We start from the raw sequence: 54587 nt of genomic DNA, 5'->3' as shown, positions 1-54587 counted from the left end.
TGGGACACGGATGGTTCCCCTTTGCCGGTGCTTCAGAGTGCCGATTCCGGGATGCGGAATGGCATTTCTCTCCATGGAAGGTCTCTATGGACGGTAGGGAGTGATCAGGCGGCGCGTCAACCGCTACTGGAGGGTAATGTGAGCGATGATCGATCATCCTTATGCGAACTGAAATTCCAGGCCAGGACCCCGCCCGGATCCGCTCAGGCAGAGCGGTCGGCGTACTCCAGGACGTGTTCCGCCAGCAGCCGCCCGACCTCCGGATCCCGCCGCCGGAAGGCCTCGATCAGCGGGGCGTGGTCGGCCGCGTTCTCGTGCAGCTCCGGGCGGACCCGGTGCAGCGACAGCACCGTCCACACCTCCACGCCCAGCCCCTCCCACGTCCGCAGCAGCGCCCTGTTGCCGGCGGCGGCCACGATCTCGCGGTGGAAGGCCACGCCGTGCCGGGCCTGCCCGAGCGCGTCACCCGCCCCGGCCGCCGCCGCCATCCGTTCCGCGTGCCGCTCCAGGGTGGCGGTGTCCCCGGCCAGGCGGACGACTGCCGACTCGGCGGCCAGCCGCTCCAGCGCGGCCCGCACCTGGTAGACCTCGCGCAGTTCGGCCGGGCTGATCTCGCGCACCCGCACGCCCCGGTTGGGCTCGGCGTCGAGCAGCCCGAGCGACTGCAGCGAGCGCAGCGCCTCGCGGACCGGCGCCTGGCTGACGTTCAACTCGGCGGCCAGGCGCCGTTCCACGATCCGGTCGCCGGGCTGCCAGCGCCCGTTCAGCAGGCCCTCCAGCAGCAGTCCGCGCACCTGCTCGCCGAGCGGCACCCGGGACAGCGGGTCGGCGTCCTCGGCGGGCGGTGGAGGGCTCGGGCGGGTCATGCGGGCTCCTTGATCGTGGTGCGTGACGCGTGACGCGTGACGCGTGACGCGTGGTGCGTGACGCGTGCTTCATGACGTGCGGCTCATGACGCGTGGCGGTGCGGGGTCGGCGGCGCAGCCCGGTCAGGCCAGGCCCAACTCGTCGCCCACGCGTGGCGCGAGGAAGCGGGCGACGTCCGCCTCCCCGACCTCGGTGAGCGCGGCCGGGGACCAGTGCGGGGTGCGGTCCTTGTCGATCACCTGGGCACGGATGCCCTCGACCAGGTCGTGCCCGCCCAGCGCGGCGCAGGAGATGCGGTACTCCTGGTCGAGCGCGGCCTCCAGGGAGGGGAGCGTACGGGCCCGGCGCAGCGCGGCGAAGGTCACCGTGACGGCCGTGGGGGAGTTGCCGAGGATCAGCTCCGCGGCCTCCTTCGCCTCCGCCACGCCGGAGTTCAGCAGTCGTTCGACGATCTCCCCGACGCTGTCGGCCGCGTAGCAGGCGTCGATCCAGGCGCGCTGCTCCGCGAGCGGGGCTCCCGGCTCGGGCTCGGCGTGCGCGGCGACGACGGCGGCCGGGTCGGGGCTCTCGGCCAGGGCGTCGAGCAGCGCCGCGATCCGCGTCGAGGGGACGAAATGGTCCGCGAACCCGCACAACAGTGCGTCACCGGGGCCCATCGAGGCCGAGGTGAGGCCGAGGTGGGTGCCCAACTCGCCCGGGGCGAGTGCGAGCAGCCGACTGCCGCCGACGTCCGGGACCAGCCCGATCCGGGTCTCGGGCATCGCGACGGTGGAACGTTCGGTGACGATCCGGACCGCGCCGTGGGCGGACAGGCCGATGCCGCCGCCCATGGTGATGCCGTCCATCACCGCGACGTACGGCTTCGGGTAGTGGGCGATCAGTGAGTTGAGCCGGTACTCGTCGCGGAAGAAGGCCCGGGTGCCGGCCCCGCCGGCCTTGGCGTCGTCGTGCAGTGTGCGGAGGTCGGCCCCGGCGCAGAGGCCGCGCTCGCCGGCGCCGGTCAGGACGACGGTGCGCACCCGGTCGTCCGCGGCCCACTCGGCCAGCGTCGCGTGGATGGTGGTGATCATGCCGTGGGTCAGGGAGTTGAGCGCCCGCGGCCGGTTCAGCACGATCCGTCCGGCCCCGCCGTCCAGGGAGACCTGGACCTCCGCCACCTCTGCGCTCATCGGGTCCGTTCCCGTCGTCCGGTCGTCCGGTCGTCCCTCGGTCTTGACGACTCCTGTCGTCCACCGTACCGGGGTGGCGCGGAGCCGTGATCATCCGACCGGTCGGCCGACGGGCCGCGAGGACATCGTCGCCACTGGTGGGGCAGGCCTGTGGGCGCGGTGGGTTCGGCGCGCGAGGGGGAGTTCGGGGAGGGGGTGGGGGTAACAGATAACAGCTGACAGATGATGAAATCTGTCAGCTGTTATCTGTCGCCTGTTATCCGTTATCCGTTATCCGTCATCCGTTCGCCGTCAGTTGTCGGCCGGCGGCGGTGGGCCGGCTACGGCTGGACCCGCCCCGTCACCTCGCCGAACCCGATGACGGCGCCGTCCGGCCCCGGCGCGGTGGCGGTGATGGTGACCTCGTCGCCGTCCTCCAGGAACGTCCGGGTGGTGCCGTCCGGGAGCTTCAGCGGCTCCTCGCCGTTCCACGTCAGCTCGATCAGCGCGCCGCGGGTCTCCGGCTCCGGCCCGCTGACGGTGCCCGAGGCGAACAGGTCGCCGGTGCGCAGCGAGGCGCCGTTCACCGTCATGTGGGTGAGCTGCTGCTGTGCCGTCCAGTACATCGAGGCGAACGGCGGCCGGGACACCAGGTGCCCGTTCAGCCGGACCTCCAGCGCCAGGTCCAGTCCCCACGGCTCGCCGCCGCGGTCGTCCAGGTACGCCAGCGGCTCGACGTCGCGCTCGGGCGGCGCGACCCGGGCGTGCTGCAGGGCGTCCAGCGGGACGATCCACGGGGATACGGAGGTGGTGAAGGACTTGCCGAGGAACGGGCCGAGCGGCACGTACTCCCAGGCCTGGATGTCGCGCGCGGACCAGTCGTTGACCAGGCAGACGCCGAACACGTGCTCGCGGAAGTCGTCCAGGACGACCGGCCGGCCCAGCTCGGACGGGGTGCCGACGACGAAGCCGACCTCCGCCTCGATGTCCAGCCGCCGGGTCGGCCCGAACGACGGCGCCGGGTCGGCGGGCGCCTTGCGCTGCCCGTGGGGCCGCACCACCGGGGTGCCGGAGACGACCACCGTGCCCGCCCGCCCGTGGTAACCGATGGGCAGGTGCTTCCAGTTGGGGGTGAGCGGCTCCGAGCCCGGGCGGAAGATCCGGCCCAGGTTGGTGGCGTGGTGCTCGGAGGCGTAGAAGTCGACGTAGTCGGCGACCTCGAACGGCAGGTGCAGCTGCACCTCGCCCGCCGGCACCAGCGCGGGCGACAGCGCCTCGCGGTAGGACTCGTCCGTCAGCCATCGCGTGAGGTCGGCCCGGACCTGCGTCCAGACCGAACGCCCTGCCGCCAGAAGCGGGTTGAGCGAGTCCGCGGCCAGCAGCGCGGACGGCGCCCCGGCCGCCCGGGCGGCCGCCGCGGCGTCCAGCACGAAGTCCCCGACGCGCACGCCGATCCGGCGCCGACCGGGCTGGTCGGAGGCGGTGAACACGCCGTACGGCAGGTTGTGCACGCCGAACGGCGAGTCCTGGGCGCTGGCGAGCCAGCTGCGGGGGGTGGTGCTCAACGGTCCTCCTGGGGCTGTGACGTGGACGGCAGCAGGCCGAGCGCGGCCAGGTCGTCCAGGGGCTCGGCGATGCTGCACGTGCCGAACGCGGTGAACGAGTTCCGGATCACCGTAACCTGACGATCGGTCAGCGCTTGGACGGCCTTGGCCAGCACCGCGCCGTCGCGTTCCGCCAGCACCGCCGCTGCTGCGGCCCGGTCGGTCTCCTGCGCGGCCAGCAGCACGTTGAGGAAGCCGTGGTGCTCGAAGCCGGTGGCCGGGTCGGTGTGCCGGACGGCGTTGTGCAGTCCGGCGGTGCACTTGTACGGCAGTCCGCGCAGCGCGCAGCCGGTGAGGAAGGCGGCCAGCTCCTCCTCGTTCGGGAACGCCTCGGCCACCACCCCGCCGGTGCGGAACTTCGCCCGGTAGGGGCTGTCGATGAGCACGTCCAGTACCTCGCCCAGGCCGTCGCCGCGCAGGAGTTCGCGCGGCAGCTCGATGGCGGCCGGGACGTCGGGCGGCAGCAGCCGGTCCAGGGCGGCGACCGCCTCGGCGGCGTCCCGGACGGCGAGTTCGACGCCGGCCACCTCGAAGGGCGCGGCGGCGGCGAGCGCCGGGCCGAGCTCGGCACTGCCCCCCGGCAGTACGAGCCCGACCCTGAGCGGTGCGCCGCCCGCCATCGCCACGCCGCCCGAAGCCGGCGCACCGGTCGACGTCACCGCCGCACCGCCCGCCACCGCTGCGGCCAACTCGCCCAGCCGGCCGGCCCCGCACAGGAGCGGGCCGACCGCTTCGGAGTACCAGGCCGCGCGGTGCCCGCGGTGCGCGGGTACCGCCTCGGCGACCGGCAGGTTCCCCGGGGGGAACACCGCGGCGTCGTCGAAGAGCCCGTGGAACAGCTCGGGGATGGCCCCGGTGGCCGGTGCGTCGGGCGCGGCGGACGAGGCGGCGCTCATCGCCCGGGCCCCCGCCCGGCCCAGGTCCAGGCGTAGTTGCCGTCCTCACCGGCCCGGCCGCCCTCGCCGAGCTCCAGCGGGCGGAACGTGTCCACCATGACGGCGAGTTCGTCGAAGAACTCCACGCCGATGCTGCGCTCGTACGCGCCGGGCTGCGGCCCGTGGGTGTGCCCGCCGGGGTGCAGCGAGATCGAGCCCTGGCCGATGCCCGAGCCCTTGCGGGCCGCGTAGTCGCCGCCGCAGTAGAACATGACCTCGTCGCTGTCCACGTTGGCGTGGTAGTACGGCACCGGGATCGACAGCGGGTGGTAATCCACCTTGCGGGGAACGAAGTTGCAGATCACGAAGCCGTTGCCCTCGAACACCTGGTGGGCCGGCGGCGGCTGGTGGACCCGGCCGGTGATCGGTTCGAAGTCCCGGATGTTGAAGGCGTACGGGTACAGGCAGCCGTCCCAGCCGACCACGTCGAAGGGGTGGTGCGGCACGGTGTAGCGGGTACCCGAGACGCCGTTCGGGCCGCGGTGCTTGACCAGCACGTCGATGTCCCCGGAGGTGCCCCCGGAGGCGCCCCCGGCGGTGTCTGCGGAAGCTTCTCCGTCGGCGTCGACGACCAGCGGGCCGACCGGGCCGCGGAAGTCCCGCTCGCAGTACGGCGCGTGCTCCAGCAGCTGCCCGTACTTGGAGAGGTAGCGCTTGGCCGGGGTGATGTGGCTGTTGGCCTCGATGCAGTACGCGCGCAGCGGCTCGTCCCCGGCCGGCACCCAGCGGTGGGTGGTGGCGCGCGGGATGATCACGTAGTCGCCCTGGCCGACCTCGATCGAGCCGAAGACCGTCTCGACCGTGCCGGAGCCGGACTCCACGTACACGCACTCGTCGCCGAGTCCGTTGCGGTACAGCTCGCTCGGGGCCCCGGCGGCGACGTACGAGATCCGCACGTCGCCGTTACCGAGGACCAGGCGGCGGCTGCCGACGACGTCCGCGGATTTCCACTCCTGGTCCGCGAACAGCTCGTGCAGCTTGAGGTGGCGGGGGAGCAGGGGGTGGTTGGGCACCGTGGACTGGTCCGGCAGCTCCCACGGCACCGCGTTCACCACGGCCGAGGGGATGCCCCGGTGGTAGAGCAGCGAGGAGTCCGAAGAGAACCCCTCCTCGCCCATCAACTCCTCGTAGTACAGCCCGCCTTCGGGTGTGCGGTGCTGGGTGTGCCGCTTGGGCGGGATGCTGCCCAGCTGCCGGTAGTACGCCATCTCCCTGCTCCTCCTCGACCGTGCTCAGCCGACCGTCCTCACGGTACGCCCGACCGTGCTCAGAGTTCCCCGGCACTCACAGGTTGCCGCGGGCGTCCTGCTCGCGCTCGATCGCCTCGAACAGCGCCTTGAAGTTGCCCTTGCCGAAGCCCAGCGAACCGTGCCGCTCGATGAACTCGTAGAAGACGGTGGGGCGGTCGCCGATCGGCTTGGTGAAGATCTGCAGCAGGTAGCCGTCCTCGTCGCGGTCGACCAGGATGCCGCGTGACTTCAGGTCGTTGATGTCCACCCGCACCTTGCCGATCCGGGCACGCAGCTCCGGGTCGTCGTAGTACGAGTCGGGGGTGTTGAGGAACTCCACGCCGCGCGAGCGCAGCACGTCGACGGTGGTGAGGATGTCGTTGGTGGCGAGCGCCATGTGCTGGCAGCCGGGGCCGGTGTAGAACTCCAGGTACTCGTCGATCTGCGACCGCTTCTTGGCGATGGCCGGCTCGTTGAGCGGGAACTTCACCCGGTGGTTGCCGCTGGCGACGACCTTGGACATCAGGGCGGAGTAGTCGGTGGCGATGTCGTCGCCGACGAACTCGGCCATGTTCACGAAGCCCATGACCCGGTTGTAGAACGACACCCACTCGTCCATCCGGCCCAGCTCGACGTTGCCGACGGCGTGGTCGAGGGCCTGGAACAGGCGCTTGGGCGAGCCCTCCGGGTGCTGGACCTTGCTCTGCGCGGTGATGTACCCCGGCAGGTAGGGGCCGTGGTAGCGGGAGCGGTCGATCAGGGTGTGGCGGGTCTCGCCGTAGGTGGCGATGGCCGCGCGGCGCACGGTGCCGTTCTCGTCGGAGACGTCGTTCGGCTCCTCCAGGACGGTGGCGCCGGTCGCGCGGGCGTGCGCGATGCACTTGTCGACGTCCGGGACCTCCAGGGCCAGGTCGACGACGCCGTCGCCGTGGCGGCGGTGGTGGTCCAGCAGCGGGCTGTCCGGCAGTACCCCGCCCTTGATCACGAAGCGGCAGGAGCCGGAGCGGAGCACGAAGGCCTTGCGGTCACGACGGCCGGTCTCCGGACCGGAGTAGGCGACCAGCTCCATGCCGAACACGGCCTGGTAGAACTGGGCCGTCTGGGTGGCGTTGCCGACCACGAAGACGACCGCGTCCTGCGCGGTGACGGGGAACGGGTCGGTGGCCGGGTCGTGCTCGACGAGGCCGACGAGGCGGCGCAGCTGGTCGGCGTCGAGACCGGCCTCGCGCTCCTCGGGGGTCAGCTCAAGGGCGTGGGACTGCGGGGTCATCGGTCGTTCCTCCACTTTTGGCCTCGGCTCCGAGGCGTCCGCTTGAGGCGGCCGCGCCGCGAACGGGTGGGCGGTGCGGCTGGCCGAGAGCTTGCTCCTGTCCGGGTGGCTGGGCAACAGGTCGCGATTTCACTGTTCAATGTGTACAAGCTGATCAGGAAATCCCGCATTCGGCTGCGCAAAATGTGCTGCCGATCGAGGCCGGTTCACGGGGCCCGTGACTCCGGGTCCTGGGCGGTCCCGAGCGGGGCGAGGTGGCGCAGGAACCATGCCCCGGCGAGCTCGGCGACCTGGTCCAACGTGCCCGGCTCCTCGAACAGATGGCCCGCGCCCGGCACCACCGCCAGTTCGCTCACGCAGTGCAGCCGGGCCCGGGCCCGCCGGTTCAGGTCGATCACGGTGGTGTCCAGGCCGCCGACCACGAGCAGCGTCGGGGCGCTCACCCGGCCCAGGACGTCGGGACCGGCGAGGTCGGGGCGCCCGCCGCGGGAGACCACCGCGCCGACGGCGGGCCCGAGCGCGGTGGCGGTGTGCAGGGCGGCGGCGGTGTGCAGCGCGGCCGCGGCGCCGGTGCTGGCGCCGAACAGGCCGAGCGGCAGGTCGCGGGTCTCCTCCAGCCGGCCCAGCTCCTCGGCGACGGCGGTCAGCCGGTCACCGAGCAGACCGACGTCGAACACCTTGCGGCGGTCCGGCTCCTCGGCCTCGGTGAGCAGGTCGAACAGCAGCGTGGCCAGCCCGGAGCGGTTCAGGTACCGGGCGACGTGACGGTTGCGCGGACTGCGCCGGCCGCTGCCGCTGCCGTGCGCGAAGAGCACGATTGCGCTCGGTGCGGCGGGGACGGTCAGCCGGCCGGCGAGGCGCACACCGGCGGCGCGCAGCACCAGCTCGCGGTCCACGCCCACCGGCCCTGGCGCGCGCCGCCCGCCGGCGGCCTCGGCGAGTAGCCGGAGGACCTCCTCGTCGCCGGTCTGCGCGAAGTCCCCGTAGAACTCGCCGATCGCGAAGAACGGCGACGGCGTGCCGACGCAGACCAGCTCGTCGGCGACCTCGGACAGGCGCTCCGTCCAGTCCGCCGGGGCCACCGGGACGGCGAGCACCACCCGGGCCGCCCCCCGGGCCCGGACGATCCGGCAGGCGGCCCGGGCGGTGGAGCCGGTGGCGACGCCGTCGTCCACCACGATCACCGTGCGGCCGCGCAGGTCGGCGGGCGGGCGGCCGCCCCGGTAGCGGCGGGCCCGGCGCTCCAACTCGGTGCGCTCGCGCTGCTCCACGGCGGCCAGCTGGTCGTCGCCGACCCCGGCCAGCCGGATGACCTGCTCGTTCAGCACCCGGACGCCGTCCTCGCCGATCGCCCCCATGCCCAGCTCGGGCTGGTAGGGCACGCCGAGCTTGCGGATCACGCAGATGTCCAGCGGCGCGCCGAGCGCGGCCGCCACCTCGGCGGCCACCGGAACCCCGCCCCTGGGCAGCGCCACCACCACGGTGTCGGCGCCGCCCAAGTGGCCCACGCGGGCGGCCAGCCGCCGACCCGCGTCGGTCCGGTCGGTGAAGTGGGTCCCGGTGCCGTGCATGACGCGCCCTCCGTGTTCCACGGTACGTCCGGGCGGCGTCGGGCGGGGCGCCGAGGGGCGGGGCGGGGTGCAGCCCGGGGGTGCCGGCCCGCTGACCGGCACCCCCGGGGTCGTTCCACCCGCTGCGCGGCGGCTACGGCCGCATCTCGTACGCGCCCGACAGCTCCTCGACCCGGGCCCACACGGCGGCGGCCCGCTCAGCGTTGGCGACCGGCCGGCGTACGTTCGCCAGCGCCCAGGCGGCCTGCTCCGGGGTCGTCGAGGCCTTGCCGTGCAGCTCGGTCGCGTGCGCGGAGAAGTCGCGGACCAGCGCGTCGAAGATCTGGTCCAGGACGTCCTCGTCCAGGCCGGTCAGCTCAGCCTGCTCCAGCACCAGCTGGCCGTAGACGATCAGTGCGAACAGCTGGCCGATCTCCAGCAGGAAGTCCAGGTCCGCCTGCTGCTCCTTGCTCGGCGCGTGGCCGAGGAGCAACTCGCAGAAGCCGTCGGCCTGCTCGCGGAAGCGGGCGACGTTCGGCAGCTGCGCGTGGCGGTCGTACGCGGTGCGCCAGTCGTGGAAGCGGATCGCGCCGAGGCCGCGGGCCGCGCCCTGGCGGAACAGGAAGGCGTCATCGGCGGCGTCCAGCCGGGTCGGTACCGGAGCGTAGTCGCTCGGGGCGAACAGGTAGTTGCCCATGAACTTGAGGATCAGCGCCAGGTTGACGTGGACGGTGCCCTCCAGCTTCGGCAGGCCGCGGATGTCCTTCGCCGCCTTGTCGAAGTAGGTGTCCGCCTCGAAGCCCTTGGCCGCGATGACGTCCCACATCAGGTCGATGACCTTCTCGCCCTCGGTGGTGACCTTCATCTTGGTCATCGGGTTGAACAGCAGGTAGCGGCGGTCCTCGGGGGAGGCGGTGCGGAAGTAGTCCACGGCCCGCGCGCTGAACATCTTCATCGCCACCAGGCGGGCGTACGCGTCGGTCAACTCCCGTCGCACGTGGGGGAAGTCGGTGACCTTCCGGCCGTACAGCACCCGGTTGTGGGCGTGTGTGACGGCCTCGTACATCGCGTGCTCGCAGATGCCGACCGAGGCCGTGCAGAGGTTGAACTTGCCGACGTTGACGGTGTTCAGCGCGGCGTCGAAGGCGGCCTGACCGGTGTGCAGCACGTCCTCGGCGCGTACCGGGTAGCCCTCCAGCCGGAACTCGCTGACGTACATCTGGGCGTTCACCACGTTTTTGACCAGGTGGTACGCGTCGTGGCGGCTGTCGGCGGCGAAGAAGACGTAGCCCTCGGGGCCCTCGACGTCGGAGCGGCGGCCGAACACCGAGACCAGGCCGGCCACGTTGCCGTTGCCGATGTAGTACTTGGAGCCGGTCGCGGTGAAGCCGCCCTCGCCGTCCGGGGTGAGGATCATGTCGGTGGAGTAGATGTCGGCGCCGTGGGTGCGCTCGGAGAGCCCGAACGCCATGACGTGACCCTCCGTCAGGAGCTTCGCGGCGCGGGCCCGGACGGCCTCGTTCTTGCTCTGCCAGACCGGTCCGAGGCCGAGGATGGTGACCTGCCAGGTGTACCAGTAGCCGAGGCCGTAGAAGCCGAGGATCTCGTTCAGCTCGGCGATCCGGGAGGTGTCCCAGCGCTTGCCCGGGTCGGCCGCGGACGGGGTCAGGAATTCCGCGAACAGGCCCTCCTCGGCCGCGAATCCGAGGAAGTCGGCGTACCAGGTGCGGTCGACGTAGGTGTCGATCAGCGCCTTCTTGCCGCGGGACTCGAACCAGTCCACGGTCGCGCGCAGCAGTCGGCGGGTCGGCTCGTCGAACTGCGCGGGGTCGTACGTACGCGGGTTGAAGAGCATCACGGGCTCCCGGGGGTCGAGGGTGAGGGGTGGCGGGTGAGGAGGCGGGTGAGACGGCGGCGGGTGGTGGCCGGCGGGTGGCGGCGAACAGCGAACAGCGAACAGTTGACAACTGACAGAGTTCAGATTTCAGCGTTCAGATTCTGTTATCTGTCACCCGTCATCCGTGACCCGTCATCCGCGGCGAGGCGGTGCAGGGTGGCGAGCACGTCGTCGAGCCAGGCGAGGGTCATCCGCTCGTACTCGATGCCGCCGCGCAGCACCACGTGCTGGAGCTCCTGCTGGGTGTCGAGCGCGGTGAGGTCGGGGAAGTCGCGCTGCTCGCCGTGCAGGTAGCGGGCGAGCAGGGCGGCGTGGCTCTCGCGATGCCGTTCGACCTCGGAGATCAGCGCGGCCGGGTCGTCGAACGCGGCGGCGCGGATCTTGACCGCGAGCTCGTGTCGGACGGACTCCGGCTCGACCGGTTCGCGCAGCCAGCCGGCGAGCACGGCCCGCCCTGCGTCGGCCGCCGAGTAGACCTTCTTGTCCGGCCGGCCGTCCTGGGCGACCTCTTCGGCGGCGACCCAGCCGTCGGCCTCCATCCGCCGCAGCACCTTGTAGATCTGCTGGTGGGTGGCGGTCCAGAAGCGCCCGATGGAGCGGTCGAAGCGCCGGGCCAGTTCGTAGCCCGAGCCCGGCTGCTCCAGCAGTGAGACGAGGATCGCGTGCTCCAGTGCCATGTCCGGCATCCTGCTATGCAACGAATTGCATAGGCAAGGAGGGTTCGGAGTGGTGAGACGCAGGTCACCGCCGTGATCGGATGGTTATCGAGCATCTACGGCCAAAAGGCGCAAATCGTCGGATAGGCGCCAGAATGGGTACGGGGCAAGCGCCCTCCATGTTCCGAACCATAGGAGGTGGTATCGGTGTCTACCCAGATTCCGATGGGCATGGAGCATCACCCGGACATCGTCGAACTACGGGAGCACTACGAGCGGATCACCTCGACCCCGCGCGCCCAGGCCACGGAGGCCCTGGCCGTGCTGGCCGGTCTCTTCCTGGCGGCATCGCCATGGATCGTCGGCTTCACCGCCTTCAACACGCTGACCGTGACCTGCCTGATCGTCGGCCTGGCCTACTGCGTGCTGATGGCGGGATACGGGTCGGCCTACGAGCGCACCCACGCGAGGGCCTGGGCGGCCACCGTGCTCGGCGCGTGGACGATCCTCTCTCCCTGGCTCGTCTCCGGATCGGCCGCGCAGGGCAGGAACATCGTCACCTGCGTCATCGTCGGTGCCGTGATGTTCCTGCTCGGTCTCGCGGCGATCTCGATGGCCACGATCACGGCGAACGGAGCAGCGATGCGACTCGGCCGCGCCGGCCGCGCCAAGGGCTGACGTCACTGACAGCCCGCGTCCGGGGCGTGGAGGATCGAACCGGTCCTCCGCGCCCCGGCGCACGTCGTCAGGGAGCCGCGGCCGTCACCGGGAATCCGCAGCCGTCACGGGCGGGTCATCCGCAGGACGTCGAGGGCCTCGTCGAGCTGCTCCCGGGTGAGCTTGCCCTGTTCCACGTAGCCGTGCTCCAGCACGACCTGCCGGATGGTCTTCCGTTCGGCCAGCGCCCGCTTGGCGACCTTCGCCGCCTCCTCGTACCCGAGGTAGCGGTTCAGCGGGGTGACCACCGAGGGGGAGGACTCCGCGTACTCCCGGGCCCGTTCGACGTTGGCGGTGATGCCGTCCACCGTCCGGTCCGCCAGCAGGCGGGCGCTGTTGGCGAGCAGCCGCACCGACTCCAGCACGTTGCGGGCGAGCACCGGGAGCATCACGTTCAGCTCGAAGTTGCCGCTCGCGCCGGCCAGGGTGACCGTCGCGTCGTTGCCGACCACCTGGGCGGCGACCATCAGCACCACCTCGGGGAGCACCGGGTTCACCTTGCCCGGCATGATCGACGAACCGGGTTGCAGGTCCGGCAGGTTGATCTCGCCGAGGCCGGTGCGCGGGCCCGAGCCCATCCACCGCAGGTCGTTCGCGATCTTCGTGAATCCGACGGCCACCGTGCGCAGTTGGCCGCTCAGCTCGACCAGGGCGTCGCGGGCGCCCTGCGCCTCGAAGTGGTCCCGCGCCTCGGTGAGCGGCAGGCCGGTGGTGCGGGCGACCTCCTCGATCACCGCGGCCGGGAAGCCCGGCGGGGTGTTGATCCCGGTGCCCACCGCCGTGCCGCCGAGGGGCAGTTCGGCGACCCGGGGGAGCGTCGCCAGCAGCCGCTCCCGCCCGTGCCGAACCTGGGCGGCGTAGCCGCCGAACTCCTGACCGAGGGTCACCGGCGTGGCGTCCATCAGGTGCGTCCGGCCCGACTTGACCACCTGCGCGAACTCGGCGGCCTTGCGCTCCAGAGCCTCCGCCAGGTGCTCCAGCGCCGGGATCAGGTCATGCGTGACGGCGGCGGTGGCGGCGATGTGGATCGAGGACGGGAAGACGTCGTTGGACGACTGGCTGGCGTTCACGTGGTCGTTCGGGTGGACCGCGCGGCCCAGCCGCTCGGCGGCCAGGGTGGCGATCACCTCGTTGGCGTTCATGTTGGACGAGGTGCCCGAACCGGTCTGGAACACGTCCACCGGGAACTCGTCGTCCCACCGCCCTTCGGCGACCTCCTCGGCCGCCGCCGCGATCGCCGCCGCCGTGTCCTCGTCCAGGACGCCGAGGCGGGCGTTCACCCGGGCCGCCGCGGCCTTGATCCCGGCCAGCGCGGCGATGTGCGCGCGCTCCAGCCGCTGGCCGGACACCGGGAAGTTCTCCACCGCCCGCTGCGTCTGCGCCTGCCACTTCGCGGCGGCCGGCACCCGGACCTCGCCCATCGAGTCGTGCTCGACGCGGTACTCCCGCTGCTTCTCCTGCTCGTCACCCATCACGCGCTGCACCTCCTGAACGGGCCGGTGGTCCGGCCCCGAGCGGTCTCCGATCACCACAGCCGCGCGCGGGCCCCGGGTATTTCCGCCCGGCCGCATCCACGGTGACGACCAGGCCGCGCCCGCCGGGCCGCCCCCGTCGCGTCCGCCGGGTTGCGGCCGCTGTTACCGCCGGGGCAGCTCGGCGCGGACCAGTTCGCCCGGCGCGGTACCGGCCTGGGCGACCAGGGCGCCGCCCGGTGCCCAGAAGCCGGAGCCGCCCGAGGTCTGCGGCTGCTCGCCGCTCGCCCCGGCAGAAGTGGCCAGCACGGCCCACACCCCGTGGGCGGCGGCGCGGTCGTGGAGGTGCCCGTCGCGGCGGGCGGCCTGCGCGGGCCCCGCGCCGTACAGGGTGGAGGCGACGTAGGCGTCGATGCCGAGCGCGGCGGTCTCCTCGGCGTGGGCGGGGTCGGCGGCGTCGGCGCAGATCGCGAGGCCGAACCGGAGGCCGTCCAGTTCCAGGACGGCGGGCCCGTCGCCGGGGGTGAACCGGTCGTTCTCGGCGCCGTGCAGCCGCGACTTCCGGTACACGACGGCGGCGCCCTCACCGGTGACGGCCAGGGTGGCGATGGACTCGCCCCTGCCGGGTTCGGTGACCGGCGCGCCGACCAGGGCGGTCGTGCCGGTCGCGGCGCAGGCGGCGACCAGCGGGGCGAGGCGCGGATCGGCGGGGCCGAGCGCGGGCGCGGCCAGGTCGTAGCCGGTCAGGGACAGCTCGGGGAACACCACCAGACGCGCGGTGGCCTCCCGTACCGCCTGCGCGTGCCGTTCGACGTTCACGGCCACGGTGTCCGGGCGGCCGGCGTCGGCGCAGGCGGGCTGGGCGACGGCCACGGTGATGGTGGCGGTGGCGGTTACGGCGGCGGTGGCGATCAGGGGTACGGGCATGGCGGTGCCTCCGGGCGCGAGGTGGAAAAGATCAACGTATGCGCAGGTCCGGGCGGTGGACAAGGGTTTCGCGTGGCAGCCGGGAGGGAGGCGGCCGGGGTGGACGCACGTACCGCTCCGCGCTGCGCCGGGAGCGGCCGTAGGCCCGGGGCATGATCACCCGAATGGATGAATAGCTGCGTGGAGTGCTTCAAACTGCCGTACGCCGCTTCGTACGCTCCTGTCCGGGCCGGATTCACGCCGGCCCCACCCTGATCGCCGCTGCTCGGCATCATCGCCGTGCGGCATCACCGCCGCTCGGCGTGGGTGACCGGCTAGTGGGGGCGGACTCATGACGACGACAGGGCGGGGCATGGCCGGGGGCGCGGAAGACCATGGGGGGACGGACCCGGGGAAGCGGCGTGGAACCGCCAGGGGCGGCGGGCTCACCCGGCGGCAGATGCTCGGCGCCTCGGCCGCCCTGGGCGGCGCGGCCTGGCTGCTGCGCGGCACCGTAGGCCCGGACAGCGCCGAGGCGGCCACCCCGGTGCCGCCCGGCCTGCCCGCCGGCACCGAGCTGTACCAGCGGGTCTTCCAGAACTGGTCCGGCGAGATCCGCACCGACCAGCTGTGGACCTGCGCGCCCCGCACGCCCGAGGAGGTGCCGGCGCTCGCCGACTGGGCGCACGCCAACGGCTGGCGCCTGCGCGCCACCGGCTACCGGCACACCTGGGCGCCGCTCACCGTCGCCGACGGGACCCCGGACAGCGCCCGCGTCCTGCTCGTGGACACCAGCCGCCACCTCACCGCGATGACCGCCGACTCGCCGACCACCGTCCGGGTCCAGACCGGCGCCACCATGGAGGACCTGCTCGCCCACCTGGCCGGCCGAGGCCTCGGTCTGACCGCGTGCCCGGCACCCGGCGAACTGACCGTCGGCGGGGTGCTCGCCATCGGCGGCCACGGCACCGCCGTACCCGCCGCCCACGAACTCCGGCCGGAGGGGCACGGCTACGGCTCGGTCAGCAACCAGGTCGTCCGGCTCACCGCCGTCGTCCTCGACCCGGCCACCGGCCGCTACACGCTGCGCACCTTCGAGCGCGCCGAGGCCGACAGCGCCGCCTTCCTCGTGCACCTGGGCCGCGCCTTCCTCACCGAGGTCGTGCTGCGGGCCGGCGCGGACCGCCCGCTGCGCTGCGTCAGCCGTCTCGACATCCCGGCCGGCGAACTGTTCGCCCGCCCCGGCACCGGAGGCGGCGGCGGTGGGCTCCTGGGCGGTCTGCTCGGCGGTGGCGGCCCGCGCACCCTCGCCGACTTCGTCGAGCGCGACGGCCGGGTCGAGGCGATCTGGTTCGCCTACACCGAGTACCCCTGGCTGAAGACCTGGAGCGTCGCCCCGGCCAAGCCGCTTGGCTCCCTGCCCGTCGACCAGCCCTACAACTACCCCTTCTCGGACAGCATTCCGGAACCGGTCGCCCGGCTCGCCGGCCAGATCCTCGCCGGCGCCTGGGGATCGGCCCCGCTGTTCGGCCAACTCCAGTACCTGATCGCCAAGGTGGCGCTCACCGGCGACCTCACGGACGTCCTGCTCTCCGGCGGGCTGCTCCGCGACCTGCTCAGCGGCGACCTGATCACCCACCTGCTCGCCGGCGGCCTGCGCTCCGACCTCTGGGGCCCGTCGCGCAGCCTGCTGCAGTACGTCCGGCCCACCACCCTGCGGGTCACCGCCAACGGCTACGCGGTCCTCGCCAGGCGTGCCGACCTCCAATGGGTGGTCAGCGAATTCGCCGCCTACTACCGGAAGTTGCTCGCCGAATACCAGTCCCGGGGGGAGTTCCCGGTGAACGGCGCGGTGGAGATCCGGGTCACCGGCGTGGACGACCCGACCTCCTCCGGCGTCCCCGGCGCGCGGCCGCCGTTGCTGTCCGCGCTGCGTCCTCGGGCGGACCGCCCGGAGTGGGACACCGCCGTCTGGCTCGACGTCCTGGCCTTCCCCGGCACCCCGGGGCTGGAGCGCTTCGCCCGCGACCTGGAGCAGTGGCTGCTGCGCACCTTCGACGGCACCCGGGCGGGCCTGCGGGTCGAGTGGTCCAAGGGCTGGGCGTACACCGCCGACGCGGCCTGGTCCGATCCGGACCTGATCGGTCGGGTCATTCCCGCGAGCCTGCGCGACGGCGGCGGGCCGGGCTGGGACGAGGCGGTCGCCGTCCTGGACCGGTACGACCCGCACCGGGTGTTCGGAAACCCCTTCCTGGACGGCCTGTTGAAGTAGCCGAACATGTCCGACTGATCGTCAGATGTGCTCCATGACGATCACCGCGAGGGTGTCCGGCGCCAGCGCGCGGAAGACGTGCGGGGCATCGCCCGGGTAGCTCACGTAGTCGCCCGGGCCCAGTTCGACCGGGGCCTCCGTCGGCCCGGCCAGAGCCCGGCCCGATCCGACCAGCACGTGCTCGACGGTACCGGGCATGTGCGGGTCGGAGGCCCGGGTCTCGCCCGGCTGCGCCTCGATCCGGTAGATGTCGCGCCGGGCGTTCGGCGGGCAGGAGGAGAGCACGGTCGCCGCGTAGTCGGCGCGCTCGGAGTGGGTCACCGGCCCCTCGCCGGCCCGGATCACCTTGACCGCCGGGCGCGGGGGGTCGACCAGGCGGCTGAACGGCACGTTCAGTGCGACGGCGAGGGCCCAGAGCGTTTCCACGCTCGGGTTGCCCGCCCCCGACTCCAACTGGGAGAGCGTCGACTTGGCGATGCCCGCGCGCCGGGCCAGCTCCGCCATCGACAGTCCGCCGCGTTCGCGCTCGCGCCGGATGGAGACGGAGATCAGGCCGATCAGATCCGCGCCGGAACCCGCGCTCGGGGTGGTCCGCTCACTCATGCTTGCCACTCACGCTCTCCTGGCTCCTTCTCCGGCTCCCGTGCGGCTGGTGCCGTTCATGCTGCCACTCGTGAGGGCGGCTGTCCGCACCTGCCCGTCGTTCGGCCTGTCGGTCCAATCGTTCGCCTTGACGAACCGAGGCGGTGGGTTCAGTCTGGTGGACATGCGTTCGCTACTCCGAACACTGGAGCATGCCACCCTTCGGGACATCGCTCTCGTCTGCCTCGCCGACGCGCTCGTCGGCGCCTCCTTCGGCGCGATCAGCGGCTCCGGCGGCCTGCCTCTGTGGGTGCCGGTCGCGCTCTCCGTCCTCGTCTTCGCGGGCGGCTCCCAGTTCGCGGCGATCGGCGTGGTGCTGTCCGGCGGCGGTGCGCTCGCCGCCGTCGCCACCGGACTGGTGCTCAACGCCCGGCTGCTGCCCTTCGGCTTCGCCGTGGCCGACGTGCTCGACGGCCCGTGGTGGCGGCGGCTGTTCGGCGCGCAGCTGATCACCGACGAGACCGCCGCGTTCGTCCTGCGGCAGGACGACGGTCGACGGCGACGGGCCGCGTTCTGGCTCTGCGGACTGGCGTTGTTCGTGGTGTGGAACGTCTCGGTGGTCCTCGGGGCCCTGGCCGGCGGGCTGATCGGGGACACGGACGCGCTGGGCCTCGACGCGGCCTTCCCCGCCGTGCTGCTCGCCCTCGTGCTGCCCTCGCTCGCGGACCGCCGCGTCCGCACCGCCGCCGTGGCCGGCGCCGTCGTCGCGGTCGCGGCCACGCCGTTCGTCCCGGCGGGGCTGCCCGTCCTGCTCGCCCTCGTCGGGCTGTTGTTCGCAGGGCGGCCCGGAACGCGCGAGGGCCGTGACGGTCGCGGGGTGCGTGACGGTCGCGAGGTGCGGCAGGGCCTTGAGGTGCGGCAGGGCCTTGAGGTGCGGGAGCCGCAGAACTCGCTGCAGTCGCTGCAGTCGCGGGAGTCGCTGCAGTCGCGGGAGTCGCTGCAGTCGCGGGAGTCGCGGGAGTCGCGGGAGTCGCGGAAGGGGGCGTCGGTCGAGGAACCGGGCGTCCCGGTGATCGAGCGGGAGGAAGCCCGATGATGCCGTTGTACGCCGTGCTGCTGCTGGCCGTCGGGACGTACGCCTTCCGCCTCGCCGGGCCGCTCCTCGGCCACCGGCTCGCCCTCTCGGAGCGCGTGCGGCACCTGCTCGCCGTCGCCGCGGCCGTCCTGCTGGTCGCCCTGGTCGCCACCGGTGCCCTCACCCAGGGCCAGGGCTTCGCCGGTTGGGCCCGCCCGGCCGGCGTCCTGGTCGCCGGTGTGCTCGCGCTGCGGCGGGCGCCGTTTCCGGCGGTGGTGGTCGCGGGCGCGGCGACGACGGCGCTGCTGCGGCTGTGCGGGGTGGGGTGAGGGGCGGCCCGTCAGCCGCCCAGAGCCTTGAAGAAGATCGTCGTCGGGTGCGCGCGCCCCGTGGGGTCGGTCGCGTAGTCCGGCACCGAACCGACCCGCGTCCACCCGGCCGCCTCGTACAGCCGCTCGGCCGGGCTGCCCGTCTCGGTGTCCAGCACCAGCAGCCGCAGCCCCAGCTCGGTCGCCCGCTCCTCCAGCGCCGCCAGCAGCCGCCCGGCCAGCCGCTGCCCCCGGTCCGACGGGTGCACCATCAGCTTGGCGACCTCGCCCCGGTGCCGCCCGTTCGCGGGCACCGCCGGGCGCAGCTGGATCGTCCCGGCGAGCCGCCCGTCGGCCTCCGCCCGGACCGTCCACAGCAGCAGCCGCTCCGCCGCGACCTCCGGGGCGAGCGCCCGCCACCACGCCACGGCCTCGGCCCGCCCCAGCGGCGCGAGGAAGCCGATCGACCCGCCACCGTGGACGGTGTCCACCATCAGCCCGGCGAGCTCCTCCGCCGCGCCGTCCAACTCCTCCGCCGTCACCTGACCGACCGCGTACGCCCCGCCCGCCATGTCGTCTTCCTCACTCGCTCGCGCCCGCCCACCGTCCGGGCGGTTGCGCCATACTCGCCGGTACCGCGCCGAGACCGGGATCCCGTCGGTATCCCGCCGACACTACAAGGAGCTTCGATGACGAAGCCGACCCGGATCGACCCGTCCGACCTGCTCGCCGTCGGCGACCTGCTCTCCGACGAGGAGCGGCTGATCCGCGACACCGTCCGGAGGTTCACCGAGGAGCGGATCCGCCCGCACATCGGCGACTGGTTCGAGCGCGGCGTCTTCCCGGCCCGCGAACTCGCCCCCGAACTCGGCGCCCTCGGCGTGCTCGGCATGCACCTCGACGGCTACGGCTGCGCGGGCGCCGGCGCGGTGGCGTACGGGGTCGCCTGCATGGAACTGGAGGCGGCCGACTCCGGGCTGCGCAGCTTCGTCTCGGTGCAGGGCTCGCTCGCGATGCGTTCGATCCACGCCTTCGGTTCCGAGGAGCAGAAGCAGCGCTGGCTGCCCGGCATGGCCGCGGGTGAGCTGATCGGCTGCTTCGCCCTCACCGAACCGGACTTCGGCTCCGACCCGGCGAACATGCGGACCCGCGCGGTGCGCAAGGGCGGCGACTGGGTGCTCTCCGGCAGCAAGATGTGGATCACCAACGGCAGCATCGCCGACGTCGCCGTCGTCTGGGCGCAGACCGAGGAGGGTGTGCGCGGCTTCCTGGTCGAGCGCGGAACGCGCGGCCTGACCGCCACCGACGTGCACGGCAAGCTCTCCCTGCGCGCCTCCGTCACGAGCGAACTCGCCTTCGACGAGGTGGTCCTGCCCGCCGACGCCGTCCTGCCGGGCGTCAGCGGCCTGCGCGGACCGCTCTCCTCCCTCAACGAGGCCCGCTACGGCATCCTCTGGGGCACCGTCGGCGCCGCCCGCGACTGCTACACCGCCGCCCTCGACTACGCGAAGAGCCGGATCCAGTTCGGCCGCCCGATCGCCGGATTCCAGCTCACTCAGCACAAGCTCGTCGAGATGATGCTGGAGGTGGAGAAGGCCTACCTGGTCGCCCTGCGGATCGGCCGGCTCAAGGAGGAGGGTGCGGCCCGCCCGCCGCACGTCAGCTTCGGCAAGCTCAACAACGTCCGCACGGCGCTGGAGATCGCCCGCAGCGCCCGGACCGTCCTCGGGGCCAACGGCATCACCACCGAGTACCCGGTGCTGCGGCACGCCAACAACCTGGAGTCGGTGCTCACCTACGAGGGCACCGGCGAGATCCACACCCTGATCCTGGGCGAGGCCATCACCGGCGAGTCCGCCTACCACTGACAGGCCGTCCACCTCGGGAAACCCGGTGGCCGGGACCGTCGCGGCCCGGCTACCGTGCCCACCGTGAACAGCGAGCCCACCACGCCCGGCACCGCCCCGACCACCACCCTCTGGCGCCCCACCGGCCCCGAGGAACTGGCCCTGGTCGAGGCGTCCGGCCGGCGCGCCTGGCCGCCCCGGCTGCCCGAGCAGCCGATCTTCTACCCCGTCCTCAACGAGGACTACGCGATCCGCATCGCCCGCGACTGGAACGTCCCCGCCTCCGGCGTCGGCTACGTCACCCGTTTCGAGGTCGACACCGCCTTCCTCGCCCGCTATCCGGTGCAGCGGGCGGGCGGCCGCACGATCCTCGAACTCTGGGTCCCAGCCGAGGAGTTGCCGGAATTCAACCGGAACATCGTCGGCCCCATCGAGGTCGTCCACGAGTTCCGGGCCCTGCCGTGACGCGTCCCTCCACGCCGGCTCGCCCCCGCACCGCTGACCGCCGAGGGCGGCGCCTTCGCCCGGCGCCTGCTCGCGGAAGTCGGTGACACCCTGGCCGGCGCTGTCGCCCTGGACGCCGGCCCGATCGCGGACCCCTACGACCCGGCCGAGCGCTGGGCCGTCGTCGAGGCGAATCTGCCGTGGTTCGCGCACTGCTACGCCGCCGACCCGGACCGCGCCCTGGACGTCGTGCTGCGCGCCGCCGGACCGGTCTCCGCACTCGCCCAGGCCGACCGCCGGTTCGTCCGTACGGCCGCCTGACACCCGGCGGACACCTGGCATTCGGCGAGTGGACGCCGGGCGGTACGGCGGGCGGTGGAGCATGGCGCGGTCGGCGGCGCCCTCGGCGGGCGCGGCCGGGTGTGTACGACCGAAAGGAACCCCCGCCATGTCTGCTGCCCAGTGGCCCCGCCCCCGGGTGCTCGTCGTCGGGATCGACGGCGTCCGCCACGACTACCTGGAGCACGTGCCGATGCCGCGCCTCCAGGAGCTCGCCGAGGCCGGGTTCCTGGTGCCGGTGACCGTGGCGGACACGACGCCCACCATGTCCGGGCCGTGCTGGGCCACCATCGTCACCGGTGTCGAGCCCGCCAAGCACGGTGTCTGGGGCAACCACCTCGGCGGCAACCGGCTCGACGTGTTCCCCGACTTCGCCACCCGGCTCGCCCGCGGCGACCGCCGCCGCACCTTCGTCGCGGCAGGCTGGGACCCGCTGATGATCAACGAGTCCGGCGGCCCGCTGTTCCGTGCGCCCGGCCGGCTCTCGTACATCGCCCCGGCCGAGGACACGCCCGAAGCCTGGGAGGCCGTCGACGAGGAGGTCACCCGCGAGGCCGTCCACGTCCTGGGCACCGCCGACCCGGAGGCCTCCTTCGTCTACCTCGGCGCCGTCGACGAGACCGCCCACTTCCTCGGCTGCGGCGACGAGTACCGGGCGGCCATGCGCACCGCCGACGAACGCCTCGGCCGGCTGCTCGACGCCGTCCGCGGCCGCGCCGACCACGCCGACGAGCAGTGGACCGTCATCGTCGTCACCGACCACGGCCACGTCGACGCCGGCGGCCACGGCGGCCGCACCGTCGAGGAGCGCACGGCCTGGGTCGCCTGCGCCGGGCACGGCATCCCGGCCGGCCCGCCCACCGGGGAGATCCGCCACCCGGACGTCGCCGCCCAGGTGTACGCCTCGCTGCTGCGCCCCATCGACCCGCACTGGACCCTCGACGGCCGGCCCTTCCCGGTCGCCCGGCCGGTGCCGGTGCCGGTGCCGGAGGCGGTGTCGGCGTCGATCTGATCGGCGCTCTGAACGGCGGTCCGGCAGGTGCTCTGACCAACGATCCGAGCAACGATCCGAGCAACGATCCGACCGGCGGCCGACACCGTCGCCGGCCCCGGGCCCGACGACGCCTCAGGGGCGCGCTGATGCATCCGGGTGCAGCAGGCCGGGCTGCGCCGGAGACCGGCTTGAGTGACGCTCGATCGAGGCCCGGGCGGCACTTGAAGACGGTGTGCCAGCCTGGGCGCCCCACCGTGTAACCCCGAGACCGGGTCGCTGGACATACCTCTGAAGGTGGAGACGGTACCCCGTGGGATGGAGACAAGATCGCGACCTGGTGGTGACGCTCCAAAGGGACGGCACGGGCCACGATGGATACACCCGGACGGCAGACCTCGCCGACCGGACCGGAACCGGAGACGGAGAGGACAGACGGGCATGAAGGGCATCGTGAGCAAGGTCGCACTGGGAGTCGCGGGCACCGGCATGGCCGTCGCCGTGGCGGCCGTGGCAATCGGCCCGAGGGTGTCCGATTGGTACGACGGACGCCACCAGGAGCAGGCCACCTACGACACCGGCAGCCAGGCCAAGGCCGAGCGCCGTTCGATGCCGGCCTGGCTGCCCGACAACGCCTCCTCGGTGAAGTACCTGATGTCCACCACCGGCGACGACCGCCTGCTGCGCGCCACCCTCCCGGAGGGGCGGCTGCCCGTCGGCTGCAACACCGGCCTGCCCGGCAAGTCCGCGCACTCGGTGCCGCTGTCGCTCAAGGCCGGCTGGTTCCCCGAGGGTGTCGCGGCCAAGGCCAGTGGCACCTGCGGGCACTACAACGTGACGCTCACCGGCAACCAGCTCTACGCGTGGCAGGACGGCGCGGCGGTGCAGGCGGCCCTGCGCGCCGAGCGGCCCGCCAAGCACTGAGCCGGGCGCACTGAGCCGGGCGCCCCGAGCCGGGCGCCGTGCACGGGGGCACCGAGCCGGGTGCCCGCACCGGGCTCGCCGTGAGGCTCCGAGTACGCCGCCAGGCTCCGACCGGCCCGCCACGCACCGACAGGTGCGGGCGGGCCGTCGTCGTGCCCGGGTACCGCCGGAGTGGCCGACGGTGGACCAGCGGGAGGACCCCCGCTGTCGGAAACGGCCTGGGCTGCGATAGGACGGAGCGTGGACAAACCCGTCCCGCCCCCGTCCCGTCCCGTTCCCCGTTCCGTGAGGAGCCCCATGCCCGGCCCGACCGTCGGCTCTGCCGGCGACACGTCGACCGCTCCCTCCGCCGCCCCCACCACCGGCCAGTCCCGCCCCGGCCGGGCCACGATCGCCGTCCTGGGCGGTCTCGTGGCGCTCGGCCCGCTCACCACCGACCTCTACCTGCCCGGGCTGCCCGCGATCGCCGACGACCTGGTCGCCGAACCGGCCGCCGTCCAGCTCACCCTCACCTTCTCCATGTTCGGGGTCGCGGCCGGGCAGTTGCTCTTCGGACCGCTCAGCGACCGCTACGGCCGCCGCCCGCCGCTGCTCGCGGGGCTCGTCCTCTACACCCTGGCCAGCGTGGTGTGCGTGATCGCGCCGAGCCTGACGGTGCTGATCATCGCCCGCTTCATCCAGGGCGCGGCCGGATCCGCCGGGCTGGTCATCGGCCGGGCCGTCGCCCGGGACCGCTTCCAGGGCGTCGCGATGCTGCGGTTCCTGGCCTCCATCGCGCTGATATCCGGGCTGGCGCCGATCCTCGCCCCGATCCTCGGCGCGCAACTGATGCGGTTCACCTCGTGGCGCGGCACCTTCGGCGCGCTGACCGCGCTCGGGCTGCTCCTGACCCTGGCCGCCTTCGGGGCGCTGCGCGAGAGCCTGCCGACGCAGAACCGGGGCACCGGCGGGGTGGGCGCGACGCTGCGCACGATGGGGCGGTTGCTGCGCAACCTGCCGTTCCTCGGGCTGGCGCTGACCAGCTCCTTCGCCTTCGGTGCGCTGTTCGGTTACATCAGCGGGTCGTCCACGGTGCTCCAGCACGTGTACCAGGTCTCGCCGCAGACCTACAGCCTGCTGTTCGGGGCGAACTCGCTGGCCATCGTCGTGATGACGCAGTTGAACGGACGGGTGCTCGCGCGCCGCTTCGCCCCGCGGGGGCTGATGCTGGCCGGGCTGGCGACGGCGGTGACCGCCGGAGTGGCGCTGGTGTTGTTGACGGCGGTCTGGGACTTCGGGCTGGTCGGGTTCTGCCCGCCGTTGTTCGTGATGATGGGCAGCATGGGCGTGGTCCTGCCGAACACGGCCGCGCAGGCGCTCAGCCTGGTCGAGCCGCGGGCGGCCGGGACGGCGTCGGCGCTGCTCGGCACCGGCAACTTCCTGTGCGGGGCGGTGGTCGCACCGCTGAGCAGCCTCGGCGGCCGGCCGTCGGCGGTGCTGCTGGCGGTGGTCGTCCTGGCGAGCGGGGTGCTGGCGATGGCGGCGTACGTGACGCTATGTCGGCCCGGGCGGATGAGGACGGCGGAGGCCGAGGTGGTGGCAGGGAGCTGACGGCCGCCGGCCGCCGGCCGGCGACGAGCAGCTGACGGCTGACAACGAACAGCAAACAGATAACAGCTGACAGATGATGAAATCTGTCAGCTGTTATCTGTTATTCGTTCCCTGTCAGCCGTCAGCCGTCAGGCGTCGCGCGCGGCTCAGGCGATCGAGAAGTCGTCGCCGAAGACGTTGCCCTGGCCGTACCAGCCGTGCAGGTACACGGTGACGGTGCCGGAGGCGCCGGTGGTGAAGGGGACGGTCAGCTTGGTCCAGCCGGAGGCGTTGGGGGTCCAGGAGCTGGCGGTGGCGCCACCGCTGACGCCGAGGTACGCGTAGTTGCCCTGCACCCAGCCACTCAGCGTGTAGCTGGTGTTGGCCTTCAGCGTGACGGTCTGCGAGCACTCGCCGGTCTGGCCGGCGGTGGCCGCCGCCTGGAGCGCGTAGGACCCGGAGTGGACCGGGGTGGAGACCACGGCGCCGCCGCTCTGGCAGGTCCACGGGGCGAGGCTGCCGGTCTCCAGGTCGCCGTTGACCAGGCCGGTCGGCGGCGGGGTCGTCCCGGTGACGGTCAGTGCGTACGTGGCGGTGTGGGTGCCGGACGGCCCGGTGGCGGTCACGGTGAGCGGGTAGCTGCCCGCCGTGGCGGCCGCGGTGGTGGCGATGTTGAGGGTGGCGCCGGTGCCGGTGGTGACGCTGCCGGGGGTGACGGTGGCGGTGACGCCGGCCGGGGCGCCGCTGACCGACAGGTTGAGGCTCTGTGCCGAGCCCGCCGTGACCGCCGTGGCGATGGCCGCCGACGTGGACGAACCGGCGGCCACCGTACCGGAGTTCGGGTTCACCGCGACCGAGAAGTCGTTGCCGGGCTGGGTGCCCGTGACGTTCAGGGTGAAGACGCCGGTGTGACTGCCGGAGGCCGCGCTGCCGGTGACCGTCAGCGGGTAACTCCCGGGTGCCGCCGCCGCGGTGGTGGTGACGTTGAGGGTGGCGCCGGTGCCGGTGGTGACGCTGCCGGGGGTGACGGTGGCGGTGACGCCGGCCGGGGCGCCGCTGACCGACAGGTTGAGGCTCTGTGCCGAGCCCGCCGTCACCGCCGTGGCGATGGCCGCCGAGGTGGACGAACCGGCGGTGACCGTGGCGGAGTTGGGGTTGACGGCCACGGAGAAGTCGTTGGTCACCGTCGAGCCGCTGGTGAACGGCGCGAAGATGTGGGTGAAGTCCCAGGTGTTCTGGCTGATGCCGGAGCAGGAGTCGTCCCCCGCCTTGCCCGGGCAGCCGCCGTTGTCGCGCTGGAGCGCCCAGAAGGACAGCGTGTTGATGCCCTTCGACACCGCCCAGTTGTAGACGGTGGTGGCGTTGGCCACGGTGAAGGTCTCGGCCGCGCCGTAGTCGTCGATGCCGGGCATCTCGGTGATCCCGATCGAACCCCACAGCTGGGCGGGGGTCTTGGACGGGTAGAGCTTGGCGAGCTGGTTGTAGAGGCCCTGCGCGGAGGTCTGGGTGTCGGCCGCCATGTCGTGGGTGGCGCCGTCGTAGTAGTCGAAGGTCATCATGTTGACGACGTCGATCCGGGCGTTGTTGCTGACCGCGTTCTTCAGCACGGCGAGGCCGCTGGAGGCCAGCCCGCTGGTGGTGGTTGGCAGCGTGTAGGAGAACTGGACGTTGCGCCCGTTGGCGGCGGCCCAGTCCTGCACGATCTTGATCGCCTTGTTGCGGCGGTCGATTCCGGCCGTGTTGGTCAGCGAGTTGTCCTCGATGTCGAGGTCGATCCGGCTGACGTCGTAGGTGGTGACGAGGTTCTCGAAGGCTGCCGCGATCTGGTTGACGTCGGTGCAGCTGTCGGCCAGTTCGGTGCCGGTGTTGTCGGCGGTGTAGCCGCCGAAGGAGGGGATCACGTCTCCGCCGTTGGCCCGGATGGTGGCGATGTCGGCGCCGAAGGTCGAGGAGGAGACCGGCTTCGAGGTGTCGCCGTTCCAGTACGGGGTGCAGGAGCCCTTGGTGGCGGCCTGGAGGAACGCCATCGTCAGGTACTTGGCCCCGGACTGGGCAGCCAGGGCGGCGGGGCTCTGCCCGGTCCAGGACTCGAAGTAGGGAGCGAAGACCCTGCTGGGGAGCGGGGTCGCGGCCTGGGCGGAGCCCGTCCCGGCGGCGACCAGGCCGGCCGAGGCGGCCAGTGTGGCGCAGGCCGTCAGGGCCGCCTGGATGGTTCTGCGTAGACGCATGGATTCTCCAACATACGTGGTGGGGCAGGACGTTGGGGATACGCGCATGATCGGGGCGCGACGGCCGTGTGGGGTCGGCTGCGCGGGCCCGGACGTGCGGACGTGTGGGTGTGCTGACGTGCGGGACTGCTGGGTGTCCGGATGTGTGGGCGCGCGGAAGTCCACCGACTCGCGTGGAGGCGGGTGGCGGGTACGCGTGTGCGCACGCCGTACGGAGCGGGGGTGGTGCGGGACAGGGCAGGGCAGTGCCTCAGCCGCCGGTGGTCACACCCCCACAGTGCATCCCGGTCGGATCGACATGCTTATGGTTGGACTAGACCACTGGTCTGTCAAGAGACCTAACAGTTCGTCAACACACCGCCCCCGTGCCCGAAGGGCCGTCCGACCGGCCGGGTGTGCGCGGTGCGGCCGGGACTGTGGAGGTGGGCGGTGCGGCGGAGGTGGCCGGTGGGGCGGGGTGGCCGCGCTACCGAAGGGCGGACGCGTCGAAGGGTGGGCATACCGAACGGTGGATGCGCCGAAGGGCGGATGCGTCGAAGGGCGGATGCGTCGAAGGACGGCGCCGCCGAAGAGCGAAGGTGCCGTGGCCGCGCGCCCGTCGGCGGGCGCGCGGCCACGGCGGCCCGGCGCTCAGGACACCGGGCGGTTCGGGTGGCCGCTCCGGATCACGCCGGCGGCGGGCAGAGGGTGGTCCGCAGCGCGTCGTTGATCTTCGCGGCGGTGTCCGGTCCGAAGCCCTGCGGGTGGTCGGGCGAGGTGAAGCGCTGGTTGGCCAGCTCGACCAGCTTCGACTTGTCCTTGGGGAACTGGAACAGCGCCTGGCACTGGTTGCGGGCCCGGTCCACGGCCTGGTCCGGCTTGCCGCCGACGATTGCCGGGTCGATCGCGTCCAGCGCGGCGACCAGCTTGCCGGTCAGGTCGGTGCCCGGCTTTCCGGGCAGGCCGGCGTCGCCGGGGGGCGTGGGCTTGGCCGGGGCGGGGGCCCCGGGGGAGCCGGAGTCCGGGGCGGGGGCCGAGGGGTTGTCGGGCGCGGGCGTCGAGGGGGCCGCGGGCGCGGAGGGGGAGGCGGCCGGGTCGGGCGCGGAGGCCGAGGGCGACTCGGGCGTCGGCGGCGTCGTGGCGGTGCCGGGGGCGGGGACCGAGGCGGCGGCCGGGGTGGTGGGGGAGCCGGCCGCGGCGGTGGCCGGGTGGGGGCCCGGTCCGGAGCTGGAGCAGGCAGCGAGGCTCACCGCGGCGAATGCCGTGAGGGTGGCGGCGAGGAGACGAGTGCGCATGGCGTCACACTGTCATGTCCGCGGCGCTGAAGGGAAGATCCTCCCGCGAGCGCGGACGGCCCGGGAGGTGGGACCTCCCGGGCCGCCGACTCGCCGCGTCCGTAAGGCGCGTTAGGCGCACAAGGCGCGCAAGGCGCCCGCCGAGGCGTGGTCAGCCGAGGCCGTTGGCCTTCAGCCAGTCCTTGGCCACCGCCGACGGGTCGTCCTTGTCGATCGCGACACGCTTCATCAGCGCCGTCAGCCCCGCCGTGTCGAGCTTGGCCGACACCGCGTTGAGGGCCGCCGTCGCGGTGGGGTTCACACTCGCCTTGTTGACCAGCGGGGTGACGTTCTGCGCGCCGAAGAGGTTCTTCGGGTCGGTCAGCGGGACGAGCTTCAGCTGGACGATCTTCGGGTCGGTGGTGAACACGTTGCCGACCTGGATGGTGCCGTCCTTGAGCGCGTTCGCGGTGGCGTCGCCGGTGGGCTTCCACTCCTTGAAGTTCAGCCCGTAGACGTCCTTGAGCTGCTGCTCGCGGCGGGACTTGAACTCCGGCGGACCGCCTATCGTGAACTCGCCCGCCTTGGCGGCCAGGTCGGCGATGCTCTTGAGGCCGTACTTGTCGGCGTTCTCCTGGGTGACGCTGAGCGAGTCCTTGTCCTCGGCGGGGGAGGAGTCGAGGATCCCCAGCGCGGCGGGCAGCGTCTTGGCCAGCGCCGCGTTCACCTCCTCGGTGGTGGCGGCGGTGGACTTGGCGTCCAGGTAGGCGAGCAGCGAGCCGTTGTACTCGGGCAGGACGCTCAGGCTGCCGCTCTGGAGCTGCCCGTAGAGCACCTCGCGGCTGCCGATGTTGAACTTCTCCTCGACCTTGACGCCCTTGGCCTTGAGGGCCTGCGAGTAGATCGAGCCGAGCAGCACGTTCTCCGGGAAGTTCGCCGAGCCGACGACCACCGTCGAGCCGGCGCCGGCGCCCGAGGCGGCGGGGGAGCCCGCCGCGGAGCCGCCGCCGAGCGGGTCGCCGCCGCCGGAGGAGCCGCAGGCGGTGGCGCCGAGGGCGAGCGCGGCGAGCGTGCCGAGGACGACGGCGCGCCTGCTTCCGTGGTTTGTCGACATGGTGACAGATGTCCTTCCGGAGAGGATGGGGAACGAGGTTCAGCGGGCCCGGCGCTGGGCGCGCATTCCGGGCGGGAGCGCGTACCGGGCGAGCAGGGCGAAGAACAGCTGGGCGCCGACCGCGAGCAGCACCACCAGCAGCGCGCCGCCGACGGTGACGGCGTACTTGCGGGTGGCCAGTCCGTCGATGACGTAGCGGCCGAGGCCGCCCAGACCGACGTACGCGGCCACGGTGGCGGTCGCGATCACCTGGACGGTCGCGGTGCGGAAGCCCGCCAGCAGGGTCGGCGCCCCGGACGGCAGGCAGACCTGCCACAGCACCTGCGGGTGGGTCAGCCCGATGCCGCGCGCCGCGTCCCGGACGTCCGGGTCGGTGCCGCGCACCCCCTCGACGGCGGCCACCAGCAGCGGCGGCGCGGCGAGCGCGACCAGCGGGATCAGCACGGCCGTGTCCCCGACCCCGCCGAGCAGCACCGCCAGCGTCACCAGGCCGAGCGTCGGCAGGGCGCGGGTGGCACCGGCGAAGGCCGTCACGAGCGTGACGCCGCGCCCGCTGTAACCGATCAGCAGTCCGAGCGGCACGGCGAGCAGCGCCGCGAACAGCAGGGCCTCGCCGGAGAGCACCAGGTGCTCGGTGATCCGGTGCACGATCGAGTCCGGGCCGCTGCGGTGGTCGGGGGCGGAGAAGAAGTCGCCCAGCCAGTTCAGCCAGTTCACGAACCGGCTCCCTTCTCCCGGACGGCCCAGGGCGCGAGCACCCGGCGGGCGCCCACCAGCAGCAGGTCGACGGCCAGCGCGAGGACGGCGATCAGCGCGATGCCGGCCACGATCGGGGTCGGGAAGGTGCGCTGGAAGCCGTCGATGAACAGGTAGCCGAGCCCACCGCGCCCGATCAGCGCGCCGACGCTGGCCAGCGAGATGCTGGACACCGCCGCGACCCGCAGCCCGGCGATCAGGTACGGCACGGCGGCGGGCAGCTCGACGGAGGTCAGCCGGTGCCACGGCCCGTACCCCATCGCGGTGGCGGCCTGCCGGACCGGGTCCGGGACGGCGCGCAGGCCGTCCACGGTGGTCGGCAGCAGCACGGCGAGCGCGTAGAAGGTGAGCGGGATCATCACGGTGGCCTGGGTGGCGAGGCCGGTGTAGGGGATGAGCACCACGAACACGGCCAGCGAGGGCAGCGCGTAGACGATGTTGAAGACGGCGGACAGCGGTTGGTACAGCCGGGGGAAGCGCGTGCAGGCCAGACCCAGCGGGACGGCCAGCAGCAGGCCGATGAGCACCGGGACCAGGGCGATCACGGCGTGGTCGGCGAGCAGGTCGCCGAGGTAGCCGAGATGGTCGCCGATCCAGTACCAGCGGACGATCGGTTCACCGTCCACCGGCCGCCCCGTCCGTGAGGTCACCGGCCGCCGTGCCGGCTGCCGTGCCTGCTGCCGTGCCGGCCGCCGTGCCTGCTGCGTCGGCTACCGGGGCGGACAGCGCGGCCAGGACGGCCTCGCGGCTCGCGGTGCCGGTGGCCCGGCCGTCGGCGTCCAGGGCGACGGCGGCCCCGGCGGGGGAGAGGACGGCGGCGTCCAGCGCGGTGCGCAGGGTGTCGGCGTCCGGCCGGTAGCCGGAGACCGGGTGCAGCTCGGCGGTGGCGGCGTCGCGGTCGATCCAGCCGATCGGGCGGCGCTCGTCGTCCAGCGCCAGCTCCCAGCCGCCGTAGCGCAGCCCGTCTGCCACCGGGCGGACGGCGACGGCGGTCGCGGGGCGCAGGGCGAGGCCGCGCAGGCCCCGGTCGCGGCCGAGGAAGGCGGCCACGCCGTCGTCCGCGGGGGTGGTGAGCAGGGTGTGCGGGTCGGCGAGCTGGGCGATCCGGCCGTGTTCGCGCAGGACCACCACCTGGTCGCCGAGCCGGACGGCCTCCTCGATGTCGTGGGTGACGAACAGCACCGTCTTGTGCAGCTCGGACTGGAGCCGCAGCAGTTCCTCCTGGAGCCCGGCGCGCACCACCGGGTCGACGGCGCTGAACGGCTCGTCCATCAGCAGCACCGGCGGGTCGGCCGCGAGGGCGCGGGCCACGCCCACCCGCTGCTGCTGGCCGCCGGACAGCTGGAACGGGTACCGCTTGCCGGTCTCGGGAGCGAGCCCGACCAGTTCGAGCAGTTCGGCGGCCCGGGCGCGGGCCTTCTTGCGGTCCCAGCCGAGCAGGTAGGGCACGGTGGCGACGTTGTCGATCACCTTGCGGTGCGGGAACAGGCCGGCCTGCTGGATCACGTAGCCGATGCCACGGCGCAGCTTGGCGGGCTCCAGTTCGGCGACGTCCGTGTCGTCCAGCAGCACCCGGCCCGAGGTCGGCTCGACCATCCGGTTGACCATGCGCAGCAGGGTGGTCTTGCCACACCCGGACGGTCCGACCAGGACGGTTATCCGACCGGTCGGGACGTCCAGGTCCAGGCCCTCGACGGCGATGGTGCCGTCGGGGTGGCGCTTGCCGGCGCCCTCGAATCTGATCACGGGGAGTTTCCTCGTCAGGGCGCCCCGGGGAGGCGGCGCCTGTTTCGGTCGTGCGGTTGATGGCGGTTCGTCGACAAGCGGCGACGGCGCGGGCCGTACCGGCCGCTGCCGTGACGGCGTCTGTCGGATCGACCGCCCGGGCGTTCTTCCGCCCGCGTGGCTGCCCAGCTTCGGACCGGCGGAAACTCTGATCAGACTATGACCTGGATCATCTCCTGTCTCTCACTTACCACCCGGCACGGGGCCCGGACCCCGCCTCCGGACGGCCGGGGCCGACCGGACGCCCGACGTTCCGGCAGGTCAGAGGGGCGGGACGCGGACAGCCTGACGGCGGGTCGAGGGCTCGGGCCCCGGACGATCAGCCCGTCAGCCGCCCGAGCGCCCCAGCCCTCCAGGCTCTCCGCCGCCCCGGCGTGTCGGCAGCCCGGAGGCCGCCCAGCCGACGAAGCCGCCGTCCAGATCGGTCGCCCGGTGCAGCCCCAGCTCGCGCAGCGAGGTCGCCGCCAGGCTGGAGGCGTACCCCTCCGAGCAGACCACGATCACCTCGACGTCGTAACCCGACGCCTCGGCGATCCGGTGACTGCCCGTCGGGTCCAGCCGCCACTCCAGGACGTTGCGCTCGATGATCAGCGAGCCGGGGATCTCCCCCTCCGCCGCCCGCTGCGCCGCCGGACGGATGTCCACCAGCAGCGCGCCGTCCAGCTGCGACTGGTACGCCTCCCGGGCGCGCGGACGGTGGACGCCCTCGCGGGCCCGCTCCACCAGGTCGTCGATCGTGGTCACCATTGCTCCGGTCCTTCCTCCGAGGTGCGGACGAGCCCGCCGGCCCGCAGGTCGTAGTGCGCCATCGAGCCCAGCGGGGGCGAGTAGGCGTGCAGGGTCACGGCCGGGCCGGACGCGGTGTTGCGGACGTCGTGCACGTACTCGGGGCCGAAGGCGCGGGCGGTGCCGGCCGGGACCCGGCGGATCAGCAGGCCCTGCTCCGGCCCGCCGAGGGACAGCTCCTCCAGCTCGCCGAGGGCGACGGTGAACGCGCCGCGCGAGCCGCCGTGGTCGTGGAAGCCGGTGGACTGGCCGGGCAGCCAGCTGATCAGCCACACCTCGTGGTCGTCGTCGGCCACCAGCCGCTGGTACCAGCGCTCCTCGGTGGAGAGTCGGACGAGGTGGATCCACTGGTCGGGCTGTTCGGCCAGTTCGCGGACGACGGTGCGCAGGGCGCTCGGGGTGAGCGGCGCGCGGGTCTCCTCGGTGGCGGTGGCGGTGGCCGTGGCTCTGGCTGTTCGTGCCGGTGCCGGTGCCGGTGCCGGTGCCCGTGCCGGGGTCGGGGCTCGGGCGGCAGCGGGTTCGTCGGGGGCGAGGTTCAGGCTCATGGGGGCGTCCTCGGGTGCAGCGGGAACGTCGGCGGGGTGCGCCCTGGTCCGGCGGCGGGCGAGGGCACGGGCCGACGGAGCGGCACGGCACGCGCGGGTGCGCCGGGCGGGGCGGGGATCAGAACTCTGGGTGCGGGTGTGCGGCGCGGGCCCTGGCGGACGTCACAGGGCGGGGGCGGCGGGGAGAGCCAAGGTCAACAGGCACAGATGGAACTCGCCTGGCGTCGCAGATCGACGTGCAGGCGGCAGACCAGAGTGGTGCCGGTGTCCATGCGCCGGATCCTTCCCGAGCCAACCGGACGAAGTCAAGCCGGATGGGGCCGACCGCCGCCGGCCGCGCCGCGCTGCTCCACCCCGGGCCGACCGGCTGACCGGCCGACCGGTCGTCGAGCCGTTCCGGACCGCAACCGCCGAACGGCACGCACAGGCGTAAGGACCCCACTCGCGGGGTAAATGATCGTTTCATCCCATCCAGGACCCTCCGCGTGTCCGCGTCACGAGATCGCCCCAGATGCGTTACCGCCAACGTATTGTCAGGCCACCGAGGCCCGGCCTACGGTCTACAGACCGCTTTCTACGCACGTAGACCCCTGCGGATCCCCGGCGGTCCGCAGACGAGACCCGCCCGCCCCGTCAACCCTCAGACCGCAGGCCCGACCCCATGGCCGGGCAGCGGAGTTGCGGAGGTATCCATGTCGCAGATCGTCCGTGCCGCGCTCGTCCAGACCCGCTGGACCGGCGACCAGGAGAGCATGATCGCCCTTCACGAGCGGTACGCCCGTGAGGCCGCCGCCCAGGGCGCGAAGATCATCGGTTTCCAGGAGGTCTTCAACGCCCCGTACTTCTGTCAGGTCCAGGAAGCCGAGCACTACCGCTGGGCCGAAGCCGTCCCCGACGGTCCCACCGTCCGCCGGATGCAGGACCTCGCCCGTGAACTCGGCCTGGTGATCGTCGTCCCGGTCTACGAGGAGGAACAGGCCGGGGTCTACTACAACACCGCCGCCGTCATCGACGCCGACGGCAGCTACCTCGGCAAGTACCGCAAGCACCACATCCCGCAGGTCAAGGGCTTCTGGGAGAAGTACTACTTCAAGCCCGGCAACCTCGGCTGGCCCGTCTTCGACACCGCCGTCGGCAAGGTCGGCGTCTACATCTGCTACGACCGCCACTTCCCCGAGGGCTGGCGCGCCCTGGGCCTGGCCGGAGCGCAGATCGTCTACAACCCCTCCGCCACCAGCCGAGGCCTCTCCGGCTACCTCTGGCAGCTGGAACAGCCCGCCGCGGCCGTCGCCAACGAGTACTTCGTCGCCGCCATCAACCGCGTCGGCACCGAGGAGTACGGCGACAACGACTTCTACGGCACCTCCTACTTCGTCGACCCGCGCGGCCAGTTCGTCGGCGACGTCGCCTCCGACAAGGAGGAGGAGCTCGTCGTCCGCGACCTCGACCTCGACCTGATCGAACAGGTCCGCCAGCAGTGGGCGTTCTACCGAGACCGCCGCCCCGACGCCTACGGACCGCTCGCCGAGGCCTGAGGAGCAGCGCGATGACCACCCGCGACCCGCACCAGCGCACCATCGTCCGCGGCGGCCTCGTCATCACCGCCGCCGACGAACTCCACGCCGACGTCCTCATCGAGGGCGAACGCATCGCCGCCCTCGCCACCACCGGCAGCTCCGCCGCCGAGGCCTGGAGCGCCGACACCGTCATCGACGCCACCGGCCACTACGTCATCCCGGGCGGTGTCGACGCCCACACCCACATGGAACTGCCCTTCGGTGGCACCTCGGCCTCGGACACCTTCGAGACCGGCACCCGGGCCGCCGCCTGGGGCGGCACCACCACCATCGTGGACTTCGCCGTGCAGTCCGTCGGCGGCTCGCTGCGTCAGGGCCTGGACACCTGGCACGCCAAGGCCGACGGCAACTGCGCCGTCGACTACGCCTTCCACACCATCGTCTCCGACGTCGACGAGGGCGTCCTCAAGGAGATGGACGCCCTCGTCGACTCCGGCGAATCCACCTCCTTCAAGCTCTTCATGGCCTACCCCGGCGTCTTCTACAGCGACGACGGCCGCATCCTGCGCGCCATGCAGCGCGGCGCGGCCAACGGCGGGCTGATCATGATGCACGCCGAGAACGGCATCGCCATCGACGTCCTGGTCGAACAGGCCCTCGCCGCCGGGCACACCGCACCCCGCTACCACGGCGAGGTCCGCCGCGAACTCCTGGAGGCCGAGGCCACCCACCGGGCCATCAAGCTCGCCCAGGTCGCCGGCAGCCCGCTCTACGTCGTCCACGTCTCCGCGGCCGCCGCCCTCGCCGAGCTCGTCCAGGCCCGCGACGCCGGGCTCAACGTCTTCGGCGAGACCTGCCCGCAGTACCTGTTCCTCTCCACCGACAACCTCGCCGAGACCGGCACCGACGGCTTCGAGGGCGCCAAGTACGTGTGCAGCACGCCGCTTCGGCCGCGCGAGCACCAGGAGGCGCTGTGGCGCGGGCTGCGCGCCAACGACCTCCAGGTGGTCTCCACCGACCACTGCCCGTTCTGCTTCACCGGGCAGAAGGAACTCGGCCGCGGCGACTTCTCGAAGATCCCCAACGGCCTGCCTGGCGTGGAGAACCGGATGGACCTGCTCCACCAGGCCGTCGTGGACGGGCACATCACCCGTCGGCGCTGGGTCGAGATCGCCTGCACCACGCCCGCCCGGATGTTCGGGCTGCACCCGCGCAAGGGCACCATCGCGCCCGGCGCCGACGCCGACCTCGTCGTCTACGACCCCACCGCCGTGCAGACCGTCTCCGCCGCCACGCACCACATGAACGTGGACTACTCGGCGTACGAGGGCCGCCGACTCACCGGCCGCGCCCGCACCGTGCTCTCCCGCGGCACCGTCGTGCTGGACGGCGAAACCTGGCTCGGCCGGGCCGGCCACGGCACGTTCCTGCGCCGCGACACCTGCCAGTACCTGACCTGACCACTCTCCCGTGCCGCCGCCCGGGCCTGTGCGCACGACCGCCCGGGCGGCGGAACCACCCTCCCCGGAGCCACCCATGGACATCGGCCTCGTCCTGCAGACCGACCCGCCCGCCCGCCTGCTCATCGACCGGATGATCCGCGCCGAACAGGCCGGGTTCAGCCACGGCTGGACCTTCGACTCCTGCGTCCTGTGGCAGGAGCCGTTCGTCATCTACAGCCGGATCCTCGCCGAGACACGGCGGTTGACCGTCGGACCGATGGTCACCAACCCCTCGACCCGGACCTGGGAGGTCACCGCCTCCCTGTTCGCCACGCTCAACGACATGTACGGCAACCGCACCGTCTGCGGCATCGGCCGCGGCGACTCCGCCATGCGGGTCGCCGGACGCCACCCCGCCACCCTCGCCCGGCTCTCCCAGGCCATGCACGCGATCAAGGAGCTGGCCGAGGGGCGGACGGTCGAGGTGGACGGCACCGAGATGCACCTGCCGTGGGTCGGCCCCGGGGCTCAACTCCCCATCTGGATGGGCGCGTACGGGCCGAAGGCGCTCGCGTTGACCGGTCGCCAGGCCGACGGGTTCATCCTCCAGCTGGCCGACCCGTACCTCACCGAGTACATGGTCAAGGCGGTGCGGTCCGCCGCGGCCGAGGCCGACCGGGATCCGGACGCCGTCACCATCTGCGTCGCCGCCCCCGCCTACGTGACCGCCGACGACTCGCCCGCCGCGCTCGCCCACGCCCGGGAGCAGTGCCGCTGGTTCGGCGGGATGGTCGGCAACCACGTGGCCGACCTGGTCAGCCACTACGGCGCGCACTCCGACCTCGTCCCGGAGGCCCTCACCGACTACATCAAGGGCCGCCAGGGGTACGACTACAGCCACCACGGGCGGGCCGGGAACCCCGACACCGCCTTCGTGCCGGACGAGATCGTCGACCGTTTCTGCCTCATCGGCCCGCCGCAGGCCCAACTCGCCCGCCTGGAACACCTCCGCTCCCTCGGTGTCGACCAGTTCGCCGTCTACGCCATGCACGACGCCGTCGAGGCCACCATCGACGCCTACGGGTCCGACGTCATCCCGCACCTGTCCCACCAACCCCGGACGTAACGCCACTCGCGCGGAGGGGAGTTGCCCATGGCCGACACCGCGACCAGCGGCGGCGGGCACCGGCAGCACTCCGACGGCCGGGCCGAACTCGACCCGGCCGCAGGAGAGTTGCCGTCCAACGGCTTCACCAACGACGACCTGCGGCCGGTCCCGGTGGCACGGCGCACCTGGACCACCTACAATTTCCTGGCGCTCTGGGTCGGCATGGCCCACAACATCCCGTCCTGGACGCTCGCCTCGGGGCTCGTCGCGCTCGGCATGGACTGGAAGCAGGCCGTACTGACCATCGCGCTCGCCAACCTCGTGGTGCTCGTGCCGATGCTGCTCACCGGGCACGCGGGGACGAAGTACGGCATCCCGTTCCCGGTGTTCGCCCGGGCCGCGTTCGGACTGCGCGGCGCCAACCTGCCCGCGCTCATCCGGGCGGCGGTGGCCTGCGCCTGGTTCGGCATCCAGAGTTGGATCGGCGGCGAGGGGATCTTCCTGCTGGCCGGCAAGCTGCTGGGCGAATCCTGGCGCACGGCAGCGGAGTTCGGCGGCTACCCATGGACGCAGTGGGTGTCGTTCCTGCTGTTCTGGCTGATCGAGATGGCCATCATCGCCCGCGGGATGGAGACCCTCCGGCGGTTCGAGAACTGGGCCGCACCGTTCGTGATCGTCGGCGCGCTGGCGCTGCTGGCATGGATCACCGTGAAGGCGGGCGGGTTCGGTCCGCTGCTCGACCAGCCGTCCCGACTGGGCTGGGGCGGCGGGTTCTGGAAGGTCTTCTTCCCGGCACTGATGGGCATGATCGGGTTCTGGTCGACCCTGTCGCTCAATATCCCCGACTTCACCCGCTTCGGCGGCAGCCAGCGCGCCCAGATCCGCGGGCAGGCGCTCGGCCTGCCGACCACGATGACGCTCTTCGCGCTGCTGTCCGTCCTCGTCACCTCCGGCTCGCAGGCCGTCTACGGCGCACCGGTGTGGGACCCGATCGAACTCGCCGCGAAGATGGAGAACCCGGTCGGCATCCTGTTCGCGCTGCTGACCGTCCTGATCGCGACGCTGTCGGTGAACATCGCCGCCAACGTCGTCTCGCCGGCCTACGACCTCGCCAACCTGCTGCCCCGGCTGGTCGACTTCCGTACCGGGGCGCTGATCACGGGCGTCGTCGGGATCGCGATCTTCCCGTGGCGGCTGATCTCCGACCCGCACGTGTACATCTTCACCTGGCTGGGGGTGGTCGGCGGGCTGCTCGGGACGGTGGCCGGGGTCCTGATCGCCGACTACTGGGTGCTGCGCGGCACCCGGCTGCAACTCGCCGAGCTGTACCGGCCGGGCGGGGCGTACTGGTACGCGGGCGGGTGGAACTGGCGGGCGGTGACGGCGCTGCTGGTCGGGGGCGTCCTGGCGGTCGGCGGCTCGTACGGCGGGCCGTTCCCGGCGGACGGGCTGCTGCCCCTGTTCAAACCGCTGGCCGACTACGGCTGGGCGGTGGGCTTCGGGTCGGCCTCGGTGCTGTACCTCGTGCTGGGCCCTCCCGGGTGTCCGGGCGGGCGGGCGGCTGACAAGTGACAGGTAACAGATGACAGATTTCGCCCTGCGGTCCGCACCGAGGAGGCGAAGGTGGCGCGGGTTGCGACGGCCACCTGATGGCCGGCCGCCTGGAGGCGGGCGCCGAGCCCGGTGAACGGGGCCACGTCGCCCCGGGATCCGGCGGTGGCGATCAGGATGCGCATGGCCGCGGTATCCCGGCGCGGGCACCCCGCCGGAAGGGCGCCGCGCCCGGAGCGGCCCGGAGCGGCCCGGTCCGGGGTGGCCGGTTCGGGCCGGTGCTCCCACTGCGCCGGAACCGGGCGGCGGCAGGCGGCGTCCTTCCTGGCAGAGCGGCGGAACGGGGCCGTCGCGCCGTGGACGGGAGGGACAGATGAGCATCGTCGCGTGGATCGTGCTAGGCCTGCTGGCGGGGGCACTGGCCAAGCTGCTGCTGCCGGGGAAGGACCCGGGCGGCCTGATCGTGACCACCCTGATCGGTATCGCCGGTTCCTTCGTCGGCGGTTGGATCGCCTCGCACTTCCTGCACAGGTCGGTGACGGCGCACTTCTTCGACATGGCGACCTGGGTGTCGGCGATCGGCGGGGCCCTGGTGCTGCTGATCATCTACCGGCTGGTGTTCGGCAGTTCCCGACGCTAGCCCGAGCGCCGGGAACCGAGCTGCACCGAAACATCGACGACCGGGCCCGCGGGCGACCGGGTTTCGCTCCGGTGCCGGCGGGCCCGGTCGTCGATGTCCGGGTCAGGGGCGCCTGGGGTGTGTCACTTGGCGAGCAGGCCGCCGAGGATGAGCTTCCAGAGGGCCTCGAAACGGTCCTCGATGGTCGGCTCGGACCACGAGGACGCGTACGCCGGGTCGTGGAAGGGGCCGGTGGCGTCGAAGACGGCGCGGGCGGTGGAGAGGATGTGGGCGAGCTTGAACTCCTTGCTCTCCATGCCGTCCTGGACGATCTGGGCGATCTGGGTGACCAGGGTGTCGATGTGTGCCTCGACGATGCCGCTGTTCTCCTCGACCAGCACCATGTAGGTGGCGAACAGCTCCGGGTCGTCCAGCGCCTTCTTCCGCTTGGCCGCGAACAGCGTCACCAGCCAGCGGTGCAGCCGCTCGACGGCCGAGCCGGCCTCGGTCGAGATGAAGGCGAGCTGGTGGTGCGCCTGGTCGAGCCAGCGCTGGGTGACCGCCTCGCGCAGCGCGGCCTTGCTCGGGAAGTGGCGGTAGACGCTGCTGTGGCTGACGCCGAGGATCCGGGCGACGTCCACGACGGTGGCCTTGGCCGGGCCGAACCGCCGGAGGACGTCCTCCGCCGCGATCAGGATCTGCTCGGCGGTGAGTGTGGTGTCCGTGGTCACGGGGAGGTCCGTCCTTAGGGTCGTGCGGTCGAGGGTGGTGCTGCCGTCCCCGGCCGTCGGGCCGGTTCCGGTGGGTCAGTGCTCGCTGTCCAGGTGTGCCATCTGGGCGGCAGCGTAGCGGTCGCCCGCTGCGGAGCCGGCGGGGACGGCCGCCTCGATGGCCGCGAGGTCGGCCGCGGTGAGCGTGACGTCCAGCGCGCCCAGCGCCTCGGTGAGGCGGTCGCGGCGGCGGGCGCCGACCAGCGGAACGACGTCCTCCCCGCGCGAGGCGACCCAGGCGATGGCGACCTGGGCGACGCTCGCCTCCTTCGCGGAGGCCACCGCGCGAAGCGCCTCGACGAGCGCGAGGTTGTGGGCCAGGTTGTCGCCCTGGAAGCGCGGGCTGTGGCCGCGGAAGTCGGTGCCGGCCAGGGCGCGACCCTGGTCCCAGTGGCCGCTGAGCAGGCCGCGCGAGAGCACGCCGTAGGCGGTGACGCCGATGCCGAGCTCGCGGGCGGTGGGGAGGATGGTGTCCTCGATCGAGCGGGAGATCAGCGAGTACTCGATCTGCAGGTCGCTGATCGGGTGGACGGCGGCGGCGCGGCGCAGGGTGTCGGCGCCGACCTCCGACAGGCCGATGTGGCGGACGTAGCCGGCCTTCACCAGGTCCGCGATGGCGCCGACGGTCTCCTCGACCGGGACGTTCGGGTCCAGGCGGGCGGGGCGGTAGACGTCGATGTGGTCGGTGCGAAGGCGGCGCAGTGTGTAGGCGAGGGCGGTCTTGGTGGCGGCGGGGCTCGCGTTGTAGCCGAGCCACTGGCCGTCCGGGCCGCGCTGGGCGCCGAACTTCACGCTGATCTGCACGTTCTCGCGGGCGCGGCCGCGCAGGGCCTCGTGGATCAGCAGCTCGTTGTGGCCCATGCCGTAGAAGTCGCCGGTGTCGAGCAGGGTGACCCCGGCGTCGATCGCGGCGTGGATGGTGGCGATGCTCTCGGCCTCGTCGGCCGGGCCGTACAGGTCGGACATGCCCATGCAGCCGAGGCCGAGGGCGGAGGTGACTGGTCCGGAGGTGCCGAGGGTGCGCTGTGTGGGGCGGGAGGTCGTGGCCACGGGGACTCCAGGGGTGGGTGCGGCGATGGGTGGGGTGACCCGGAGTCCACTATGGCACGACAGCGAACAGATTTCAAAATCTGTTTGCTGTCGTCTGTTATCTGTTATCTGAAAGCTGTCACCTGTTATCTGTCACCCGCCGACTCGATCGGCCGCTCGGCTGCGCTCCTCGTGCGCGAGCGCCTCGTCGGCTGCGGCCTCGCCTGCCGGGAGCCCTGGCGGCGAGGCCGGACCCCAGTCCTCCCGCCCGCCCGGCGATCGCAGCAGGTAGGCGCGGGCCGGCGGCAGGTTGCGCCACACCGTGCGCCGGCCCAGCCCGTACACCGCCTCGAACTGCCGCAGCAGTCGCACCACTGCCCGGTGGCGGGCGCTCTGCCGGGGCCCCGAGGACAGGGTGCGGGCCGTCGTCGTACCGAGGTAGCCGAAGTACGTCAGCTCGCCCCCGGGCAGCAGCAGCCGCAGGTAGAGGTCGAGGAGGTGGCGCACCTGGGCCGGCTCGAAGTTGGTGAAGGGCAGGCCCGACACGATCACGTCGTACCGCTCGTCCTTCTGGTCCTGGGTCAGTTCCTCCACCCGGCAGGCCGACAGCCGCAGGGCGACGCCCGGGCGTCGTGCGGCCAGCACCGGGTCCTCGCGCAGCCGGTCGGCGAAGCGCGGGTTCGCCTCGACGACGTGCAGCCGGTCGCCCGGGAGCAGTACTTGGGCCAGCCGGCGGGTCACCACGCCCGTCCCGGCGCCGACTTCCAGCACCGAGATCGGCCGATTCGGGCGGCTGGTGGCCGGAACCACCAGGGCGTTCACCAGGTCCTCGCCGCTCGGGGCCAGCGCTCCGGTGTCGTGGAAGGTGCGCAGGGCCTCGGCGAGGAACAGCAGGTGGTCCCCGGCGGACCGCGAACTGCGCTGCGGGGCGGAGAAGTCGGGGCGCGGGCTGAGCTGTTCGATGGTCATGCCGTCGACGCTAGGCAGCCCCGCCGCACCCCGAATCGGCCGACGAGCGACCCGCACCCCCGACGAAAGTCGAGGGTGCGGGTACCCGGGAGAAGGGGGCACCCGCCCGCCGCCCGCCCGTAGCATCGAGCCGGACGGACGGACAGGCGACGGACGACGGGCGGACGGAGCGAGCACGGAGGGAGCCCGATGCGAGAGGACGGGAGCGGCCCGATGCGCGCGGGCCTGTTGGGCTGGTACGGCCCGGGCCGCCGGCTGTGGGGCGAAACCCTGCTACTGCTCGGCATCCTCGCGCTGACCGCCGAGGAGGGCCTCTCCCAGTGGGTCCACGCCGACGAGCCGTCGCGGCTGCCCCGGACCGTCGTGGCTTCCCTCGCCCCGCTCTCCCTGCTGTTCGCCCGCCGCTACCCGATGGCCTCCGCCGTCCTGCCGGTGCTCACCGGCGGCCTGTTCAACCGCGCCTTTCCCGGGCTGTTCAGCGTCTACTACCTCGCCTCCCTCGGCCGGACCGGCCCTGCGGCGGCCGGCGGCGCCCTCATCGCGGGGGTGAGCGCGACCCGAGCCGACTCGCTGGTCGGCTGGGCGGGCACCACCGGATCCCAACTCCTCGTCCAGGCGGCGGCCTTGTCCTTCGGCCTGTGGCTGCACGGCCGCCGGGTGCTGATCCGCACCCTGCACGAGCAGGTGGACACGCTGCGCCGGGAGCGCGAGTTGCGCGCCGAACGGGCCCGGGCCGCCGAACGGGCCCGGATCGCCCGGGAGATGCACGACGTGCTCGCCCACCGGCTCAGCCTGCTGGTGCTGCACGCCGGGGTGCTGCGCGACCAGGCCCTCGCCGGCACCGTCGCCGCCGACCCGGACCGGCTCACCCACCGCCTCGAACTGCTGCGCACCACCGCCGCCCACTCGCTCGACGACCTGCGCGACGTCCTCGGCGCCCTGCGGGCCGACCCGCCGACAGCACCGGCCGCCGAGGAGGTGCCGGCCGCAGCGTCCCGGGCGGTGTGCGTCCCGGTGCCTGCTCCGGCGCCCGTCCCGGCGCCCGCGTTGCGCGACCTCACCGAACTCGTCGGCGAGGCCACGTCGGCCGGGCAGCAGGTCGAACTGGCCCTCTCCGGCGACCCGGAGACCGTCCCCACCACCCACCGACTGGCCGTGCACCGCCTGGTCCAGGAGGCGCTGACCAACGCCCGCAAGTACGCGCACGCCGCGCCCGTCACCGTCCGGGTCCGCTACGGCGCCCCGGCCACCACCGTCGAGGTCCGCAACGGCCCGGGGGAGGCGTCGCCGAACGGGCCGGGCACCGGCGGCGGGTACGGTCTGGTGGGGCTCACCGAACGGGTCGACGCGCTCGGCGGCCACCTCGACGCGGGACCGGACGGCGGTGGCGGCTTCCGGCTCGCAGCCCGCCTGCCCGCACCGGAGCGCCCGCCGCAGACCGTGTCAGGGTCCGTGCCAGGACCGGCTCCAGGACCGGGACACGGCCTCGGATCCGGGCCTTCCCCGACCCTTGCCCCCTCCCCGACCCCGCAGCCGAAGGACGCCTCATGATCCGCACGATGGTGGTCGACGACGACGCGCTGGTGCGGCTCGGCCTCGTCGACCTGCTGGCCCAGGACCCGGCCCTCACCGTGGTCGCCGAGGCCATCGACGGGCTGCAGGCCGTCGAACTGGCCCGCAGCCGGCGGATCGACGTGGCGCTCATGGACATCCGGATGCCCCGGCTCGACGGCATCGCCGCCACCAGGCGCCTGCGCGAACTGCCCGAGGCCCCGCGGGTGATCGCGCTCACCACCTTCGACCTCGACGAGTACGTGTACCAGGCGCTCGCCGCCGGGGCCGACGGCTTCCTGCTCAAGGACACCCCGCCCGCCGAGATCGCCCGGGCCGTCCACGTCGTCGCCGGCGGCCAGGGGATGCTGCACCCGGCGGCTGCGAGGCGACTGATCGACCGCTACCACCGCACCGGTGCGCCCCGGTCGGTCGCCGCCCGCAACCGGGTCGCCGGGCTGACCCCGCGCGAGACCGACGTGCTGCGCGAACTCGCCGACGGGCTCTCCAACGCGGAGATCGCGGGCGTCCTCGGGATGCGCGAGAGCACTGTGAAGGCGCACGTCAGCCGGATCCTGACCGGGCTGGGCGTCGGCAACCGGGTCCAGGCCGCGTTGCTCGCGCGCGATGCCGGGCTGGTCGGAGACGGCGCCTGAGCCGGCGCCGGGCGCTGTGGGACGCTGCGGTGCGGGGCGGTGCGGGGCGTGCCGTCGTGGCTCGCGTGGTCGCTGGTCCTGCCGATGCCCGACGCCCGGTGGTGCGCACGGTGGTGGGTGGGGCGTCGTGTCGTCCGGTGTTCACGCGAGTGTTCCCGGGGCGTCGGACCGGGCTCCCCCTGAGCCGGTCGCGTGCTCCCGGTTCGTACCGCGCGCTGAGCCGTTGTCACCCATCCGGCGTGGAAATCCCGCGCCTTGGCGGTTTGCGCTGCCGAACCCGGGCGGCGGGTCCATGGTGGAGATGGGCGCGATCCGGCGACCGCGCCCGCGCGCCGATCCAGGCCCGCGCGCCGCGCGCCCGCCGCTGTTCTCCGACGGGTGTCCGAGGCTGAGGGCCCGGTCCCGGCACGCTGGGAGCAGGGCCACCTCGCAGGAAGCCGAACGGTTCTTCTAGGCTCACATCTCGGCTTCCCTGCGGCGGTCCGGCCCGTTGCGCCCGCCGTCAGGAAGCCGCCGTCCACGGGGCCCCGGGCGGACCGGGGCCACCGGATCGAGCGAGGAGGACGCAATGCCAAGCACGCCGCCCAGCCGTTCCACCGCACTTGGGCCAGACGGTCCGTTCCGAAGGGCCGGGCACCATCCCGGTCGATCGGCACGGTCTGGCCGGGCCTGGCAGCCGGGTTGGGGTGGTCGGCCGGTCCGGCCGCTGAATACCGGCAGCGGCCGCGGAGGCGAACGTTGAGTCCCCAGATCGTCGGGTCGCCCGCCGCGCCGAGTGCCGCCGCCCCCGACGGCGACTCCGCCCCCGCGCCCGCCCCTGCCTCGGATCGCGCCCCCGTCGCCCTCCCGGCCGCTGCTGACGGCGAGGCCCTCACCGCTACCGCTACCACTACCGCTCATGCCACGGCCACGGCCACTGTCACGGCCTCGGCCGCCGCTGCCGCGACCGCCGCACTCCCCGGTCTGCCGCAGGCCCTCAGTACCCGCGCCCGTACGCTGGCCGGGGCCGTCCGGCGCCGGTGCACGGACCTGGCCCGGATCGAGTCGCCCAGCGGAGACGTGCCCCGACTCGACGCTCTCGCCGAGGAGTTGAGCGCCGGGTTCAGAGCCACCGGTGCCACCGCGCGGCGCGAGCCCGGGCCGGCCGGCGACCACCTGGTCCTGGAGTGGGAGGGGCAGGACGAGACCCTGCCGCACCTGTTGATCGTCGGCCACCACGACACCGTCTGGCCGGTCGGCACCCTCGCCGACTGGCCGGTCACCGAGCAGGACGGTCTGCTCAGCGGCCCCGGCGTCGTCGACATGAAGGGCGGACTTGCCATCCTGGAAGGCGCGTTCGCCCTGCTCGCCGACCTCGGGCAGCGGCCGCACCGCGCCGTCCGACTGGTCGTCGTCTCCGACGAGGAGGTCGGCAGTCCGGACGGACGGCGCCTGGTCGAGCGCCAGTTGCGCGGCGCGGCCGCAGTCATAGGGCTCGAACCTCCGCACCCCGACGGCCGGTTGAAGACAGCCCGGCGCGGCAGCACCCGGGTCCGGCTCACCGTCACCGGGCGTGAGGCCCACGCGGGCAACGACGCCCACGACGGGGTGTCGGCGGTCGACGAACTCGTCGATCAGCTCGTCGTCGTCCGCGGCCTCGCGGGGCAGCCGGGGACGGAGCTCAACGCCGGTCGGATCAGCGGCGGTTCGCGGGCCAACGTGGTCGCGGGCCGGGCCGAGGCCGAGCTCGGCCTGCGGTTCTCCACCGTCGAGGCGCAGCGCCGTACGCTCGACAACCTGGCTCGGCTCACCGCGCTGCGCCCGGGGGCCAGGGTCCGGACCGAGGTGCTGTCCAGCCGTCCGGCGTGGCCTGAGCGCACCGGCAATCCGCTGCTGCGGCACGTTCGTTCACTCGCCGCGGTGCTCGGGCAGCAGTTGGACGGCGGTCCGGCGGGTGGCGCGGGGGACACCAACCTGCCGGGCTCGCGCGGGCTGCCGACGCTGGACGGCTTCGGCGCGGTCGGTGCCGGTGCTCATGCCCGGCACGAGCACATCCGGCTCGACCAGCTGGCACCCCGGATCGCCCTGCTGGCCGCGCTCCTCGCCGTACCGCTGCCGAGGCTGCGCGACCGCACGGAGGGTTGAGCGGGCCGCCGACGGCCGGGGGCTGTCGGAGAACAGAGAGCAGAGCGCAAGAGCACAGGGTGACAGAGAACAGAAGACGGATGACAAGTAACTGCTGACAGATAACAGCTAACAGATAATGAAATCTGTTAGCTGTTATCTGTTTGTCGACCGTCCGCCGCCGCCCACTCCCGCCCCTCACTGCCCGAAACCCCGCCCCTCACCCGCGTCCCTTGCCATCCCTCCACCTCGCCGCGCAGAATGGTACCGACCGAACGGTCAGTCGGTTGGCGTCGTGGGCGCCGGCGCGGGACACGAGAGGTGATCGTGGTGACAGCAGAGGTGGCCGAGGCGGTCCCCGCGCAGGCGCAGGAGGACCGGTTCGAGGCGGTCGTCGCCGCCGAGCAGCGGATCGAGCCCAGGGACTGGATGCCCGACGCCTACCGGGCCACGTTGGTCCGCCAGATCGCCCAGCACGCGCACTCCGAGATCATCGGCATGCAGCCCGAGGGCAACTGGCTCACCCGCGCCCCCTCGCTGCGCCGCAAGGCGATCCTGCTCGCCAAGGCCCAGGACGAGGCCGGCCACGGCCTCTACCTCTACGCCGCCGCCGAGACCCTGGGTGTCGACCGCGCCGAGCTGACCGAGAAGCTGATCTCCGGCCGGCAGAAGTACTCCTCCATCTTCAACTACCCGACCCTCACCTTCGCCGACGTCGGCGTGATCGGCTGGCTGGTCGACGGCGCCGCGATCTGCAACCAGGTCCCGCTGTGCCGCTGCAGCTACGGTCCGTACGCCCGCGCGATGGTGCGGATCTGCAAGGAGGAGTCGTTCCACCAGCGTCAGGGCTACGAGCTGCTGATGACACTGATGCGCGGCACCGAGGCGCAGCGCCGGATGGTCCAGGACGCGGTGGACCGCTGGTGGTGGCCGTCTCTGATGATGTTCGGGCCCCCGGACGCCGACTCGCCGAACACCGCCCGCTCGATGGCCTGGCGGATCAAGCGGCACACCAACGACGAGCTGCGCCAGCGCTTCGTCGACATGACCGTCCCGCAGGCCGAACACCTCGGCGTCACCCTCCCGGATCCCGAGCTGCGCCGGAACGAGGAACGCGGCGGCTGGGACTTCGGCGAGCCGGACTGGTCCGAGCTGACCAGGGTCATCCACGGCCAGGGCCCGTGCAACGCCCAGCGGGTCGAACGCCGCCGGACGGCGCACGAGGACGGTGCCTGGGTCCGTGAGGCGGCTGTCGCCTACGCGGCCAAGCGCCGCGCCGAACAGTGCGCCGAACCCGGGCGGCCCACCGGATCCGAGCAGTCAGCCGAACCCGGGCAGCCCGGGCGTACGGGCGAGCCCACGGAACAGGAGAACGGAAAGTGACCGAGTCCAAGGCCGGCTGGCCGCTGTACGAGGTGTTCGTGCGCCCCCGACGCGGGCTGAACCACGTCCACGTCGGTTCGCTGCACGCGGCCGACGACCGGATGGCCCTGCTCGCCGCCCGCGACCTCTACACCCGCCGCAACGAGGGCGTCAGCCTCTGGGTGGTCCGCTCGGACGCGATCACCGCCTCCACCCCGGACGAGCGCGACCCGTTCTTCGAGCCCAGCGGGGACAAGGTCTACCGCCACCCGACCTTCTACGACATCCCCGAGGATGTCCCGCACATCTGACGGGGGACCCGCCATGCAGGACCACAGCACGCAGGCCGGCGCCGACGTCGACGCCGACGACCACGTCTACCTCGGCCTCGCCGAAGCCACGCCCGGCCCCGAGGGCGAGGGCCGCTGGGCGTACGGGACGGGCTTCGCCGACCCGCTGCTCGGCGTCGACACCGCCGTGCCCGCCGGTATGGACGGCGCGGACCTCGCCGCCTACTGCCTGATGCTCGGCGACGACGCCCTGATCCTCTCCCAGCGCCTGATCGAATGGTGCACCCGGGCGCCCGAGCTGGAGGAGGAGGTCGCGCTCGCCAACCTGGGCCTCGACCTGCTCGGCCAGGCCCGGCTGCTGCTCACCCGGGCCGGCCAGGCGGACGGCTCCGGCCGCACCGAGGACGACCTGGCGTACTGGCGGGAGGACCACGAGTTCCGCAACGTCCGGCTGGTCGAGGTCCCGAACGGCGACTTCGCCCACTCGATCGCCCGGCTGCTGCTGTTCGCCACCGCGCGCTGCGCCCTGTACGAGGCGCTGAGTGCGCACCCGGACCCGGTGCTGGCGGCGGTCGCCGCCCGGGGCGTGAAGGAGTTGGCGTACCACCGCGAGTACGCCACCGCCTGGACGCTTCGGCTCGGCGACGGCACGCCGTACTCCTCGGCGCGGATGCAGGCCGGGCTGGACGCGCTCTGGCCGCTGCTGGAGGAACTGTTCACGGCCCACCCGGTGGAGCTGCGGACGGGCGCCGATCCGGCGGCGCTGCGCGAACCGGTGCTGCGCTCGCTCGGCGCCGTCCTCGCCGAGGCCGGGCTGACCGTACCGGACGTGCAGCCGCTGGCCACCGTGCTCGGCCGGGCCGGCCGGGACGGTGTGCACACCGAGGCGCTCGGTCCGCTGCTCGCCGAATTCCAGGTGCTGGCCCGCGCGCACCCGGGGGCGACGTGGTGAGCGCGGCGCTGACGGAGCGCGGGACGGCCTGGGAGGTCGCGGCGGCCGTGCCGGACCCGGAGCTGCCCATGCTGACCCTGGCCGACCTGGGCGTGCTGGCCGAGGTGGCGGTGGACGACGGCGCGGTGACCGCCTGGCTGACCCCGACCTACTCGGGCTGCCCCGCCGTGGCCGAGATGGCCGCCGACGTGGATCGCCGGCTGCGCGCGGCCGGGTACCGGGACGTCCGGGTCCGGTTGCGGCTGGATCCGCCGTGGTCGACCGATCTGATCACCACCGAGGGCCGCCGCAAACTCGCCGAGGCGGGAATCGCCCCGCCGCGTCCGACCTCCGCCGCCGGCGTGGCCGGCCCGGTCGCGCTCGCGCTCGGTCCCACCCGCACCGCTGCTCCCACCGCCGCTTCCACCGTCGCTCCGGCGGGCACCTCCGCTGCCGCTTTCGCTTCCGCAGTCGCTCCCGTGCCCTGCCCACGCTGCGGCGGCGCGGACACGGAGGAGCTGTCCCGCTTCGGTTCCACCGCGTGCAAGGCGCTCTGGCGCTGCCGCGCCTGCCGGGAGCCGTTCGAACGCGTCAAGGAGATCTGAATGCCCGCCGCCTCGCCCGCCGCGTCCCAGGCCGACGCGTCTCAGCCTGCCGTCTCCCAGCCCACCGCGCCCCAGGCCGATGCTTCCGTTGCCGCGCACGCCGACACCCCCGCTGAGGCCGCGGTGTCCACGCTGGGCCCGGCCCGTCGCCCGACCTTCCACCGGCTGCGGATCGAGCGGGTCGAGCGGCTCTGCGACGACGCCGTGGCGGTGGCCTTCGCGGTGCCGGACGGGCTCGCGGCGGACTTCGCCTTCCGGCCGGGGCAGACCCTGACGCTGCGCAAGGTGGTGGACGGCGTCGACGAGCGCCGCTCGTACTCGATCTGTGCCCCCGCCGGCGGGCCGCTGCGGATCGCCGTCCGGGAGGTGCCCGGCGGGCTGTTCTCCCGGTGGCTGGTGCGGGACGCGGGGCCGGGCGAGGAGGTGGAGGTGCTGACGCCGTCGGGCCTGTTCACCCCCGACCTCGGCGTTCCGGCCGAGCACGTGCTGCTCGCGGCCGGTTCCGGCATCACCCCGATGCTGTCGATCGCCGCGTCCGTCCTGGCCGCCGACCGCAGCTCCACCGTCACCCTGCTGTACGGCAACCGGCGCAGCGACACCGTGATGTTCGCGGACGAGCTGGCCGACCTGAAGGACCGCTACCTCGGCCGCTTCCAACTGGTCCACGTCCTGTCCCGGGAGACCCGTGACGCCGAACTGCTCAGCGGGCGGCTGGACCCGGAGCGGGTGCGGGCGCTGCTGGCGGCGCTGGTGGATGTCGGGAGCGTCGGGCACTGGTGGCTGTGCGGCCCGTTCGGGATGGTCGCCGGGGCGAAGGAACTGCTCGCCGGGCTGGGCGTGCCGGGCGAGCGCGTGCACCAGGAGCTGTTCCACGCCGAGGACGAGCCGGTGTCCGAGCGACCGGAGGACCGGGACGGCGCGGCGGGAGCGGCCGACGGCCCGCACAGCGAGGTCACCGTCGTCCTGGACGGGCGCGGCAGCACACTCTCCCTGCCGTGCGACCGCTCGATCCTGGACGGCGCCCAGCGCTCCCGCCCCGACCTGCCGTTCGCCTGCAAGGGCGGGGTCTGCGGCACCTGCCGCGCGCTGGTCACCGAGGGCGAGGTCGAGATGCGCCGCAACTTCGCGCTGGAGGAGAAGGAACTGGCCGCCGGCTACGTCCTCACCTGCCAGGCCCGCCCGGTCACCGACCGGGTGACGGTCGACTACGACCGCTGAACGGCCGGCCGCCCCACCCTTGCCCCTCCCGACTGCTTCAGACCACGGCCGGGGCGGGCAGCCTGGCCGGGTCGCCGAGCAGGCGGACGAGGTCGCCGACGGCCGCGCGACCGGCCCGGTTGGCACCGACGGTGCTGGCGGACGGGCCGTAGCCGACCAGGTGGACGCGCGGATCGGCGGTGGCGCGGGTGCCGGTGAGCGCGATGCCGCCGCCGGGGGAGCGCAGCCCGAGCGGGGCCAGGTGTCCGACCTCCGGGCGGAAGCCGGTGGCCCACACGATCGCGTCCACCGCCAGCTCCTCCTCCCCCCAGGCGACGCCGCGCTCGGTGAGCCGGTCGAACATCGGGCGGCGGTGCAGCGCGCCCAGCTCCTCGGCCCGTCGGTAGGCGACGGACGGGCCGAGCCCGGTGACGCTCACCACGCTGCGCACCGGCAGGCCCTGCCGGACCCGTTCCTCGACCTTGGCGACCACCGCGCGCCCGTACTCGGGGGTGAACGGCCCCTCGTGGTAGACGGGCGGGGTCCGGGTGACCCAGACCGTCTCGCCGACCGCCGCGACCTCGGACAGCACCTGGATCGCCGAAGCGCCCCCGCCCACCACCAGGACGCGCCGGCCGGCGAACTCCCCGGGGCCGCGGTAGTCGGCGTAGTGCAGTTGGCGACCGGCGAAGTGGCCCGGGTAGTGGGGCAGGAACGGGCGGGTCCAGGTGCCGGTGGCGTTGATCAGTGCGCGGGTGGACCAGGTGCCGTGGTCGGTCTCGACCAGCAGCCGGGAGTCCGGGCGGTCCGACTCGGCGCGCACCGAGCGAACGGCGACGGGGCGTACGACCGGGAGCGCGTGCCGGGCCTCGTACGCCGCGAAGTACCCCGGCACGACCTCGCGCGCCGGGGCCTCGGGGTCGGGCGCGGGGAGTTCGGCGTCCGGGAGGTCGTGGAAACCGTGCACGGTGGCCATCCGCAGGGACGGTGAGCGGTGCGCCCAGGCGCCGCCCGGCGCGGGGTTGGCGTCGAGCACGACGAAGCCGCCGTCGGCGTCCGCCCGGTAGGGGGCGAAGCCGCGGCGGCCGAGGTGGTAGGCGGCGGACAGTCCCGCCTGTCCGGCGCCCACCACCAGGACGTCCACCATCTGGACGCCCACGTGCCGCTGCCCGCCATTGGTTGCACCGTAAACAGTCACGCCGGTGAAACATCGGGGGTGCGGCGGGTGTTCCCGCCTCTGCGGGTGCTTGCCGTCCCGCCGCGTGGCGCCCCGCGCGGGCGACGGGTCAGCGCGGGCGACGGGTCAGACGACCGGGGAGATCACCGCGGCCGTGCCGTAGGCGCAGACCTCGGTGCCGACGTCAGCCGCCTCCGTCACGTCGAAGCGCATCATCAGCACCGCGTTCCCGCCGCGCGCCTTGGTCTGCTCGATCAGCCGCTGCATCGCCTCGTTGCGGCTCTCGACCAGGGTCTTGGTCAGGCCCCGCAGCTCGCCGCCGATCAGCGACTTCAGTCCGGCACCGATCTGGCTGCCGAGGTGGCGGCTGCGCACGGTCAGTCCGAAGACCTCGCCGATCACATGATCGACCCGGAAGCCGGGGATGTCGTTGGTGGTCACGACCAGGACGTCGGCGTTCGGGCCCTGCCCGCCGCCGTACTCGTTGATGTCAGCCATGGGTCCATCCTGCCGTGTCGTACGTCCGAGTGATCGAGGCGGGGCCGGGTGATGGCCGAGAAGGGGTCCAGAAGCTGGTTCAGACCGGTGATCGGGCGGCCGAAAGGCCGTACCGTAGCCCCATGGGCGAGCGAAGCGATCATCCACAGGGGCCGGGCGCGGCGGAGGACTCCGGCGCGCAGGAGATCGAGGCGACGGTGGTGCTGGGCCTGCGGATCACCGACTGGCCGGCGCTGCGCGCCGCCGCGATCAGGGCTGTCGAGGAGCTGGTGTTCGAGGGCGTCGACCCGGCCGGCCAGCGCCGCGAGCTGCTGCGCGAGGTCTCCGAGGACGCTAACGCGGCGCTCGGCGCACTGCTGCACCCGGACCGGCTGGTGGCCGCGATCCCCGGGGTCGAGGCGATCGGCGGCACGCTGGAGATCAGCGTCACCGAGGACTTCGCGCCGGACTTCGCCGAGCTGTTCCCGCTGGAGGGCGACGAGGACGAGGACGGCGGCGCCGGCGCGGACTGGACCCTCACCCCGCGCACCGCCTGCCTCCTGCACGCCCAGCTGATCGGCCTGGCCGACGCCGCCTACGACGACTTCGACGAGCACGGTGACGACCCGGTGGTCGACGGCGAGGACGCCGACTGGGCGGTTTACGCCCGCCTGCCCCAGCGCACCTGGCGGCTGCACCGCAACTGGCGCCGCGCCATGGCCCGGGCCTTCGACGACCTGGCCGACGACCTCGCGCTCGGCGAATGGCCGCTGCCGCGATGTCTGGCCGAGGACATCGGGCTGCGGATGGCCCTGGTGGACGCCCGGGCCCTGCTCGGCGCGCAGCCCGAGTCGGTGGCCGACATGATGGGCGACCTGCCGGCCGACCTGTACGACTACGACTGGGACGGCTGTCACGACGAACTGTTCGGCGTCTACGGACCGGACGACGGCGACCCGGAACTGGGCGCCGAGCAGCGCACCGAGGTGCTGCTGGCAGCCACGCACCCGGAGGGCTGGTTCCTGACGTACGAGGACGCGGAGGCGCGGGACCCGCAGCGCGGCTACCGGCGCTGACCGGCCGCCGGGCTGGTCCGGTCCGGGGTCGGCCCGGGTTGGTTCGAGCTGCTCCGGATCGGTTCGAAAAGCTTTTCGGGCGCCGCGACGGGTGGGCGACTAGGCTGCGGGCATGTCCGATACGTCTGATGTGCGTGCGGGTCCGGCAGGCCGGGACGATCAGGTGCTCACCCGGATCGCGCTCGGACTGGACGGCGTGCAGGCCGCCCAGCGCGGGCGGACGGCCGAGGCGCGGGCCAGCTTCGAGGCGCTCTGGGCAGCGCTCGGCGAGCGGGGCGACGTCTTCCACCGCTGCGTCCTCGCCCACTACCTGGCCGATCTGCAGGACGATCCGCAGGACGAGCTGGAGTGGGACCGGCGGGCACTGGCCGCCGCCGACTCGCTGACCGCCGAGCGCGCCCAGACTTACGAGTCCGCCCTCCAGGTGCGCGCGTTCTACCCCTCGCTGCACCTCAACCTGGCCTCGGACCACCTCAAGCTCGGCGAGCCCGACCTCGCGCGCGAGCAGCTGGAACGCGCCGTGCGCAGCCTGGACGCGCTCCCCGAGGACGCCTACAGCGCGAGCATCCGGTCGGCCGTCGACGAGCTGCGGCAGCGGCTGCGCTGAGCGGTGGTGCGCAGGGGCGTGGTGTGCGAGGGCAGGGGTTGGCAGGGGTGGGGTCTGCGGGCTCCCGGCACCGCGTGATCACCGGGGTGGCGGGGCTGGCATGCTGGACGGGTGACTTCTCCGTTCGACACCCCTGCTCCCGCTCCCGCTCCCGTTTCCGATTCCGCTCCGGCCCCGGCGGACCGTGACGCGCGGCCGCAGTACGTGCTGCCGCTGCTCGTCCGGCTGGAGAAGGCCACGCCGCCCGGGCGGACCGACGCGCTGGAGACCTCGGCCCGGGCGGTGCTCACCCTGCTGTCCGACGCGCGGGTGACCGACGCGGACGGCGAGTGGGCGGAGCGGGTCGAGGCCTGGGAGGACGCCCGGATCCGCAAGGTGGTCCGGCGGGCCCGGGGCGGGGAGTGGCGCCGGGCGGGCGAGCTGCCGGGGATCACGGTGAGTGGACGGGAAGCCGAGGTGCGGGTGTTTCCGCCGGTTCCGC

At 73.1% G+C, this 54587-nt stretch carries 55 protein-coding genes (2 of these 55 only partly in view); 26 read left to right on the top strand and 29 right to left on the bottom strand.

The window, feature by feature from the left end:
* From aceE to ACIQVZ_RS04425, 10 genes are all read right to left on the bottom strand, one after another.
* A protein-coding gene (aceE, locus tag ACIQVZ_RS04470) for a pyruvate dehydrogenase (acetyl-transferring), homodimeric type (protein WP_402447162.1) crosses the window boundary here: on the bottom strand, positions 1-8 show its 5' portion. It extends 2716 nt beyond the left edge of the window; 8 of the gene's 2724 nt are visible here — the first part of the coding sequence; its start codon is at positions 6-8; the stop codon falls past the left edge of the window.
* A 195-nt stretch (positions 9-203) separates the two neighbouring features.
* Positions 204-866 carry a GntR family transcriptional regulator gene (locus tag ACIQVZ_RS04465; RefSeq protein WP_402447159.1) on the bottom strand — a complete coding sequence of 221 codons (663 nt, stop codon included), beginning with the start codon at positions 864-866 and terminating at the stop codon, positions 204-206.
* Between the two features lie 123 nt (positions 867-989).
* Entirely contained in the window at positions 990-2036 is a 1047-nt protein-coding gene (locus tag ACIQVZ_RS04460; protein WP_402447156.1) for an enoyl-CoA hydratase/isomerase family protein, read from the bottom strand.
* A 320-nt stretch (positions 2037-2356) separates the two neighbouring features.
* Positions 2357-3580 (bottom strand): fumarylacetoacetase, encoded by a 1224-nt coding sequence (gene fahA, locus ACIQVZ_RS04455; protein WP_402447154.1) that lies wholly within the window; start codon positions 3578-3580, stop codon positions 2357-2359.
* Complete coding sequence (locus ACIQVZ_RS04450) at positions 3577-4515, bottom strand: hypothetical protein (protein ID WP_402447151.1); 939 nt, start codon at positions 4513-4515, stop codon at positions 3577-3579. Before ACIQVZ_RS04450 ends, fahA begins: the two co-directional genes overlap by 4 nt.
* Positions 4512-5762, bottom strand: coding sequence for a cupin domain-containing protein (locus ACIQVZ_RS04445; RefSeq protein ID WP_350875042.1), 1251 nt, complete (start codon positions 5760-5762; stop codon positions 4512-4514). The genes ACIQVZ_RS04450 and ACIQVZ_RS04445 overlap by 4 nt, the downstream gene beginning before the upstream one ends.
* A gap of 76 nt (positions 5763-5838) precedes the next feature.
* Positions 5839-7053: a 4-hydroxyphenylpyruvate dioxygenase gene (gene hppD / locus ACIQVZ_RS04440; protein ID WP_350875044.1), complete on the bottom strand. Its 1215-nt coding sequence runs from the start codon at positions 7051-7053 to the stop codon at positions 5839-5841.
* A 206-nt stretch (positions 7054-7259) separates the two neighbouring features.
* Entirely contained in the window at positions 7260-8624 is a 1365-nt protein-coding gene (locus ACIQVZ_RS04435) for an alpha/beta family hydrolase (RefSeq protein ID WP_402447146.1), read from the bottom strand.
* 133 nt (positions 8625-8757) lie between these two features.
* Positions 8758-10458 (bottom strand): acyl-CoA dehydrogenase family protein, encoded by a 1701-nt coding sequence (locus ACIQVZ_RS04430; protein ID WP_350875048.1) that lies wholly within the window; start codon positions 10456-10458, stop codon positions 8758-8760.
* Between the two features lie 146 nt (positions 10459-10604).
* Positions 10605-11177, bottom strand: a complete 573-nt coding sequence (locus ACIQVZ_RS04425; RefSeq protein ID WP_350875050.1) for a PadR family transcriptional regulator — start codon at positions 11175-11177, stop codon at positions 10605-10607.
* A 186-nt stretch (positions 11178-11363) separates the two neighbouring features.
* Here ACIQVZ_RS04425 and ACIQVZ_RS04420 point away from each other — a divergent pair, with 186 nt between their 5' ends.
* Positions 11364-11834 carry an SPW repeat protein gene (locus ACIQVZ_RS04420; RefSeq protein WP_402447141.1) on the top strand — a complete coding sequence of 157 codons (471 nt, stop codon included), beginning with the start codon at positions 11364-11366 and terminating at the stop codon, positions 11832-11834.
* Between the two features lie 104 nt (positions 11835-11938).
* Here ACIQVZ_RS04420 and ACIQVZ_RS04415 read toward each other — a convergent pair whose 3' ends face one another.
* Both ACIQVZ_RS04415 and ACIQVZ_RS04410 read right to left on the bottom strand, forming a co-directional pair.
* The gene (locus ACIQVZ_RS04415) at positions 11939-13345 is read right to left on the bottom strand and encodes a class II fumarate hydratase (RefSeq protein WP_350875053.1); all 1407 of its coding nucleotides are present in this window, start codon (positions 13343-13345) and stop codon (positions 11939-11941) included.
* Positions 13346-13510: 165 nt separating this feature from the next.
* Positions 13511-14272 (bottom strand): carbon-nitrogen hydrolase family protein, encoded by a 762-nt coding sequence (locus ACIQVZ_RS04410; RefSeq protein ID WP_402447138.1) that lies wholly within the window; start codon positions 14270-14272, stop codon positions 13511-13513.
* Positions 14273-14711: 439 nt separating this feature from the next.
* Between ACIQVZ_RS04410 and ACIQVZ_RS04405 the strand changes: the two genes are divergently transcribed.
* Positions 14712-16523 (top strand): cholesterol oxidase substrate-binding domain-containing protein, encoded by a 1812-nt coding sequence (locus ACIQVZ_RS04405; protein ID WP_402447136.1) that lies wholly within the window; start codon positions 14712-14714, stop codon positions 16521-16523.
* Positions 16524-16544: 21 nt separating this feature from the next.
* Here ACIQVZ_RS04405 and ACIQVZ_RS04400 read toward each other — a convergent pair whose 3' ends face one another.
* Positions 16545-17126: a helix-turn-helix domain-containing protein gene (locus ACIQVZ_RS04400; RefSeq protein WP_350875658.1), complete on the bottom strand. Its 582-nt coding sequence runs from the start codon at positions 17124-17126 to the stop codon at positions 16545-16547.
* Between the two features lie 163 nt (positions 17127-17289).
* Between ACIQVZ_RS04400 and ACIQVZ_RS04395 the strand changes: the two genes are divergently transcribed.
* Positions 17290-18201 (top strand): AzlC family ABC transporter permease, encoded by a 912-nt coding sequence (locus ACIQVZ_RS04395; RefSeq protein ID WP_402447134.1) that lies wholly within the window; start codon positions 17290-17292, stop codon positions 18199-18201.
* Entirely contained in the window at positions 18201-18509 is a 309-nt protein-coding gene (locus ACIQVZ_RS04390) for an AzlD domain-containing protein (RefSeq protein ID WP_063349896.1), read from the top strand. Before ACIQVZ_RS04395 ends, ACIQVZ_RS04390 begins: the two co-directional genes overlap by 1 nt.
* 11 nt (positions 18510-18520) lie before the next feature.
* Here the strand turns inward: ACIQVZ_RS04390 and ACIQVZ_RS04385 are convergent, their stop codons facing one another.
* Positions 18521-19060 (bottom strand): GNAT family N-acetyltransferase, encoded by a 540-nt coding sequence (locus ACIQVZ_RS04385; protein WP_350875062.1) that lies wholly within the window; start codon positions 19058-19060, stop codon positions 18521-18523.
* A gap of 117 nt (positions 19061-19177) precedes the next feature.
* Here ACIQVZ_RS04385 and ACIQVZ_RS04380 point away from each other — a divergent pair, with 117 nt between their 5' ends.
* The 6 genes from ACIQVZ_RS04380 to ACIQVZ_RS04355 all read left to right on the top strand — a co-directional run bounded on the left by ACIQVZ_RS04380 (position 19178) and on the right by ACIQVZ_RS04355 (position 24623).
* Positions 19178-20356 (top strand): acyl-CoA dehydrogenase family protein, encoded by a 1179-nt coding sequence (locus ACIQVZ_RS04380; RefSeq protein WP_350875064.1) that lies wholly within the window; start codon positions 19178-19180, stop codon positions 20354-20356.
* 63 nt (positions 20357-20419) lie between these two features.
* Positions 20420-20800, top strand: a complete 381-nt coding sequence (locus ACIQVZ_RS04375) for an ADP-ribosylation/crystallin J1 (protein ID WP_402447129.1) — start codon at positions 20420-20422, stop codon at positions 20798-20800.
* 33 nt (positions 20801-20833) lie between these two features.
* On the top strand, positions 20834-21100 hold the full coding sequence (locus ACIQVZ_RS04370; RefSeq protein WP_402447373.1) for a hypothetical protein: 267 nt from the start codon (positions 20834-20836) through the stop codon (positions 21098-21100).
* 127 nt (positions 21101-21227) lie between these two features.
* Entirely contained in the window at positions 21228-22130 is a 903-nt protein-coding gene (locus ACIQVZ_RS04365) for an alkaline phosphatase family protein (protein WP_402447126.1), read from the top strand.
* 420 nt (positions 22131-22550) lie between these two features.
* Complete coding sequence (locus ACIQVZ_RS04360; RefSeq protein ID WP_350875070.1) at positions 22551-23033, top strand: hypothetical protein; 483 nt, start codon at positions 22551-22553, stop codon at positions 23031-23033.
* Between the two features lie 297 nt (positions 23034-23330).
* Positions 23331-24623: a multidrug effflux MFS transporter gene (locus ACIQVZ_RS04355; protein ID WP_402447123.1), complete on the top strand. Its 1293-nt coding sequence runs from the start codon at positions 23331-23333 to the stop codon at positions 24621-24623.
* Positions 24624-24769: 146 nt separating this feature from the next.
* Here the strand turns inward: ACIQVZ_RS04355 and ACIQVZ_RS04350 are convergent, their stop codons facing one another.
* From ACIQVZ_RS04350 to ACIQVZ_RS04310, 9 genes are all read right to left on the bottom strand, one after another.
* Positions 24770-26830, bottom strand: a complete 2061-nt coding sequence (locus ACIQVZ_RS04350) for a glycosyl hydrolase family 18 protein (protein WP_402447120.1) — start codon at positions 26828-26830, stop codon at positions 24770-24772.
* A 665-nt stretch (positions 26831-27495) separates the two neighbouring features.
* Positions 27496-28104: a hypothetical protein gene (locus ACIQVZ_RS04345; RefSeq protein WP_402447117.1), complete on the bottom strand. Its 609-nt coding sequence runs from the start codon at positions 28102-28104 to the stop codon at positions 27496-27498.
* A gap of 151 nt (positions 28105-28255) precedes the next feature.
* Entirely contained in the window at positions 28256-29197 is a 942-nt protein-coding gene (locus ACIQVZ_RS04340; protein WP_350875079.1) for an ABC transporter substrate-binding protein, read from the bottom strand.
* A 39-nt stretch (positions 29198-29236) separates the two neighbouring features.
* Entirely contained in the window at positions 29237-29914 is a 678-nt protein-coding gene (locus tag ACIQVZ_RS04335; RefSeq protein WP_350875081.1) for an ABC transporter permease, read from the bottom strand.
* Positions 29911-30579, bottom strand: coding sequence for an ABC transporter permease (locus ACIQVZ_RS04330; protein WP_402447113.1), 669 nt, complete (start codon positions 30577-30579; stop codon positions 29911-29913). Before ACIQVZ_RS04330 ends, ACIQVZ_RS04335 begins: the two co-directional genes overlap by 4 nt.
* Positions 30569-31699 carry an ABC transporter ATP-binding protein gene (locus ACIQVZ_RS04325; protein ID WP_402447110.1) on the bottom strand — a complete coding sequence of 377 codons (1131 nt, stop codon included), beginning with the start codon at positions 31697-31699 and terminating at the stop codon, positions 30569-30571. The genes ACIQVZ_RS04330 and ACIQVZ_RS04325 overlap by 11 nt, the downstream gene beginning before the upstream one ends.
* 366 nt (positions 31700-32065) lie before the next feature.
* Positions 32066-32485 carry a rhodanese-like domain-containing protein gene (locus tag ACIQVZ_RS04320; protein ID WP_402447107.1) on the bottom strand — a complete coding sequence of 140 codons (420 nt, stop codon included), beginning with the start codon at positions 32483-32485 and terminating at the stop codon, positions 32066-32068.
* On the bottom strand, positions 32479-33069 hold the full coding sequence (locus ACIQVZ_RS04315; RefSeq protein ID WP_402447105.1) for a cysteine dioxygenase: 591 nt from the start codon (positions 33067-33069) through the stop codon (positions 32479-32481). The genes ACIQVZ_RS04320 and ACIQVZ_RS04315 overlap by 7 nt, the downstream gene beginning before the upstream one ends.
* Positions 33070-33263: 194 nt before the next feature.
* Complete coding sequence (locus ACIQVZ_RS04310) at positions 33264-33341, bottom strand: putative leader peptide (protein ID WP_106981192.1); 78 nt, start codon at positions 33339-33341, stop codon at positions 33264-33266.
* 420 nt (positions 33342-33761) lie between these two features.
* Here ACIQVZ_RS04310 and ACIQVZ_RS04305 point away from each other — a divergent pair, with 420 nt between their 5' ends.
* The 4 genes from ACIQVZ_RS04305 (at position 33762) to ACIQVZ_RS04290 (ending at position 38708) form a co-directional block, all read left to right on the top strand.
* Positions 33762-34604: a nitrilase-related carbon-nitrogen hydrolase gene (locus ACIQVZ_RS04305; RefSeq protein ID WP_402447102.1), complete on the top strand. Its 843-nt coding sequence runs from the start codon at positions 33762-33764 to the stop codon at positions 34602-34604.
* An 11-nt stretch (positions 34605-34615) separates the two neighbouring features.
* On the top strand, positions 34616-36046 hold the full coding sequence (gene hydA, locus ACIQVZ_RS04300) for a dihydropyrimidinase (protein WP_402447099.1): 1431 nt from the start codon (positions 34616-34618) through the stop codon (positions 36044-36046).
* Positions 36047-36122: 76 nt separating this feature from the next.
* Positions 36123-37154 carry a TIGR03842 family LLM class F420-dependent oxidoreductase gene (locus tag ACIQVZ_RS04295; RefSeq protein ID WP_350875093.1) on the top strand — a complete coding sequence of 344 codons (1032 nt, stop codon included), beginning with the start codon at positions 36123-36125 and terminating at the stop codon, positions 37152-37154.
* A 27-nt stretch (positions 37155-37181) separates the two neighbouring features.
* Entirely contained in the window at positions 37182-38708 is a 1527-nt protein-coding gene (locus tag ACIQVZ_RS04290) for an NCS1 family nucleobase:cation symporter-1 (RefSeq protein ID WP_402447097.1), read from the top strand.
* Here the strand turns inward: ACIQVZ_RS04290 and ACIQVZ_RS04285 are convergent.
* Positions 38615-38872, bottom strand: coding sequence for a glycosyltransferase (locus tag ACIQVZ_RS04285; RefSeq protein ID WP_402447094.1), 258 nt, complete (start codon positions 38870-38872; stop codon positions 38615-38617). The genes ACIQVZ_RS04290 and ACIQVZ_RS04285 overlap by 94 nt on opposite strands.
* Before the next feature lie 188 nt (positions 38873-39060).
* Here ACIQVZ_RS04285 and ACIQVZ_RS04280 point away from each other — a divergent pair, with 188 nt between their 5' ends.
* Positions 39061-39327, top strand: a complete 267-nt coding sequence (locus ACIQVZ_RS04280; RefSeq protein WP_350875097.1) for a GlsB/YeaQ/YmgE family stress response membrane protein — start codon at positions 39061-39063, stop codon at positions 39325-39327.
* 122 nt (positions 39328-39449) lie between these two features.
* Here the strand turns inward: ACIQVZ_RS04280 and ACIQVZ_RS04275 are convergent, their stop codons facing one another.
* The 3 genes from ACIQVZ_RS04275 to ACIQVZ_RS04265 all read right to left on the bottom strand — a co-directional run bounded on the left by ACIQVZ_RS04275 (position 39450) and on the right by ACIQVZ_RS04265 (position 42074).
* The gene (locus ACIQVZ_RS04275) at positions 39450-40037 is read right to left on the bottom strand and encodes a TetR family transcriptional regulator (protein WP_350875099.1); all 588 of its coding nucleotides are present in this window, start codon (positions 40035-40037) and stop codon (positions 39450-39452) included.
* Between the two features lie 75 nt (positions 40038-40112).
* Positions 40113-41126, bottom strand: a complete 1014-nt coding sequence (locus ACIQVZ_RS04270; protein ID WP_402447090.1) for an aldo/keto reductase — start codon at positions 41124-41126, stop codon at positions 40113-40115.
* 132 nt (positions 41127-41258) lie between these two features.
* A complete protein-coding gene (locus tag ACIQVZ_RS04265; RefSeq protein ID WP_402447087.1) occupies positions 41259-42074 on the bottom strand; it encodes a class I SAM-dependent methyltransferase in 816 nt (271 codons plus the stop codon).
* Positions 42075-42263: 189 nt separating this feature from the next.
* Here ACIQVZ_RS04265 and ACIQVZ_RS04260 point away from each other — a divergent pair, with 189 nt between their 5' ends.
* The 8 genes from ACIQVZ_RS04260 to paaE all read left to right on the top strand — a co-directional run bounded on the left by ACIQVZ_RS04260 (position 42264) and on the right by paaE (position 50790).
* Positions 42264-43625 carry a sensor histidine kinase gene (locus tag ACIQVZ_RS04260; RefSeq protein WP_402447084.1) on the top strand — a complete coding sequence of 454 codons (1362 nt, stop codon included), beginning with the start codon at positions 42264-42266 and terminating at the stop codon, positions 43623-43625.
* Positions 43622-44281 (top strand): response regulator transcription factor, encoded by a 660-nt coding sequence (locus ACIQVZ_RS04255; RefSeq protein ID WP_350875108.1) that lies wholly within the window; start codon positions 43622-43624, stop codon positions 44279-44281. The genes ACIQVZ_RS04260 and ACIQVZ_RS04255 overlap by 4 nt, the downstream gene beginning before the upstream one ends.
* 738 nt (positions 44282-45019) lie before the next feature.
* Positions 45020-46405 (top strand): M20/M25/M40 family metallo-hydrolase, encoded by a 1386-nt coding sequence (locus tag ACIQVZ_RS04250; RefSeq protein ID WP_402447081.1) that lies wholly within the window; start codon positions 45020-45022, stop codon positions 46403-46405.
* Between the two features lie 240 nt (positions 46406-46645).
* Positions 46646-47767, top strand: coding sequence for a 1,2-phenylacetyl-CoA epoxidase subunit PaaA (gene paaA, locus ACIQVZ_RS04245; protein ID WP_402447079.1), 1122 nt, complete (start codon positions 46646-46648; stop codon positions 47765-47767).
* The gene (gene paaB / locus ACIQVZ_RS04240; RefSeq protein ID WP_030056311.1) at positions 47764-48057 is read left to right on the top strand and encodes a 1,2-phenylacetyl-CoA epoxidase subunit PaaB; all 294 of its coding nucleotides are present in this window, start codon (positions 47764-47766) and stop codon (positions 48055-48057) included. The genes paaA and paaB overlap by 4 nt, the downstream gene beginning before the upstream one ends.
* Positions 48058-48070: 13 nt before the next feature.
* Positions 48071-48988, top strand: a complete 918-nt coding sequence (gene paaC / locus ACIQVZ_RS04235) for a 1,2-phenylacetyl-CoA epoxidase subunit PaaC (RefSeq protein WP_402447076.1) — start codon at positions 48071-48073, stop codon at positions 48986-48988.
* On the top strand, positions 48982-49572 hold the full coding sequence (gene paaD / locus ACIQVZ_RS04230; RefSeq protein WP_350875117.1) for a 1,2-phenylacetyl-CoA epoxidase subunit PaaD: 591 nt from the start codon (positions 48982-48984) through the stop codon (positions 49570-49572). The genes paaC and paaD overlap by 7 nt, the downstream gene beginning before the upstream one ends.
* A complete protein-coding gene (gene paaE / locus ACIQVZ_RS04225; RefSeq protein ID WP_402447073.1) occupies positions 49573-50790 on the top strand; it encodes a 1,2-phenylacetyl-CoA epoxidase subunit PaaE in 1218 nt (405 codons plus the stop codon).
* 37 nt (positions 50791-50827) lie between these two features.
* On the opposite strand, the gene ACIQVZ_RS04220 is transcribed toward paaE, so the two are convergent.
* Complete coding sequence (locus tag ACIQVZ_RS04220) at positions 50828-51916, bottom strand: NAD(P)-binding domain-containing protein (protein ID WP_402447371.1); 1089 nt, start codon at positions 51914-51916, stop codon at positions 50828-50830.
* A 156-nt stretch (positions 51917-52072) separates the two neighbouring features.
* The gene (locus tag ACIQVZ_RS04215) at positions 52073-52444 is read right to left on the bottom strand and encodes a YbjQ family protein (RefSeq protein WP_350875121.1); all 372 of its coding nucleotides are present in this window, start codon (positions 52442-52444) and stop codon (positions 52073-52075) included.
* Between the two features lie 122 nt (positions 52445-52566).
* Here ACIQVZ_RS04215 and ACIQVZ_RS04210 point away from each other — a divergent pair, with 122 nt between their 5' ends.
* The 3 genes from ACIQVZ_RS04210 to ACIQVZ_RS04200 form a co-directional block, all read left to right on the top strand.
* Positions 52567-53499, top strand: a complete 933-nt coding sequence (locus tag ACIQVZ_RS04210; protein ID WP_350875123.1) for a hypothetical protein — start codon at positions 52567-52569, stop codon at positions 53497-53499.
* A gap of 112 nt (positions 53500-53611) precedes the next feature.
* A complete protein-coding gene (locus ACIQVZ_RS04205; RefSeq protein ID WP_350875125.1) occupies positions 53612-54106 on the top strand; it encodes a hypothetical protein in 495 nt (164 codons plus the stop codon).
* Positions 54107-54217: 111 nt separating this feature from the next.
* Positions 54218-54587, top strand: partial view of a peptidyl-tRNA hydrolase gene (locus tag ACIQVZ_RS04200; protein WP_402447069.1) — the 5' end (the start) only. 389 nt of this gene lie beyond the right edge of the window; 370 of the gene's 759 nt are visible here — the first part of the coding sequence; it begins with the start codon at positions 54218-54220; its stop codon lies off the right edge, out of view.

This window comes from Kitasatospora sp. NPDC098663 (assembly GCF_044760075.1).
Taxonomy (GTDB): domain Bacteria; phylum Actinomycetota; class Actinomycetes; order Streptomycetales; family Streptomycetaceae; genus Kitasatospora.
Note: the sequence above shows the minus strand (reverse complement) of the source record. Positions and strands in the feature narration are given on the sequence as shown.

What these genes read in the sequence shown, in the direction of transcription:
- ACIQVZ_RS04465 (WP_402447159.1), bottom strand. Translation starts at nt 866, where the DNA reads ATGACCCGCCCGAGCCCTCCACCGCCCGCCGAGGACGCCGACCCGCTG.
- ACIQVZ_RS04460 (WP_402447156.1), bottom strand. Translation starts at nt 2,036, where the DNA reads ATGAGCGCAGAGGTGGCGGAGGTCCAGGTCTCCCTGGACGGCGGGGCC.
- ACIQVZ_RS04450 (WP_402447151.1), bottom strand. Translation starts at nt 4,515, where the DNA reads ATGAGCGCCGCCTCGTCCGCCGCGCCCGACGCACCGGCCACCGGGGCC.
- ACIQVZ_RS04445 (WP_350875042.1), bottom strand. Translation starts at nt 5,762, where the DNA reads ATGGCGTACTACCGGCAGCTGGGCAGCATCCCGCCCAAGCGGCACACC.
- hppD (WP_350875044.1), bottom strand. Translation starts at nt 7,053, where the DNA reads ATGACCCCGCAGTCCCACGCCCTTGAGCTGACCCCCGAGGAGCGCGAG.
- ACIQVZ_RS04435 (WP_402447146.1), bottom strand. Translation starts at nt 8,624, where the DNA reads ATGCACGGCACCGGGACCCACTTCACCGACCGGACCGACGCGGGTCGG.
- ACIQVZ_RS04430 (WP_350875048.1), bottom strand. Translation starts at nt 10,458, where the DNA reads ATGCTCTTCAACCCGCGTACGTACGACCCCGCGCAGTTCGACGAGCCG.
- ACIQVZ_RS04425 (WP_350875050.1), bottom strand. Translation starts at nt 11,177, where the DNA reads ATGGCACTGGAGCACGCGATCCTCGTCTCACTGCTGGAGCAGCCGGGC.
- ACIQVZ_RS04415 (WP_350875053.1), bottom strand. Translation starts at nt 13,345, where the DNA reads ATGGGTGACGAGCAGGAGAAGCAGCGGGAGTACCGCGTCGAGCACGAC.
- ACIQVZ_RS04410 (WP_402447138.1), bottom strand. Translation starts at nt 14,272, where the DNA reads ATGCCCGTACCCCTGATCGCCACCGCCGCCGTAACCGCCACCGCCACC.
- ACIQVZ_RS04405 (WP_402447136.1), top strand. Translation starts at nt 14,712, where the DNA reads ATGCTCGGCGCCTCGGCCGCCCTGGGCGGCGCGGCCTGGCTGCTGCGC.
- ACIQVZ_RS04400 (WP_350875658.1), bottom strand. Translation starts at nt 17,126, where the DNA reads ATGAGTGAGCGGACCACCCCGAGCGCGGGTTCCGGCGCGGATCTGATC.
- ACIQVZ_RS04395 (WP_402447134.1), top strand. Translation starts at nt 17,290, where the DNA reads ATGCGTTCGCTACTCCGAACACTGGAGCATGCCACCCTTCGGGACATC.
- ACIQVZ_RS04390 (WP_063349896.1), top strand. Translation starts at nt 18,201, where the DNA reads ATGCCGTTGTACGCCGTGCTGCTGCTGGCCGTCGGGACGTACGCCTTC.
- ACIQVZ_RS04385 (WP_350875062.1), bottom strand. Translation starts at nt 19,060, where the DNA reads ATGGCGGGCGGGGCGTACGCGGTCGGTCAGGTGACGGCGGAGGAGTTG.
- ACIQVZ_RS04380 (WP_350875064.1), top strand. Translation starts at nt 19,178, where the DNA reads ATGACGAAGCCGACCCGGATCGACCCGTCCGACCTGCTCGCCGTCGGC.
- ACIQVZ_RS04365 (WP_402447126.1), top strand. Translation starts at nt 21,228, where the DNA reads ATGTCTGCTGCCCAGTGGCCCCGCCCCCGGGTGCTCGTCGTCGGGATC.
- ACIQVZ_RS04360 (WP_350875070.1), top strand. Translation starts at nt 22,551, where the DNA reads ATGAAGGGCATCGTGAGCAAGGTCGCACTGGGAGTCGCGGGCACCGGC.
- ACIQVZ_RS04355 (WP_402447123.1), top strand. Translation starts at nt 23,331, where the DNA reads ATGCCCGGCCCGACCGTCGGCTCTGCCGGCGACACGTCGACCGCTCCC.
- ACIQVZ_RS04350 (WP_402447120.1), bottom strand. Translation starts at nt 26,830, where the DNA reads ATGCGTCTACGCAGAACCATCCAGGCGGCCCTGACGGCCTGCGCCACA.
- ACIQVZ_RS04345 (WP_402447117.1), bottom strand. Translation starts at nt 28,104, where the DNA reads ATGCGCACTCGTCTCCTCGCCGCCACCCTCACGGCATTCGCCGCGGTG.
- ACIQVZ_RS04340 (WP_350875079.1), bottom strand. Translation starts at nt 29,197, where the DNA reads ATGTCGACAAACCACGGAAGCAGGCGCGCCGTCGTCCTCGGCACGCTC.
- ACIQVZ_RS04320 (WP_402447107.1), bottom strand. Translation starts at nt 32,485, where the DNA reads ATGGTGACCACGATCGACGACCTGGTGGAGCGGGCCCGCGAGGGCGTC.
- ACIQVZ_RS04315 (WP_402447105.1), bottom strand. Translation starts at nt 33,069, where the DNA reads ATGAGCCTGAACCTCGCCCCCGACGAACCCGCTGCCGCCCGAGCCCCG.
- ACIQVZ_RS04310 (WP_106981192.1), bottom strand. Translation starts at nt 33,341, where the DNA reads ATGGACACCGGCACCACTCTGGTCTGCCGCCTGCACGTCGATCTGCGA.
- ACIQVZ_RS04305 (WP_402447102.1), top strand. Translation starts at nt 33,762, where the DNA reads ATGTCGCAGATCGTCCGTGCCGCGCTCGTCCAGACCCGCTGGACCGGC.
- hydA (WP_402447099.1), top strand. Translation starts at nt 34,616, where the DNA reads ATGACCACCCGCGACCCGCACCAGCGCACCATCGTCCGCGGCGGCCTC.
- ACIQVZ_RS04295 (WP_350875093.1), top strand. Translation starts at nt 36,123, where the DNA reads ATGGACATCGGCCTCGTCCTGCAGACCGACCCGCCCGCCCGCCTGCTC.
- ACIQVZ_RS04290 (WP_402447097.1), top strand. Translation starts at nt 37,182, where the DNA reads ATGGCCGACACCGCGACCAGCGGCGGCGGGCACCGGCAGCACTCCGAC.
- ACIQVZ_RS04285 (WP_402447094.1), bottom strand. Translation starts at nt 38,872, where the DNA reads ATGCGCATCCTGATCGCCACCGCCGGATCCCGGGGCGACGTGGCCCCG.
- ACIQVZ_RS04280 (WP_350875097.1), top strand. Translation starts at nt 39,061, where the DNA reads ATGAGCATCGTCGCGTGGATCGTGCTAGGCCTGCTGGCGGGGGCACTG.
- ACIQVZ_RS04265 (WP_402447087.1), bottom strand. Translation starts at nt 42,074, where the DNA reads ATGACCATCGAACAGCTCAGCCCGCGCCCCGACTTCTCCGCCCCGCAG.
- ACIQVZ_RS04260 (WP_402447084.1), top strand. Translation starts at nt 42,264, where the DNA reads ATGCGAGAGGACGGGAGCGGCCCGATGCGCGCGGGCCTGTTGGGCTGG.
- ACIQVZ_RS04255 (WP_350875108.1), top strand. Translation starts at nt 43,622, where the DNA reads ATGATCCGCACGATGGTGGTCGACGACGACGCGCTGGTGCGGCTCGGC.
- paaA (WP_402447079.1), top strand. Translation starts at nt 46,646, where the DNA reads ATGGTACCGACCGAACGGTCAGTCGGTTGGCGTCGTGGGCGCCGGCGC.
- paaC (WP_402447076.1), top strand. Translation starts at nt 48,071, where the DNA reads ATGCAGGACCACAGCACGCAGGCCGGCGCCGACGTCGACGCCGACGAC.
- paaE (WP_402447073.1), top strand. Translation starts at nt 49,573, where the DNA reads ATGCCCGCCGCCTCGCCCGCCGCGTCCCAGGCCGACGCGTCTCAGCCT.
- ACIQVZ_RS04220 (WP_402447371.1), bottom strand. Translation starts at nt 51,916, where the DNA reads ATGGTGGACGTCCTGGTGGTGGGCGCCGGACAGGCGGGACTGTCCGCC.
- ACIQVZ_RS04215 (WP_350875121.1), bottom strand. Translation starts at nt 52,444, where the DNA reads ATGGCTGACATCAACGAGTACGGCGGCGGGCAGGGCCCGAACGCCGAC.
- ACIQVZ_RS04210 (WP_350875123.1), top strand. Translation starts at nt 52,567, where the DNA reads ATGGGCGAGCGAAGCGATCATCCACAGGGGCCGGGCGCGGCGGAGGAC.
- ACIQVZ_RS04205 (WP_350875125.1), top strand. Translation starts at nt 53,612, where the DNA reads ATGTCCGATACGTCTGATGTGCGTGCGGGTCCGGCAGGCCGGGACGAT.